The organism is Cytobacillus oceanisediminis, from assembly GCF_003182355.1.
In the GTDB taxonomy this organism is placed as follows: domain Bacteria; phylum Bacillota; class Bacilli; order Bacillales; family Cytobacillaceae; genus Cytobacillus; species Cytobacillus oceanisediminis_A.
Genome location: NZ_QGTW01000007.1, coordinates 1 through 57,671, shown reverse-complemented (window position 1 = coordinate 57,671; position 57,671 = coordinate 1). Strand labels below are relative to the sequence as shown.

Here is a 57,671-nt window from a genome sequence, read left to right as displayed (position 1 = left end):
AGAGGATTATCTGTTCATATTAAACCATAGTGAGTCGAAGATCCTGTTTGTCGACCAGGAGCTTTATCATCTTATTCTTCCTGTAAAAGATAAGCTAAGGACCGTTGAAAAAATTATTGTTCATTACAAGGATGAAGCGACAGATGAAACGGATTACGATCTATGGCTAGAAAACCAAAGCTGCGTGTCTTTTGATAGGGAAATACTGGATGAAAATGATGTGTGCAGCCTTTTATATACAAGCGGGACAACGGGCAATCCGAAAGGCGTTATGCTGACACACCGCAATAATTACCTGCATGCTTTGACGACCATGCACCACCTGCGCGTCCGGGATCAGGATGTGCTGCTTCATGTATTGCCCATGTTCCATGTAAATGGGTGGGGCTCTCCTTTTTATTACACAGCAAATGGCGCTGTCCAGGTGTGCATGAGAAAAGCCACTCCTGAGAAGATCTTTGAAGCGCTGCAAAAGCATAAAGTGTCTGTTATGCATATGGCACCCACTGTCCTGAATTCACTTATGCAATATTATGAACAGCAAGTTCCGACTATTGAACAGGATGTCAGGGTAGTTATTGCAGGTTCGGCTCCGCCTCCAGCTTTCGTTACAAGAGTAGAAAAGGAGCTTGGCTGGGAGTTTATACAGGTATACGGAATGACCGAATCATCTCCATTAAGCACCGTATCGACTATTCGGTCCCATCTGAAAGATTTGCCGCTTAACCAACAATATCGAATGAAAGCTAAAGCAGGCCATCAGATGATTGGCTGTGAAGTAAAAGTAATTAATGAGCACGGAGAAGAAGTAGCCCATAACGGCAGCGAGATTGGGGAATTAGTGGTCCGAAGCAACGGGGTGATGAAAGGCTACTGGAAAAATGAAGAGGCGACTATGGAAGCTATTAGGGGTGGCTGGCTTCATACCGGCGATATGGCGAATGTCGATGAATACGGAAATATTGACATCGTTGACCGAAAAAAAGATATTATCATCAGCGGAGGCGAAAACATTTCTTCTATAGAAATTGAAGGCGCGTTATATGAGCATCCGGCCATCCTTGAAGCTGCAGTAATTGCAGTACCGCATGAAAAATGGGGTGAAACACCGCATGCATTTGTCGTCTTAAGAAGCGGCAAAACATTAACCGAGCAGGAAGTCATTGGTTTTACCAGGGAAAAACTTGCCCATTTTAAGGCGGTAACCGGGGTTACATTCGTCGAAGAGCTGCCGAAAACCGCTTCAGGAAAAATCCAAAAAATACATCTCCGCAACGATTATTGGGAATCCCGAGGAAAAAAAGGGCGGTTTGTTAATTAACTGGAAGGGGACCAGCAGCCCATGCTGCGGTCTCTTTATTTTTTTACTGGACAATTATGAGGGCTCTCTCTATCATAAAGGTTATATTTTTGTTTCCAAAAAAAGGAGTCGTTTTATGCACAAACCAGTTAGCCCTGTCCTGGAGAAGGACCGGATCATTTCATTGGATATTATGAGAGGCTTTGCCATCCTGGGGATTTTTTTAGTAAATATGCTGTCATTCCACTCGCCGTTTTTATATCTTGATCCATTTGAATGGTGGAACAGCCCTGCTGATAAAAGCACATATGTTTTTATTGATATCTTCGTACAGGCAAGTTTTTATCCGTTATTTTCCATGTTATTCGGGTATGGTTTAGTGATTTTAAGGGACCGGGCCATTGCCAAAGGGCTGCCGTTCAGAGGGATGGCGGCGAGAAGATTGTCATTGCTGCTGTTAATAGGCATAATTCATGCTCTTCTTATTTGGCATGGAGATATCCTGATCAACTATGCAATTTTTGGATTTATCTTTTTGCTTTTTATAAAATTGAGCGGGAAGAATATGCTCTTGACTGGGATCTTGCTCTACATCATTCCTAACTTATTATTTGCTCTTCTATTTATCGTGACTGTTCTGTTTGTACCTGCCGAGGAATTGTCTATCTATGATCCTGCCGCAGCGAAAGTATCTTTGCAAGTATACCAAAATGGCAGCTTCGCAGAAATCACGGCCCAAAGGATGGAGGATTGGTATTTAGTTAATAATCTTGCCTCATTGCCAATCATGTTCGCTTCCATTTTCCCTCTGTTTTTAATAGGAGGAGGGGCGGCCAAGTTAAAGTGGCTTGAAGAACCGGCGAAAGGTCGAGGGTTTTTAAGGAAGCTAATGATTGGATCCCTTGCTGCAGGCTTAGTCTTTAAATTGCTTCCATATTTGCTGGAAGGCAACCTGGCAGTGGATTTTCTTCAGGACATCTTCGGCGGGCCGCTTTTAGCGATTGGGTATGGTCTCGCAATTGTATTGGCCATTAATAACGGTACTATTTCGAAGATGCTAATGCCACTCTCTTATGTCGGCAAATTATCACTTTCCAATTATCTTTTGCAGTCCATTATCTCGACTTTGATTTTTTACAGCTATGGATTAGGCTTTTATGGTGAGATCTCCGCTTTCGGCGGAACGATACTAGTCATTTTCATCTTCGCCCTGCAAGTAATGGGAAGCGGCTACTGGGTTTCCCGTTATTACTATGGTCCGGTTGAATGGCTTTGGAGGAGTTTTACTTATTTAAAACTGCCAAATTGGAGGCGGCGGGCTTGATGAGAAGAATTTTAATCATAGGGGCTGGGGGAGCAGGCAAATCGACTTTAGCCGGCACCCTCGGCCAAAAACTTGGGATTCCGGTCTATCATTTGGATTCGCTATTTTGGAAGCCAAACTGGACACCACTTCCGCGTGAACAATGGAAGATAACAGTACACAAGCTATTAAAGAAAGAAGAGTGGATTCTTGATGGCAACTTCGGCTCCACTCTTGATATGCGAATAGAAGCTGCCGACACTATTATTTTCCTTGATTACTCTTCGGTTCGATGCCTTTATGGTGTCGTGAAAAGAAGAATCCAATATCACGGCAAAACCCGTCCGGATATGGGGAAAGGGTGCCCAGAAAAACTGGATTGGAAATTTTTAAAATGGGTTGCGGGCTATAAAAAGTATAAATCTCCCGAAATCATTAGCAAGCTTTCAAAACTGGAAAATAAGCAGATACTACATTTTCATACTCCTGCAGAGACTTACGAATTTCTTAAAGAGTTATAGATAGAGGTCACCTAGTGGGCCTCTTTTTCATAATTAACGTTAAATAGTCTCGTAAGTCTGACAATTTGTATTATACTTAAAATATGATGAATAAAAATGAGGTGATGAGATGAAGTTTGTTACAGCAAAGGATAGCAGAGGCAGTTTTGTCGGACTTATTGATGGATCCGGGACTAGAGTTTTGCCGCTAGCTGCTGCCGCAGAAAAAATGGAAGGAAGCAGTGATTTCCCAGCTTCACTAAAGGAATGCATTGCATTAGGGGATGCATTCATTGAAAAAGTACATACATTAACTGATTGGGTAAGCAGCAGTTCTGAAAGAGATGAATTATATCTCCCGCTGGATTCTGTTACATTGCAGGCCCCAATTCCGCGCCCGGATAAAAATATCTTTTGTATTGGGAAAAACTATGCGGAGCATGCCATCGAAATGGGCAGCAAAGCGGATATTCCGGAGCATATTATGGTTTTTACAAAAGCGCCCACAACAGTAATAGGCCCAGATGAAACAGTACTTAACCATAAAGAAGTAACCTCTCAGCTTGATTATGAGGGAGAGCTTGCCGTTATTATCGGAAAAACAGGACGGGCCATTCCAAAAGAAGAAGCATTGGATTACGTATTTGGCTACACGATCATTAATGATGTTACAGGAAGAGACCTGCAATCCCGCCATAAGCAATTTTTTATCGGAAAAAGCCTGGATACAACCTGTCCGATGGGACCATGGATTGTTCATTCATCCGCTGTAGAAAATCCCAACAAGCTGGATATCCAAACAACAGTAAACGGAGAAATGAGACAAAGCTCGAATACGGAAAACTTTATTTTCCCCATTGAAGAAATCATTTCTGTTTTATCCAGGGGTATGACACTCGAGCCGGGAGATATTATCGCTACAGGTACGCCTGCCGGTGTCGGGAAAGGCTTCAAGCCGCCGCGTTTCCTGCAGCCGGGAGATACGGTAGAAATTACAGTTGAAAAAATCGGTTCTTTAACAAATTCGATAGAAAAATAATGTCTAGACCTATGCAATTGCTGCATAGGTCTTGTTTTGTATGAAAGTAGTTCGTTTAAGCACGGGAAAATGGCTTATATCTGCGAAAAAAATTTTTATCAACGAATTTGGCAATATATCATCGAAAACCGGCAGGATTTCAACGAATCGTTCTTTTCGCCCCTACACCCCACCAAACCTAAGTCGATGTCTATGACCAATATCACACTCCGCCATAAAAATTTCACAAAATATATTTATATTACGCTTAACCAGTACCATAATTTTAGGATTTTCGATTTCAATATGATATGATGGTATCGAATTTTACACTAGGAGGCACTGGAATGATACATGCCCACATAACGACATGGTTTTTAGCACTAGTTTTATTTATCGTTGCCCTTGTCATGCATAGAAGCGGCAAACAAAAAGGTCTAAAAGTGGTTCAAATGATTTTAAGGCTGTTTTACTTGCTGATCATTGGAACAGGCGTATGGATTCTAAGCACCCTTAACAGCATTGATATGCTATATGTATTAAAGTCATTAGTTGGCTTATGGGTAATCGCTATGTTTGAAATGATCATTATTCGTACTGTAAAAGGAAAGAAAACCTCAATTCTATGGATCCAGTTCATTATTGCTTTAATTCTGGTTCTTTATTTAGGTTTTGTACAATTGCCTTTAACATTTATGACGTAAATAGGGAATTTTTTTGAAAAAGCTGCTGAAAAAGGCAGCTTTTTCTAATTTTGTCATGTCATGTCTGCCCTGAATATGGTATTTTAATAAAGATAAGAAACTATAATTTGACAGTTGTCCAGTTTAAGGGCCTGCTGCGCAAGGTACGAAGCCTATGGGCTTCTTGCTTTCTTTTTAGGAATGACATTACTATGATGGTGGGTTTTTATGGCTAAAACAATAACATGTCTTTATGAGAATACTAACCAGCTGAATAGTTTCATAGATGAGAACGAATTAGATGAATACCCGAATCTGCTTGTACAGGTTTTTACAGGGATAATTGAGGAAGAATTTATATCGAATTTGCAAAAGGAATTGGCCAAAAAGCTTCCTTTTGCTGCTATTGCCGGCTGTTCTACATCCGGAGAAATATACGAAGGCCGCATTACTGAAAATCAAACAGTCATCTCTTTTACGGCTTTTAAAAAAACAGAATTAAAATCATTTCTGCTGCAGGAGAAGGATTTTAAAGATAGCTATGAGATGGGCAAAGCTCTGGCACAGGAACTGGCTATTTTTAATACAAAAGCTTTAATTCTATTTCCGGCTGGCTTTAATGTTGACTCTTCTTCATTGGTTGAAGGGATATATGAAACAAATGCGGATATGGTTATTGCTGGAGGGATCGCAGGGGATAATGGATTATTTCAGGAAGGCTTTGCTTTTACACAAGAAGGAATTACTCAAAATGGTCTTGCTGCAATAGCGCTTCAAAACGGCCATATTTCAGCGCGTTCGTTTACAAACTACCGATGGCAGGAAATTGGAAAAAGGTTTACGGTCACAAAGGCTTCAGGTTCCATCATCTATTCCATTGACCATAAGACACCTTTGCATATATTAAAGAATTATCTAGGAGAAGCTTTCATAAAAGATTTGCCCAAATCAGGAACAGAATTCCCATTCCTGTTAACCTATCGCGGTGAGAAAGTGTCAGTTTTTATCATTAAAATGCTTGAAAATGGGGCAATCAAGGTTAACCGGATGATTAATGAAGGGGATACTCTTACCTTTGCATATGCAAATCTGGAAGAAATCATCGACAGGTCTTTGCAGGAATTAAAAAAACTGGGGAAAGAGCCAGCAGAATCTATCTTTATATATAATTGTATGGCACGCAAACAGTTTGCAAGAGATTTTACCGAAAAAGAACTGGCAATGTTCCAAGGAATTGCTCCTGCAAACGGGTTCTTTTCTTATGGAGAGATTGCTTCGCGAACTGGCGATTATCCAAAGATTGTCGGACATTCACTTACCTATCTTGCCGTATCGGAAAGTGTTGTTGGATCTAAGAAAAGCTCTGCAGATACATACATTTATGAGAAGCCTGACCATTTTAAAACGATTGTTTCTCTAACCCGCCTGATGCATGCTTCTCAGGATGACATAGAGAATCTAAACAGCAGCCTGAAGATTTCGGAACAATATTATAAATCATTATTTAATAATAATGCTGATTTTGTTTATTCAACAGATATGAAAGGACATTTTACAAGTGTTAATCCGGCATTTGAAAAAACCTTTGGATACAACAGTGATGAAATACTGGGAAAATCAGCTTTGGGCTACGTGAGAAATGAAGATATCCCGCGGGTGAGAATGCATTTTTACCGGGCGATAAGAGGAAAAGAACAATATTACAATGTGTATATAGATTCAAAGTCAGGGGAGACATGCCTTTTTCAGCTGAAAAACATCCCAATCACAGTTAATGGGGAATGTGTAGGCATTTACGGAATCGGCAGAAATATTACCGAGCAGAAGAAAATTGAAGATAAAATTACAGAGCTTGCGTATTTCGACCAGGACACCGGTCTGCCAAACAGAATGAAATTTACAGAGCAGCTGGATCTTCTTTTGAAGAGGGCAAAAAAGAAAAGGAAAATACTTGCAGTTCTTTCAATTGATATTGACCGCTTTAAAATCATAAATGATAGTCTGGGTCATTTTGCAGGCGACATGGTTTTAAAGGAAATTTCTGAAAGAATTGAAAAGGTCTTGCCATCAGGTTCTTATTTGGGCCGGTTCAGCGGGGATAAATTCACATTGATATTATCCAGGGATGTTACAGTAGACAGAGTTATGAAAACGTCCAAAAAGTTAATGGATGAAATATCGAAGCCCTTATTCCAGGCCAATCAGGAATTTATTGTCACAGCGAGCATAGGTGTCAGTTTATATCCGGGCGATGGGTTGGATGAGCATACATTGCTGAAAAACGCAGACGTGGCAACAAATCGTTCCAAGCAGCAGGGCGGAAACAGGGCAACCTTTTTCTCCATGGAAATGAACGAGCAGGCAATGGTCAGGCTTGAGCTTGAAAGCTATTTAAGGAAGGCTTTGCATAAAGATGAATTTTATTTATGCTATCAGCCTTTGATTGATTTAGAATCAGGCAATTTATACGGAAGCGAAGCCCTGATCCGCTGGAATCATCCCAAACTGGGCCTTATTTCGCCAGGGGAGTTCATTCCGCTTGCCGAGGAAACTGGCCTCATAGAGGAAATTGGCAGCTGGGTGTTGCGGACGGCATGCAAGCAAAATATGCGGTGGCAAACACTTGGCTATGATTCGCTTTCGATATCGGTTAATGTGTCGGCTTACCAATTCCAGCAGCCGGGTTTCCTAGATGAAGTAAAAAAAGCGTTAGAGCTATCCGGGATGGAACCACAGTATTTAACATTGGAATTAACTGAGAGCACCATGCTCAGAAATGTGGAATACAGCATCCAGGTCATGCAGGCGCTGCAGGCATTGGGCGTCAAGGTTTCGATAGATGATTTTGGCACAGGCTATTCCTCCTTGAGCTATCTTAAAGATCTTCCAATAAATACATTGAAGATAGACAGATCTTTTATAAACAACCTGCGTTTAAATACATCCGATATCGCTATTGTAAAAGCAATCATAACAATGGGGCATGGACTTGCAGTTAAAGTGGTGGCTGAGGGAGTGGAAACTAAGGAGCAGATTGAGCTTTTAAAAGAATTGAAATGTCATTATGCACAGGGATTTTATATTCATAAGCCGCTTATGACAACAGAATTTGAAGAAGGATTATCAAAAAAGGTGCAGATGTACAGCTAAGCAGGGTCAGTATCAATTGTCGCTTGATGGAGGGAAGAAAACATGTCAGGGGCTTGGAGTTTGATCATATTAATTGCAGTCATTATTATAAGTGTTTTTGTTGTCCAGGCTGTTACCAAACAGGGAGATCACCCCGTGCTAACGCAAAAAGAAATAATTGAAGCATTAAAAAAGCGGCAGGAGGATGAAAAAGCTGACCGTGATTAAGAAAAGCGCAAGCGCCTTGACCAGCCCTACAAGCTTAAGACATAACCCGCAGGCTGGGCCGAGAGGGACGACTTAAGACCCCAATCTGCTCGAAGCATCATTCTTCGAATCATGCTCCTCGCAAGATATTCAAGGATTAAACTTTCATATCTTTAAAAAAGCAGCAGTCTGCCAACGATCAGCAGACTGCTGCTTTTTTATGAAGAAATTTTTTCAATCACCATTCTTTTGCCACTGTTTAAGGTGAATTCAAAGCGGTCACTCATTTTTTCATAATAGCAAAAATGGTGCTGTACATTGCAGATGTGATCCTGATTATCAAAAACGATAAAATTCACTCCGCTTTTGCGGTCCTTATCATTGAAGAAGGTTAATTGATTATAACAATAAATGCAGTCATAAATAGAAAACTGCATGGAATTCAAGGTTGTGACAAACTGGTAAAATGCATCATCATTTATTTCCTCTAATAATCTCTCCAGTGAGAAAACAAGATGTTTGCGTATCCGGACAGAATCCTGATTCTTTAAGTGGAATACTTCATCGGCCAGAGCAATCTTGCCATCCTCGAACAAGATTCCTTTTTTCCAGCGCTTAAAGCGAAATACTTCTAGTTCCTGGTGGAGGAATTCATCTAACAATGATGCTTCATCTGTTTCGTGATCGAAGAAAACCCATTGATCATTGATAAGTTCTACAGTGCCTTCTGTAAAAGCACGTGATTGATATTCAATAAGCTTTGTTCGCTGCTGTCTATTCATAAAATACCTCCATTAACTTCCTCAACTTCTTTTTAGACAGTTTAGACGATTTTTATAACCGCTAAAAGTGGACAATTAACTTTTTTCTAGGCCGTGCATACAATAGCATCATGCAAAATGTGCCCAAACGATTCCGCTAAGAAAGGATGATGTTAAAATGTGTGGAATTACAGGCTGGATTGATTTTCAAAAGGACCTGAGAAAAGAAGCGGCTGCAATTGGAAAGATGGCGGATACGTTGGCTAAGCGCGGTCCGGATGACACGAATGTCTGGACAGATATTCATGCAGGCTTCGGCCATAAAAGGCTAATCGTTGTAGACCCTGCTGGCGGAAAACAGCCAATGACAAGGAAAAAACAAAATAGCCTCTATACTATTTGTTATAATGGCGAGCTATATAATACAGAGGATCTCCGTAAAGAACTCCTTATAAAAGGATATTCGTTCAAGGGCCATTCTGACACAGAGGTTTTACTGACTTCATACATGGAATGGGGTGAAGATTGCCTGGAGTATCTAAATGGCATCTTTGCTTTCGCTGTATGGGATGAAAAGAAGGAACAATTATTCATAGGCAGAGACCGGCTTGGGGTAAAACCGTTATTTTATAAAGAAACAAAAAAAGGGATCATTTTTGGATCAGAACTAAAAGCTATTTTGGCCCATCCGGATGTTAAGGCTGAAATTGACAGGGAAGGTCTGGCTGAGGTATTTGGGTTAGGCCCGTCAAGATCTCCGGGTTCAGGTGTATTCAAAGGGATTGACGAACTAAGGCCTGCACATGCCTTAACTTTTTCAAAAAATGGTCGGAAGGTATGGCGTTATTGGAATGTGAAAAGCGCCCCTCATGAGGATAGCATTGAAGAAACAGCAGAAAAAGTCAGGAATTTATTTACGGACGCAGTTACAAGGCAGCTTGTATCGGATGTACCGCTTTGCACTTTCCTATCAGGCGGGGTAGATTCAAGTGCGATCACTGCCATTTCTGCCAAAACCTATGAGAAAGAGGGAAAAGGCCAGCTGCATACCTATTCTATAGATTATGAAGGAAATGATGTTTTCTTCAAGGCCAATGAATTTCAGCCCAACTCGGATGGTGCTTTTATCCATAAGATGTCCCAAGCTTTTAAAACCAGGCATAATAGCTGTATCATATCACAGCAGAAGCTGGCAGAAGATTTAATAGAATCGGTGCATGTAAGGGACCTTCCAGGCATGGCCGACGTGGATTCCTCTCTGCTCTGGTTCTGCCGGGAAATAAAGAAGGACTTTGTTGTAAGTTTGTCCGGCGAATGTGCAGATGAAATATTTGGCGGTTATCCATGGTTCCACAGGCAGGAAGATCTGCAGCGAAAGGGCTTCCCATGGATGAGATCACTTGAAGCAAGGCATGGGCTCTTAAAGGAGAACTGGCGGAATAAGTTGAATATCCAAGACTATGCAATGGAAAAATATATTCAGGCAATCTCGGAAACTCCCAAGCTAGAGGGAGAGAGCGGGGAGGATGCAAGCCGAAGAGAGCTATTCTATATAAATATGATTTACTTTATGACAACATTATTGGACCGGAAGGATAGAATGAGTATGGGGGCAAGCCTTGAAGTGAGGGTACCATTTGCAGACCATCGCCTTGTGGAATATGTATGGAATATCCCATGGGAGATAAAAATGCATGGCAACCGGGAAAAGGGCATTTTGCGCAAAGCATTGGAAGGCATCTTGCCAAACGAAGTTTTATATCGAAAAAAGAGCCCTTACCCGAAAACCCATAATCCGGAGTATACCAATACAGTCCAAAAAATGCTCAATGGGTTTCTGGAGGACCGTTCTTCAGCACTTTATGAATTCTTTGACTACGGCCAGCTGAAAAAAATCATTGAATCGGGCGGAGAAGCATTCCGGGAGCCCTGGTTTGGCCAGCTTATGACCGGCCCTCAGCTGCTTGCACATCTTGCACAGATTCATGTCTGGTTTAAAGATTATAATATTAATATTGTTGAATAGAAAAAAGCGGCAGAGCAAAATGCCGCTTTTTTTATTTAAACTGCTTTGGAGGACACAAAGGATTTCCTAATCCATACTTTAGACTTCCAGCGCCACAGCATAAGCAATCCCCTTAGCCATTCATCAGCAATAAAAGCAATCCAGATGCCGGCAAGCCCCAGGCCAAAATGGATTCCCAGAAGATAGGAAAGTGTGACACTTACTCCCCACATGGACAGAATCCCCATATAAACCGGGAATTTTACGTCTCCAGCTGCCCGTAAAGAGTTAATGACGACCAAATTGAATGATCTGCCAGGTTCTAGAATGATGGTTAATAGAATCAAAACACTGCCAACTTCAATAATATCGGAATTTGACGTGAATATTCCCATTAGTTCCTCAGAGAATAGGGCAAAAATCATAGCTGTAGCAAATGAAATTAAAATGGCAAGCCGCAGGCTTTTTAGACACCTTTTATAGGCTGCATCATAATCTTTTGCACCAACCATATGACCGATCAATATTTGAGTTCCCTGGCTTATGGCGACACTGAAAAGAAAAATGAACATCATTATGTTCTGTGTGTACACTTTAGCAGTCAGCGCTTCTGTACCTAAGGCAGCAATAAAAATGGTGATGACCATTTGCGATCCATTATAGGATAGATGTTCCCCAGCGGAAGGTATCCCGATTTTTAAAAGGTTTTTAATATGTTCTTTTGGAAAACGGAATAGAAGTCCAAAAGGGAGTGCTCTTTCGGTGCGCTTAAGCAAAATGGCAACAGCGGCTGCAAATCCAATCAATCTGCTGGCAACCGTAGATATGGCTACCCCTTCGACACCCAGTACCGGAAAACCGAAAGGCCCAAAGATAAAAAAATAGTTTCCGATAACATTTAAAATGTTCATGCCAATGGTGATGTACATAACATCCCTTGTAAATCCGTAGCTTCTGATAATCGCGCCTATTGTCATGATCAGAGCTTGAACAAAGGATAGGCCGCCCACAATAATCAAGTAGGAGTTCGCTTCATTTAAAAGTTCTTCTGGCAGATCCATCATTCGCAGCAAAGGCTTGCTTAAAACAAATAAAAGGATACTTAAGAGGATTCCGAAAACAAGGTTTGCCCCCAAAGAAACTGCTGATATTTCCGCAGCTGTTTTATCATTCTTTGCTCCAAGATTTTGGGCAATCAGTATCGATGTACCTGTAGCCACAAACCCGAACATGACAATAACAAGGGAAAGGATCTGATTTGAAACGCCGACTGCTGCGACAGATTCATCCGAATACTGCGAAAGCATGAGAGTATCTGCATTCCCCATTAGCATATGCAGCAAAATTTCTATAAATATGGGCCATGTTAAGGCAAATAGTGTTAGTTTTTTTTGGTTCTTAGTCATCTCTATTCTCCCAGGATGTATGGTTAATTTATTTTCATGTCGCGATAAGGGGGCGCTGACATTTTAAAACGAAAAAAGAAAAGTCTTAAGGGATTAATCGCTTAAGAGCTTTTCTTAACTAATACAGAGATTTCCTACTGATTTAATGCAGAAGGAAATGACAATATATCAAATCCGTAGCCACCAAGCTTAACCTTAAGGCTGTTGGCCTCCGCAGCAAACTCTTCATTTGAAAGCAAATTTGTGATTTTAATGCCTTTCATGGAATAAGGCAGCGTAAATTCCGTACTTTCAGCCGAAGGATTGGCCAGTACAACGATGGTTTTTGAGTCATTGTATTTCTGATAGGCAACAAGATCGCTGTCTGTATGGATAAACTCGAATTGTCCTTCATTGGCTAGCAATTTTTGTTCCCGGCGCAGTTTGATCAGCTGTTGAATATGGGAGAAAAGTTCCCGGTCCTGCTTATTTTCATCCCACTCCATGCATTTTCTGCACCCTGGATCCATTTCGCCGCTTAACCCTATCTCATCTCCATAATAAAGGCAAGGAGAGCCCATAAAGGTAAATAGGATCGTGTAAATAAGCTTAACCCTGTCTTTGTTACCCTCACATTCCGTCAGGATTCTTGGAGTATCATGGCTTCCGACAAGATTGAAGGCAGCTTCATAAACATTAGCCGGATAGCGGTGTATTTCAGCTGTCATGTTATTGGTGAATTCAGTGCCCGTTATGGTTTTCTTAGCTATCAGGTTCAGCAGATTGGTTGTAAATGGGTAGTTCATGACTGCATCAAATTGATCACCGCGCAGCCAAGGCATCGAGTTGTGCCAAATCTCTCCTAAAATATAGAGATCAGATTTGATGCTTTTAACGGTTTGCCTGAATTCACGCCAAAACTGGTGGTCAACTTCGTTAGCTACATCAAGCCTCCAGCCGTCGATATTAAACTCTTCAATCCAGTATTTGGCCACTTTAAGCAAGTATTCTTTTACATCCGGATTTTTTGTATTCAGCTTCGGCATTTGGGCCACAAAAGCGAAGGTCTCATAATTAGGGTATTCTCCGCCCTTTAAAGGAAAGCTGTGCGGATGAAACCAATCTTTGTACTTTGATTTTTCCCCGTTCTCAAGTACATCCTGAAAAGGAGGAAAGTAGTATCCGCTATGATTGAAAACGGCATCAAGCATAACGCGAATATTTCTTTTATGGCACTCTTCTACAAGGCGTTTGAGGGTTTCCTTTGTCCCGAACTGGGGATCAATTTCCAGATAATCGATTGTATCATATTTATGATTGGAAAAGGCCTTAAAAACAGGTGTGAAATAAATCCCTGTAATGCCAAGATCCTGAAGATAATCCAAATGCTCAATAACACCTTCAAAATCACCGCCAAAAAAATTAGTGGGGGAAGGAGGGGCACTTCCCCACGGGAGAGCTCCTTCTGGATCATTATCAGGATTTCCATTTGCAAATCTTTCCGGGAAAATCTGATACCAAACCGTCTCCTTCACCCATGAAGGGGCTTCGAAGACCTCTTCGGCATGAAGGTAGGGAAAGTTGAAATAATAACCGGAATCAGTGGGAGGTAAAGCGTAAAATCCCTTTTCAGTTAAAATCAATTCTTCTTCTCCAGACTTTAACTTAAAACCGTACCTTGATCTTCTAAAAGGCGGTTCAATAAAAATATGCCAAAAGTCATGAATTCCATCCGTACCTGATTTTAACATGTCTGTTTCTTCAAACAGCCATTTTCCATCAGACCAAAGATATTGGTCACCGTGTATTAAAGTTACTTCTGCAACGTCATCTTTTTTTGTCTGGATTCTAATATGTAGGGTTTTTTCGTTGTATGGATATACATAGTGATCTGAAGGATAGTGGATGATAGCTGCTTTTTCCATTGTTATTCCCCTTTCAAAGTGCAATCGCTTGCATTATATCATATGGAGGAAAAGAAAATATAGAATTATAAAGAATATGCCTCATTTCTTTTTTTAAATTTGGACACAATAAATTTTTTAAAAGTAGTTGTAAAAGCCTAAAAACCTTGTATAATGAAAATTAGAAGCTGTGCAATCGTTTTCATAGAGTGATTTCAATAGATTTCGCTAAAAAAAGAGAATAAGTGAAAGCGCTAAATTTTTTATAGAGAAATAAAAGCGTTTACACTTTTGTGCAAACGGTTGTACTTTTTAACAGTAAGGAACAGATATATTAGGAGGGGGCAATACCATGAAAAAGTCATTATCTTTCTTTATGATGCTGGTATTAATAATCGGAATGCTGGCAGCTTGTGGTCCTCAGCGCGAGGCACAGCCAGAAAACACAGGTGAAAAAGATAACGGCAATACAAGCGAAAATCAGGCTGAAGAGCCAAAACCAGAAAAATTAGTAGTTTGGGAAGATACAGATAAAGGTGTAGCATTAAAGCCTGCAATTGAGTCTTTCGAAAAAGAATATGGCATTAAAGTAGAATTTAAAGAATTGGGTATGGCTGATAAGATCCGTGACCAGTTAAGACTAGATGGACCTGCCGGAAACGCTCCAGACGTTGTAACTCTTCCTCATGACCAAATCGGCCAGGTTGTAACTGAAGGATTGCTTCAAGAAATAAATGTTGAAGATAGTGTGCTTGATACTTTCACAGAATCTTCCATTACTGCACAAATGTTTGATGGAAAGCTTTATGGTCTTCCTAAAGCGACTGAAACACCTGTATTCATCTACAACAAAGCACTAATGAATAAAGCTCCTGAAACAATGGATGAGCTTTACACTCAGGCGAAAGAGTTAACTGCTGGCGGACAGTACGGATTCTTGGCACTTTTCGATAACTTCTATTTCGCACATGGACCAATTGCTGGGATGGGCGGATATGTTTTCAAGGAAAAAGACGGTGCATTAAACCGTGATGATGTTGGCTTAAATAACGAAGGTGCTGTTGAAGGTGCCGAGTTTATTCAAAAGTGGTACAGCGAAGGCTTATTCCCTAAAGGAATTATCGGGGAAAGCGGCGGTGCTGCGATGGACGGATTGTTCAATGAAGGTAAAGCAGTATCTGTTATGAATGGACCTTGGGCATTGCAAGGCATGAAGGATGCAGGAATTGACGTTGGTGTAGCGGTTATGCCAAAGCTTCCAAATGGAGAACCTGTTAAAACTTTCATGGGTGTTAAAGGCTGGCACGTAACTGCCTTCACTAAAAACCCTTACTGGGCAACTAAATTAGTTGAACATATCACAAATGAAGAGAATGCAAAAATCCGATTTGAAACAACTCAGGAAATTCCTCCCGTAAAAGCTCTTATCGAGGACCCTGTTATTGCAGATAACGAAGCTGCAAAAGCTGTTGCAGAGCAATCTCAATACGCAGTTCCAATGCCTAACATTCCTGAAATGGCTGAAGTATGGGGGCCAATGGCTTCTGCACTTCAAACAATTGCTACAGGAAAAGCTGAACCAAAAGCAGCTCTTGAGGATGCAGTAAAAACAATCAAAACGAATATTGAAACAAATCACCCTGCCAAGTAAATATCTTGACAGACAAAGGGCGGTACCTCCCAGGAGGTATTGCCCATCATTTTTATAGTTTGACAAAATGGTATTAAAGCGGCAGAAGCCGCTTTAATATTCCTTTATAGAGCAACCGTTTGCACAAATTAAAAACATCAATTATGAACCATCAAATGAATTATAATAAAAATAAGAAAAATTCTTTCTCCTATAAAGAAAGGGGAGGCCGGACAAAAATGGATGTCACTAAAACATCAACCAACCATGGAAGAAATGCTGCGCTTTTATCCACCTTACCTGGATTCGGGCAGTTTTATAATAAACAATTCCTGAAGGGTGCTATCTTCTTAATTCTTACGGTATCTTTTTTTGCAGCTTTTTACGATACGCTGAATTGGGGGTTTTGGGGTCTTATCACTCTAGGTGAAATACCAGTTCTCGATCATTCAATCTTTTTGCTGATTGATGGAATTATTGCACTTATTGTTACAGCTCTGGGGCTTATCATTTATGCTTTCAATATCTATGATGCCTATAATAACGGCAAAAAACGTGACGCTGGGCTAAGCCTGAATAGCGTCAGGGAACAGTACCATAACCTGTTGGACAATGGCTTTCCATACTTAATGATTTCACCGGGATTCTTTCTTTTAGTATTCGTCGTTATTTTTCCGATTCTATTTGTAGTTCTGCTTGCTTTCACCAACTACGATTTATATCATTCACCACCTGCCAAGCTTGTCGATTGGGTTGGAATTCAAAACTTTATTGATATCTTCAAACTGGATTTATGGAGAAAAACTTTCTTTGGCGTAATGGGCTGGACAATCGTCTGGACATTTGTCGCAACCACTCTTCAGGTGGCATTGGGAATCTTCCTTGCAATCTTGGTTAATCAGAAGGATCTTAAAGGAAAGGCGATTATCCGTACGGTATTCATCCTTCCTTGGGCTGTACCTGCTTTTATTTCGATCCTGATCTTCTCAGGTATGTTTAATGAAACCTTCGGGGTTATCAATAAAACCATCCTTGATTCAATTGGAATAGGACCTATCCCGTGGATGACAGAAGAGAACTGGACAAGATTGGCTTTGATATTTATCCAATCATGGCTGGGTTTCCCATTCATTTTTGCCATGACAACCGGCGTTCTTCAGTCCATTCCGGATGAGCTTTACGAAGCAGCAACGGTTGATGGTGCTTCCATTATGCAAAAATTCACTAAGATTACTTTACCGCTTGTACTGTTTGCTACAGCGCCGATTATCATCACACAATATACATTTAACTTTAATAACTTTAACGTAATCTTCTTGTTTAATGGAGGAGGCCCTGCTATCCCGGGACAAAATGCCGGCGGTTCGGACATTCTCATCTCCTGGATCTACAAGCTGACAATGACATCTGCCCAATATGGAAAGGCAGCTGCAGTCACTATGATTCTATCGCTTATAGTTATAACTGTGGCTCTGTGGCAGTTTAAACGAACAAGATCATTCCAAGAAGAGGATTTGATGTAGCTATGAGTATGAAAAAAAATAAAATAATCCGGCTTGCTGCTTCGTATTTAATCATTGCTTTTATGAGCTTTATTGTCATTTATCCGCTTCTGTGGGTAGTGGGATCTTCCTTGAATCCGGGACAAAGTTTATCAGGGTCCACGATGTTTCCTGAGAACCCGACTTTGGACCATTACAAATATCTTTTTGATCTGGAGAAATCCAATTATGTTCACTGGTACTGGAATTCATTGAAGATAAGCACACTTACAATGATCCTGACTGTTATAACAGTGTCATTAACCGCTTATTCCTTTTCACGGTACCGTTTCGTGGGAAGAAAAAATGGCTTGCTTACGTTCTTAATTCTGCAAATGATTCCTAACTTTGCAGCATTAATTGCTATTTTCGTTTTAGCAACAAGAACAGGATTAATTGATACACATCTTGGATTAATCCTTGTATATGTAGGCGGACAGATTCCGATGAATACTTGGTTAATGAAGGGATACCTTGATACGATACCAAAAGAGCTTGATGAATCTGCAAAAATGGATGGAGCAAGCCATTTGCGTGTGTTTTGGCAGATTGTAATGCCACTGGCAAAGCCAATTGTGGCGGTCGTAGCCTTATTCTCATTCATTGCCCCATTCGGCGACTTTATTTTAGCCAGAATTTTATTAAGAACAGACGAGAAATTCACAATGGCTGTTGGGCTGTACGAAATGGTTGCAAAACAGTTCGGAAATGAATTTACCAAATTTGCTGCAGGATCTGTTCTGATTGCAATCCCGATTGCGGCTCTGTTCCTGATGTTCCAGAAATACTTTGTTTCAGGTTTGACTACAGGGGGAACGAAAGGCTAATCTTAAAGAGCTGAAACTTTTACAAGCCTTTTGGCAGTCGTAATACTTGGATGATAAACAAGTGCTTCTGCCATGCAGTGTCTTGAAAAATGAAGGAGGAGCGGCGATGAAAAAAGGAATTATAACCTTCATCTTAATCCCGTTTCTTCTTTTTTATGCCCTGCCGGCAGGAGCAGCTGAAAAAGAAGAGCGTAAATGGCAAGATGAAACAATTTATTTTTTAATGGTGGATCGTTTTAGCAACGGTGATCCAAACAATGATTTTAAGGTGGATGTCAAAGATCCAAAGGCCTATCATGGCGGAGATTTTAAGGGTGTTATAGATCGCCTTGACTACATTAAAGAAATGGGGTTTACTGCAATTTGGCTGACTCCCGTGTTCGATAATGAAGAAAAAGGTTACCACGGTTACTGGATTAAAGATTTTTACAATACAGAAGAGCATTTTGGGACAATGGACGAGTTCAAACAGCTTGTTAAAGAAGCTCATAAAAGGGATATGAAAGTGATTTTGGACTTCGTTGTTAACCATGTCGGCTATAATCATGAATGGGTTAACGATCCTGAAAAAAAAGATTGGTTCCATGAAAAACAGGATTTTGCCAATTGGACAAACCAAACTGAGATTGAGAATGGCTGGATTTATGGGCTGCCTGATTTAAAGCAGGAAAATCCGGAAGTGAAGGACTATTTAATCGATGCTGCAAAATGGTGGATAGAAGAAACGGATGTTGATGGTTACCGCCTGGATACCGTCAAGCATGTGCCTAAAACGTTCTGGACCGAGTTCGCCAGTGGTGTTAAAGGCGTCAAAGAAGATGTTTATCTGCTGGGTGAAGTTTGGTCAGATGATTCAAAGTATATTGCTGAATATGAGAAAACATGCATAGACGGTTTTGTTGATTATCCTTTGAATGACCATTTAAGAACAGCTTTTGCGGAACCTGATAATTCTTTGAGCTGGCTTTTTACAAGCTGGGATAGAAATAAAGTTTACTATGAAAATCCACATTTGATGGGAACCTTCATGGATAACCACGATACGGTTAGATTTACACGTGATGCCATATCGAAGAACCATCATCCAGGGCCAAGATGGAAGCTGGCTTTAACCTATATGTATACAGCTCCCGGGATTCCCATTGTTTATTATGGAAGTGAAATCGCGCTTGATGGCGGCGAGGATCCTGATAATCGCAGGCTGATGGATTTCCGTACAGATAAAGAGCTGATCGACTATATAACAAAGCTCGGAGAAGTAAGGAAAATGCTTCCTTCCTTAACAAGGGGAGATATGGAGCTTTTGGAAGAGAAAGATGGTATGGCTGTATATAAACGAACTTATAAAGATGAAACTGCCGTTATTGCCATCAATAACTCAACCCAATCACAAAAAGTTGTATTGGATTCATCCCAGGTAGAAGAAGGAAAAGAACTTCGCGGCATGCTAGCAGATGACCTGGTCCGCAGCGAGGATGGGAAATACAATCTAATCATTGATCGTGAACAAGCAGAAGTTTATATTTTAGCCGAAAAATCGGGCTTGAATATTCCCTTGATAGCTGCTTTAGCGGCAGTATATACAGCCTTCATGATTTTTATCTTCCTTTTATGGAAGCGTTCCAAAAAGAAGAAGGCGGAGTAGATAGATGGCGGAAATGCCTTTGTAAGAGTGTGTCATTCTTTGTACACAATGCTGCATTTAGATTAGCCCTTCTTCCAAAGCCTGTTACTAGAAGCTTCCTGTTTAAAAAAGGAAAGAAAAATTATACTGTTTTGATTATACTATAAATAACAGAGACCTCACGGAGAGGGTGATTTTATTGGCAGTTACAATTAAAGATGTTGCAAAGATGGCTAAAGTTGCACCTTCAACTGTTTCGAGGGTTATTGCCAACAATCCTCGCATAAGCGAGAAAACAAAACAAAAAGTCAGAGAGGCAATGGAACAATTGGGATACCATCCCAACTTCATTGCCCGCAGTCTTGCAAGCCAGTCAACGCGAGCTATTGGCCTTATTATGCCAAGTTCAACAGATGTAGTTTTTCAAAACCCATTCTTTCCAACTGTTCTAAGGGGGTTGAGCGAAGGTGCACATGAAAGGCATTATGCTCTCCATATGACAACTGGAAAAACGGATGATGAAATATATGAAGGTGTAGTACAGATGGTACAGGGCGGACGAGTGGACGGAGTTATTCTCCTTTACTCAAAAGTGGAAGATAAAGTCCTTTCCTTCCTAAAGGAAAGAGATTTTCCATTTGTTGTTATAGGAAAGCCCTTTTCTGATGAGGAAGAAATCACGTACGTGGATAATAATAACTTTCGTGCCGCTAAGGAAGTAACGGAATATTTAATTAAGCTGGGGCATAAGCAGATTGCCTTTGTTGGCGGAAGCTTGAACCTTACTGTAACCGTGGAACGGTTGCTTGGTTATGAAAAAGCGTTAAGAGAAGCAGATATTGAACTGGTTAATAAATATATAGTCCATGAGGAGTTTTTAAAAGAAGGCGGACAGGAAGCTGTCAGAGGGCTTATATCCCTGGAAAAGCCTCCTACGGCACTTGTGGTTGCCGACGATTTAATGGCGCTTGGTGTATTGAATACATTGGATGAACTGGGGATCAAGGTTCCGGAAGATATGTCGATCATCAGCTTTAATAATGTGCTATTGGCTGAAATGTCCAGGCCACCTTTAACCTCAGTAGATATCAATATTTTCGATCTGGGATTTGAATCTGCAAGAAGCCTTATTTACAGAATTGAAAATCCGCGCGAACCTGTTAAAAGAATTATTATTCCTCATAAAATTGTAAAACGCTGTTCTTGCAGCAGTCCAAATCCGGAAAAACCGTTAATATTGTCATAAAGGAAGGGAAGCCAATAGGGCTTCCCTTTTGCTTTACTATCCATTTACGATGGTGCCGCCATTTACATGAATCATTTGGCCGCTCACATATGATGAATCGCTGCTTGCGAGATATACATAAGCAGGGGCCAGTTCATAAGGCTGACCAGCTCTTCCCATTGGGGAATTGGAACCGAATTTTGATACTTTTTCCGCAGAGAAGGTAGACGGGATAAGCGGAGTCCAAATAGGACCAGGAGCTACTCCGTTTACTCGGATTCCTTGGCCAGCCAGTGATTTGGCCAGGGAACGCGTAAAGGATACAATCGCGCCTTTTGTAGATGAATAGTCTATTAGCTGTTCATTTCCTTCGTATGCAGTAATGGAAGCAGTATTAATAATGGTGCTTCCTTCTTTAAGGTGCGGAAGAACAGCTTTTGTCAGATGGAAGAAAGAAAAGATATTTGTTCTAAACGTTCTTTCAAGCTGATCGCCTGTGATGTCCAGCAGGCTTTTTTGCGGATGCTGCTCAGCTGCATTATTTACGAGGACATCAATTTGTCCAAACTTATCTAATGTTTTATTGACTATATCTTTACAAAATGTTTCGCTTCCGATATCGCCTGAGATTAACAGGCATTCCTGTCCTTCAGCTTGAATGGCTTCTTTTGTTTTTTCAGCATCCTCATGTTCATCCAAATAGACTATAGCAATGTTGGCGCCTTCTTTAGCAAAATAAATGGCGGCCGATTTTCCAATTCCGCTGTCTCCGCCTGTAATTAAGGCTACTTTACCTTTTAATTTATCAGAACCCTTGTAATTGGGGTCAGCAGATTGTGGCTCAGGCTGCATCAGATCTTCTGTTCCAGGCTGATGATCCTGATGCTGCGGCGGAAATTCCTTAGGGTTTTTTTGACTGTTAGACATTAGTGCATCCCTCCAAAAAATTGATATTAGATAAATTCCATTTTATTATGATGAAAAAACATGGAAATTATTTGAATTGCCCCATATAATAGGTCTAAAAATGGGAGAGAACGGAATGCAGATACGAACAGCAGTCAAAAACGATGCAGAAGGAATTCTGGCACATTGCAGACGAGTCATGGGGGAAACAGATTTTTTAATGACAGAGACTGAGGAATTTAAGCTTACAGTTGAAGAAGAGGAAGAATGGATAGAACAAAGCCTGCAATCTGGTGACTTAATTTTAGTAGTGGAAAAAGGCAATGAAGTTATTGGGATGCTAAACTTTAAACGCTCCAAAAGGAAGAAGGTGCGACATCTTGGCTATTTCGGGATCTCCATACAGGAAAAATACTGCAATCAAGGCTTGGGGAAAAAGATGATGAAACAATTTCTGAAGTGGGCAGAAGAAGAGCCTGGTTTAGAAAAAGTTTGCCTTGAAGTCTTTTCCCATAACGTCAGGGCTATACATCTTTATAAAGTGTTAGGATTCATAGAAGAAGGACGAAAGATTAAACATATTAAGCGAACAGATGGAACCTATGCTGATGAACTGATGATGTACAAATTTGTAAAGCTGGTTGGGGAATTGGTGTGAGTCTAGTCTAGTTGATGCTATTTTGAGCGAAGTTGATGGTAAGCAGTTTTAAGAAGGTTAAAAATGACGCCCCATAGGACAGACCTGGACGTAAAAGAGTTTGTAGATTAAATAACCACTCAATTTAGCTAACAAAGGTCACACTTCGGAAAACAAGCTTAATAAGTTAGAGAATAAAACAGCTTTCAAAAAAACATCTGTATTCCGGCAGATAAAAGCCAAACCCAAGCTATAGTAATTAATGCCGTAAGGAAAGTATAGAAAAGAGGGCGAGATAATAGTGAAGATCGAAGCTGCGGGAGCAGGTGCAAACCGAATGATAATAAGAATAGTAAAAGAGGGAAGATATCAGACAAAGATTCAGTATGGGATCCATCCAGTGCGTTTGAAATCAAGCTTATAAAAAAGTAAAGAAAGGTAGCAGCATGAGCAAAACTCGCAAAGAGAAACAGAAATCTTGCAGATTTATTAAAAAGCATTTTTTGGGCCGCCTTTTCATCATTAATTCCTATATTATATGTATGATGCTGGCTGTTTGATCATTATTAATAAGGCTGTGCTAAACTTGCCTGTTGGTTTCAGCTCCAGCGTTCAGCGAACCGCGGGCGGTCCGAGGTTCCTCGGCGCATTACGCGCCTGTGGGGTCTCACCGTTGACTCTCTCTTCCCGCATGACTTTTAATAAGCTTCCTTGACACGAAGGTAGTGCGAATGCATTTTCGAAGATCCGCGCATTCAGCTCCAATCCACAGGGTGCCAAAATCAATAATGTGTTTTTAACATAGCCATTAATAAAAAAAGCAAACGGAAAATGATCCGTTTGCTTAAGGAATTAGCGATAGTTTACGAACTGGACATCAACAGTCAAATCTGCCTCTTTTACAGCGGCAATAATCTTCTGGAGATCGTCACGGTTTTTGCCGGTAACACGGACTTGGTCATCCTGAACCTGGCTCTTCACTTTTAAACCGCTATTCTTAATAAGGGTATTGATTTTTTTCGCATTTTCTTTATCAATACCTTGAACCAGCTTAGCTCTCTGGCGGACAGTTCCCCCTGAAGCTCCTTCAACCTTCCCATAGTCGAGGTTTTTCACAGGAATGCCTCTTTTAATCAGTTTGCCCAATAAAACATCCTTGAGCTGTTCAAGCTTGAATTCATCATCCGAAACAAGCACAAGCTCTTCATTATCCAGCTTTATCTCACTTTTGCTTCCTTTAAAATCATAGCGAGTGGAAATTTCCTTCATCGCGATATTAATGGCATTGGTTACTTCAGAAAAATCTACTTTGGATACAATATCAAATGAGCTCTCTTTAGACATGGCAGCCTCCTTGGACATAACAATTTTCATCTGAAAAGAAGTTTCGTTTTGCCGCGTTTCAACTGTCCGTAAAATTGGTAATTCAAGAAGAAAAACGGACAGTAAAAACCCGATAAGTTCAACTAACTTTTTGAAGGAAAAACACCTTCAAAAAGAAGTTTCACTTTACCGCGTTTCAACTGTCCGTAAAACTGGTAATTCAAGAAGAATAACGGACAGTAAAAACCCGATAAGTTCAACTAACTTTTTGAAGGAAAAACACCTTCAAAAAGAAGTTTCACTTTACCGCGTTTCAACTGTCCGTAAAACTGGTAATTCAAGAAGAATAACGGACAGTAAAAACCCGATAAGTTCAACTAACTTTTTGAAGGAAAAACACCTTCAAAAAGAAGTTTCACTTTACGTTCTTATTATAGTAAAATATAGCAGTTCAAACAACTTTAGGAGTTATAAGATCTTTTAAGGGAAAGATTTAATATAATGAATATTTGATGTACAGTGAATAAGACTTAATTTCAATAAAGGAGGAAACAGGAATGGCATTAGAGGAAAATTTGGGCCGTACTGCGAGGCTGACTGTATCAAGGCAAGCGGCATTTGGCTATTTTTTAACCGATGGAGAGGAAGGAGACGTTCTGCTTCATCAAAATGAAACTGAGGAGAAACTGGAAGAAGGCCAGGAGGTTGAGGCATTCCTTTATGTAGATTCACAGGGGAGAATCGCCGCAACAACGAATATTCCCGAAGTTCAGGTTGGTACATATGGATGGGCGCAGGTAAGTGATGTAAAGCCGGGCATAGGAGTTTTTATCAATATTGGTGTCCAAAAAGATATGCTCCTGGGTGAGGAAGATCTCCCTGTTCATGAATCTGTGTGGCCGAAAGAGGGGGACACTTTATACATTACGCTTCGTGTGAATAAGAACAACCGTATTTACGTGAAAATGGCTACCGATCCGGTTATAAGTGAAATTGCAGTAAAAGCAACAAGAAGCGATTTTAATAAAAATATACATGGGCATATTTACAGAACAGCTAAAGTCGGAAGCTGGATCTATACAGCAGAGGGCTTTAAAGGATTTATCCATGAATCCCAGCGGAAAAGGGAGCCGCGCCTCGGTGAAAAAGTTGAAGGGCGGATCGTGGACGTGAAGGAAGACGGAACAGTGAATGTTTCTCTCATTCCAAGAAAACATGAAGTGCTTGATGAGGATTCAGAAAGGATTCTATCCTATTTGGAAAACCGTAATGGTGCTATGCCGTTTGGCGATAAAAGCGCACCGGAAGACATCCAGGAACGTTTCCAGTTGAGCAAGGCTTCGTTTAAAAGGGCACTGGGGCGCCTTATGAAGGAAGGTAAGGTGTATCAGGAGGAAGGCTGGACATATCTGAAGAAAGACGGACAAGCATAAGCTTGCCCGTTTTTGTATTATAGATGATCTGTCTTTTTGGAATACTGGTTTTTTCCGGCTTTTCGGTTTTTCTCGCGCATCATATTTTTTTCGTGGCGCAGCGCATTATTGTCTTTTGCTTTTTTATCATTATCAGAAGTATGCGGCATAGTAAAAATACTCCTTTCCAATCTTAAGGTTTATTCTTCAGCATGATTGAAACTGAAGTACAACCTTATTGTCTGTCAGAATGGAATGGAGTATGTACGATTCAAATGAGGGTGTTTCTACAATTGGTTCTGAAAGAAAATAGCTATTGAACCTGGCCCGGTATGGGATCCAATGGCTGCGCCAATTGAAGTGATATAGACCTCTTTTGCATTTAGCTCGTCCATGATTAGAGTTTTCATCTCAAGAGCAGTTTCTTCATCGTCGGCATGGCTGATGCCAACTGTCTGATTTTCAAACGAGGCTCCACTGTCTTTCATCAGCTGGATAATCCGGCGAAGAAGTTTTTTCTTGCCGCGCAGCTTTTCAATCGGAACCAATTTACCTTCTTCCACATTTAAAAGAGGCTTAATGTTCAGTAGTCCGCCTAAAAATGCGGAAGCTTTTGAAACGCGGCCGCCTTTTGCCAAATACTCAAGGTCGTTGACTGTGAATAAACTCTCCAAGTGCTGACAGCGAAATTCTATATCCTTTTCAATATCTTCTTTAGAAGCGCCTGATTGAACTTTTTTCACAGCACCTTTTACGATTAATCCGTATCCGAGAGATGCAGCCTTCGAATCAATGATGGTTAAATTGAAATCCGGATATTTCTCTTTCACTTGTTCAAGGATCATCACAGCTGTCTGATATGTACCCGAAAGTTCGGAGGAAAAAGCGATATAAATGCCATCTTCATTCTGTTCCGCCATTTTGATGAACGTTTCTTCAAAAAGCAGCGGAGATACCTGGGAGGTCTTAGGCACTTGGCCTTCACGTATAGCTTTATAGACTTTTTTAGGTTCAATAGTTACTAAATCTTCATACTCCGTATCGTTTAAATGAACCTTTAGTGGAAAAAGTGTGACACCATTATCATTGAAAAAACTTATCGGCAAATCACACGCACTGTCAGCTAAAATTTTTACTGACATCCTCTTTCACCTGCTTTCAAACTATATGAGTTAAGTTTATAGAAATCAGCAAGAAAAAACAATGAATTGTGTTGGAATTGCCCATTTTGGGGTAAAGGAATAATAAGTGAATTTAGGGGGTTTACCATGGTTTGGTTAGAGACTAAGAAAGTATTTGTTGTATTAATTGGAGCGGTATTAAATGCAATAGCTATGAACTTCTTCCTGATACCCGCAAATGTTTATGCTAGCGGATTTACAGGTGTAGCTCAGCTGCTTTCAAGTGTATTGGGCAGCTTTGCCTCAACAGGTATTTTGCTTTTCATTCTGAATATACCTGTTACGATATTAGCCTGGAAAAAAGTAGGAAGGTCGTTTACAGTCTACAGTTTCCTTAGCGTATTTTTAATGTCGTTTTTTTTGGAAGTGATCCCTGTTATCCATGTTTCTAAAGACATTTTGCTTAATGCCGTTTTTGGAGGGGTAATAGCAGCTGTAGGAGTAGGGATGACACTAAAGTGGGGTGCATCCACAGGCGGGATGGACATTATTGCTATGGTATTGTCCCGGATGAAAGATAAACCCGTTGGTACATATTTTTTCACACTTAACGCCATCATTATAATAACGGCTGGATTTTTGTATGGCTGGGAAAAAGCGTTGTATACTCTTGTGACCCTTTATGCCTCAACAAGGGTAATTGATGCTATCCATACAAGACATGAAAAGGTAACAGCACTAATTATCACTAAAAAATCCGATGAAATGAAAAAGGCGATTCATGATAAGCTCGTCCGCGGGATTACAACGATCCCTGCAAAAGGTGCTTTCACAAACGAAAGCAAAGAAATGATGATGATTGTCATTACACGCTATGAGCTATATGACCTTGAGCGAATTATAAAAGATGTAGATCCAAGTGCTTTTACCAATATCGTACAAACAGCCGGTGTTTATGGTTTCTTCCGCAGGGATTAAATGACTGGAGGGATGCAGAATGCTGCGTCTATTGGCGGCTATGGCCATTTTTGTTCTTTCTGTACATTTACAAAGCACTGAAGCGGCTGGCAATCAGAAGCCGTTTGAATTTGAGGTTATACCATATGCTGGACCGGAAACATTAGAGATGGAAGTGGTTTTGAGAAATACTTCGAGTTACCCTTTGGGCTTTGAATTTCCAACTTCACAAAAGTATGAAATAAGCATAAACGATGAAAAAGGCAATGAAGTATACACTTATTCAAAAGGCAAGGCTTTTCTGCAGGCTTTGCAGACTCTTACTTTAAATCCTGACGAAAGCATGATTTGGAAGGAACATTGGAATTATGAGCATGAGGGCCAAAGAGTCTCTGAAGGGGAATATCATGTAAATGCAACTTTGCAAGCCAGGAAATTAAATGGGGAAACTTTAGTTACCAAAGAAACGGCTGAAGCCTCTGTTTATATTACGGAAAAAAACCCTTCATTCCGCCATGCAAAAGCCAGTGGTGAAAAGGGCAATTATATAGTTACGGGTGAAGCTCGCCCTGTAAGCGGGAAGCTTTACTATACGGTTGAAGACGGCCACAATGAACTAATTGCTGAACAGCCTATAAAAACAAATACGAAAGGCTGGGAGCCCTTTAAAATTGATGTGAGCATTCCAGCAGAGAAATTTCCCGATAGCGGGTCCATCGTTCTGCACTTGTATGAAAGAAGCAAAAAAGACGGCAGCATTATTCATTCTTTTCCTGTAGTACTGGAAAATAGATAAAAAGAAGCTGACAGCCAATATGGTGTCAGCTTCTTTTAATTAACGATTTTGCGGATCGTATTGCTCCAGCTCCTGCTGCATCTCACTCAACTGCTCCTGTTCAGCTGCAGTGGAATTCGCAAACGCGGAACTTAATGCATTTTTCGCGCGGGATACAGTTTCTGGCCCTGCAGAATCAGCATTTTTTGCTAAATCTACGTATTTTCTGGCTTCCTGAAATAATCTGTTTCCCATATTATATTCCTCCGAGGGATGATTCCTTCACATTGGCCAATTTTTCAGCTTCTGCCTCCGCATAGGTCATGTGGTACGGGATACGTTCATCATGCTTACTAACAGTATCAACACCCTGTTGAACGAAGCGTTTTGATTTATTACGTTTACCCATTCGAATCCCCTCCGTGAAAGAAGTTTGAAACAGCCTGGCTGCTTCATCCTTTAGTATGCTCTAAAGGTTTGTTTTCAAAAGGGGATTTAATGGCCGCGTTTCTAATTAATGCTTATGCAGTATTATAGCGCTTTTAAATTTAGTAAATCATTTAGATAAACACCAATACCATCTTCTTCATTGGTCAAGGTGATTTCGTTGGCAATATTCTTAACTTGATCAATGGCATTTCCCATCGCTATACCGTAGCCTGCATACTCAAGCATTTCCAGATCATTATCTTCGTCGCCAAAAGCAATAATCCGTTCGGGAGGTATTTGGAAATAGTCTGATGCTTTTTGCAAACCGACAGCTTTATTAAGGCCGGATTTCACGATTTCAATTACATGCCATGGTGCTGCCCAGCGCCTATGGTCAATGACTTCTGCATGCACGTCGGATAAGTGGCTTCTAATGGACTTTACATGTTCTTCATCTGTGTGGATCAGCATGCTAGTCGGATTATCATTGAGATAATTGCGCAAATCACCAGTTGTGATATTGGGATCTCCGAAGCCAAAGATATCTAAAAGTTTTTCATCATGATAGTGCAAATAAACATCATCAATGACTTCAGCAACAATATTATGGATAGTATAGCTGTTAACAGCTTCGACAATCTCTTTTGCTACGCTCATTTGGAGGGGCGTATGGTAAACTCCCCAGTTGCGGTCTTTTGGATGATGTATATATGCACCATTGAAATTTACGATAGGCGATGTAAGCCCCATTTCCCGGTAGTAAAGCTCACTGGAACGGAACGGCCTTCCAGTGGCAATCATGACTTCATGTCCATGTTCACGTGCCTTTTGAATAACCATTTTTGTTTTGTTGGATATGGTTTTATCATCTTTTAATAATGTTCCATCAAGGTCAAGTGCAATTAAATGTTTTTCTGCCATAAGATCTCCTTTTATTATCTGGATTTTACAGAATATTGACTCTGAACTTGAAATCCTGGTTAGCTCCAAGCGCTTTGTGCAGCTCTTCTTGTAAGTGTAATGGTTTGTGAAAAAAAAAGTCCACATGTTAAACTGAAAATATAGGAAGAATTTACAATCGAATCAACCTTCATCTTTTACAAATCATTATATATATATGTTACCAATATTATATTATTTTTGTAAAAAATTTCACTTTTCCTAAATATAAAAAACGCAGTTCTATACATGCAAGTTATTATGATTAAGGGACATTGTTTTGGGAGGAAGAGCTTTGGTTATTATAGAAAATAAGCACATTAAAGAAATTCCTGTGCTGGATTTGGCCAGGCAGGAATTAAGAGAAGATCAATTGCCTTTTATCATTTTTGTCCATGGCTTTACAAGTGCAAAAGAACATAACCTTCATTACGCCTACTTGCTTGCAGAAAAAGGTTTTCGGGTGGTCCTGCCGGATACATTGTATCACGGGGAAAGGTCAGCCGGCATGTCAGGCAACGATTTAAATTTCAGGTTATGGGATATTGTACTTAATACTATAGCTGAATTAAATATTATTAAGGAAGCATATGAAGATAGAAAGCTTATAGACCCTGAAAGAATAGGCCTTGTTGGAACCTCCATGGGAGGCATTGTTACATTGGGCGCCTTGACGCAATTCGATTGGGTCAAGACCGCAGTCAGCCTCATGGGTATGCCTTATTATGAAAAGTTTGCTCAATGGCAGCTGGATGAACTGCATAAAAATAATATTGAAATTCCAATGAATGAGGAAGAAGTTACTGATTTGATGGAAACCCTAAGAGTTCGGGATTTAAGCCTGCAGCCCGAAAAGCTTGGAAAAAGGCCGCTTATGTTCTGGCATGGCAAAAAGGATTCTGTGGTGCCATACTCATATACATACCAATTTTTTGAAAACATAGAGCCCCTTTATAACGATGCGCCTGAAAAGCTTCGATTTATTACAGATGAACAAGCCGGCCATAAAGTAAGCAGAGAAGGGGTACTTGAAACAGTAAAATGGTTTGAGACACATCTATAACCAACATTTTTTCAATTCTTTTAAATATTTGTTATGATAAAGCTAAAGTTAAAAGAAGGAGTGCTGTAAAATGGATCAGGATTTAAAAGATAGCATCATGGGCGCACTTGAGCTTGTAGTAGACCCTGAGCTTGGCATTGATATTGTAAATTTGGGCTTAGTCTATGATGTAAAGATGGAAGAGGAAGGCAAAGCGGTTATCGATATGACCCTCACTTCCATGGGCTGCCCTTTGGCTGGAACGATTGTGGAGCAAGTTAAAGCCTCTTTGGCGGATATTCCTGAAGTTAAGGATACAGAAGTTAATATCGTCTGGAATCCTCCTTGGTCAAAAGACAGAATGTCCCGTTATGCCAAAATTGCACTTGGCGTACAATAAAATAACATCCTACAAAAACAGCAGGCTGAAGCGCCTTGCTGTTTTTTTATTTTGAAAAAAGATGCCTTAAATTCTTTATCATGATTCATAATTGATTGGTGCCTGCTGGATGAACGAGCCTAGGCAGTTAAGTAATTTTTTGGAGGTTAATCAAGAGGAATAACCCCCAAAAAAAGGTAAAAATGGTTGGGGTATGGTCGTTAATCAACGGGAATAACGACCATATCAGTTAAGTATCTTGTTTTTCGTCGTTAATCACGAGGATTAACTCCCATAATTGGTTAACGGCTATAAGGTGTGGCACTAAACAACAAAGTTATCTTCCATCTCATACTGTCAGGTTTGATTTTTTGATCGTTAATGAACAGCCTTAATGACAATAGCCAACTAATATGCATCGAGTTTCGCTGTTAAAAGTAATAACCTTCTTTCAGTAGCTCATCCCCAGTTTTCCTGGCTCAGCTCTGTCACATCCCTGTCAATTTTCAAGAAAAGAACGTATATTTGTGAGATAGTTCACTTAATTACTATAAGAATTCCCCTATAATAACGATGCAAAGACAAAATATCGTTCACCTCAAATGCATTATATTGTAGAAGCTGCCTGGATTAGAGGTGGCTAAGGAGGCATCTATTATGGGATTCAGTAGAGATTTTAATAAAGACCCTTTTATTGTGATATGGGAATTAACAAGAGCCTGCCAGTTAAAATGCCTGCATTGCCGCGCCGAAGCCCAATACAGAAGAGATCCGAGAGAGCTCTCCTTTGAAGAAGGGAAAGCATTGATCGACCAAATATATGAAATGAATAACCCTATGCTTGTATTCACTGGTGGAGATCCACTAATGAGACAGGATGTATTTGAAATTGCCGAATATGCAGTAAAAAAAGGTGTCCGGGTTTCCATGACACCGAGCGCCACTCCAAATGTGACAAAGGAAGCAATCGAAAAAGCCAAAGAAGTAGGCCTATCTCGCTGGGCGTTCAGCCTTGACGGCCCCAATGCGGAAATCCATGACCATTTCCGGGGGACATCAGGTTCCTTTGATTTAACGATTGAAAGGATAAAATATTTGCATGAACTGGAGATCCCAGTCCAAATTAACACAGTTATTTCCCGTTATAATATTGATTATCTGGAGGAAATGGCTAAGGTGGTAGAGGAACTCAAATGTGTTCTTTGGAGCGTATTTTTCCTTGTTCCAACAGGACGGGGGCAGGAAAAAGATATGATTTCTCCTGTTGAGCATGAAAAGGTATTTACCTGGCTATATGATTTGAGCAAAAGAGTGCCATTTGACATAAAAACAACTGCTGCACAGCATTACCGCCGCGTGGTAATTCAGCAAAAAATGAAAGAAGCAAAAGCCCAGAACGAAGATATTCAATATCTCGATGCACTTACACAGCAAGGCTTAACTGGTTCAATTGATGGTTTGGGCAGGGCGCCAAAAGGAGTAAACGATGGCAACGGATTTGTTTTCATTTCGCATGTAGGGGATGTTTATCCAAGCGGACTTCTTCCGGTTAAAGCAGGCAACGTGAGGGAACAGCCACTTGACGAAATTTACAGGGAATCTCCAATTTTTAAAGATCTTAGAAATCCGGATAAATACAAAGGAAAATGCGGACAATGCGAGTTCCGTTATGTTTGTGGAGGATCCAGATCCCGTGCCTATGCCATGACTGGAGACTATTTGGAAAGTGAACCGTTCTGTGTATATATTCCAAAAGCACTTAGGAGGAAAGTGGAGGCCACTTAAGAAGAAATAAAAGAGTGCAGCTGAAATGGCTGCACTCTTATTCAATACTGCAGTATACTGCAGGACAATTTTCACAGCCAATTTCATTTTTTAAGTATTGCAGGTTCTTAACGACTATTTTTCCATTTAAGCTGGTAATGATATCGTCTCTTTTTAATTCGCTTAGAATCCGATTTGTACTTTCCCGTGAAGTTCCGCAGAAATTGCCCAGCTCCTGATTTGTGAGGGGGAGGTCAATCAGAATTCCTTCGTCAACCTTGAACCCGTAGCTGTTGGTCATCCTAATAAGAGTGGAATAAAGGGCGCCTTTCTTTCCGTTTAGGACTAGGTCCCTGAATTTTGTCTGTGTTTTGCGGAAATGGTCGCTCATCCATTTCATAAATTCAAAAGCAAGGCTGCTGTTTTTAAAGATTTCCCTTTCCAGCACATCCTTTTTAATAATAGCGATTTCACCCGCTTCAAGCACTAAAGCATTTAACAAATATTTAGGGGAGCTTGTAAAAAGGGTCAATTCACCAATGATGTCATTTTTTCCGCATATTCTAAACGTAAGCTCTCTTCCATCAGCAGTTATCTTGCTGATTTGAATTTTGCCGGAAAGAATGATATAGAGCTCATCAGCATCCATTCCTTCCTGAAATATATAGGAGCCTTTTTTTGTTTGCATATGCCGGTCTGCGAAGTGTAGAAGCTCCTTAATTTCAATGGAATGGGTTGGTTTTATGTTTGTCTGTGGCATGCTAATCCTCCTTTTATAAAAAAATCATTCTGTCTTTTTCCACAATAATACCATCTAAATAGTGAAAACATACCCGGTGTTTGTGTCTTAATTGTGGCATTTTTTTTCTGTTTCTTGAAAACGAAGATTTATCTGGCCGTTGCATCATCAAAAAAATTTAATTAACTTGTTAACATTAGGAGAGTTTTATGTTCTAATAGTAAAAGCCCTTAATTTGAGGTGTTAGGTTATTTCTGTTATTTTAAGGGAAAAGTTAAAATATAAATACCTTAAGTATGAACAAATTGACTAGTAAATAGATGATAAAAATAAAGTAAGTCACTCTTAAATGGAGTTGAACGCAATGGCTAAAACAATCATAAAAGACCAATTGAATAGACCTTTGAGAGACCTTCGCATATCTGTTATTGACCGCTGTAATTTCCGCTGCCAATACTGTATGCCGGCAGACATTTTCGGGCCTGATTTTGCTTTTCTCCCTAAAAGCGAGCTGCTTAGTTATGAAGAGATCGAACGGCTAGCCAAAATCTTCGTAAGCCTTGGAGTAGAGAAAATCAGATTAACAGGCGGAGAGCCCTTGATGAGAAAAGACTTGCCCAAACTTGTAAAAATGCTCTCGAACATTGAGGGGCTGAACGATATTGGGCTCACTACGAATGGTGTATTGCTCCCCAAACATGCCAAGGATTTGAAGGAAGCGGGACTAAAAAGGGTGAATATCAGCCTGGATAGCTTGGATGATGAACTGTTTGGAAAAATTAATGGACGCAATGTGGGTGTCAAACCCGTACTAAAAGGGATCGAGGCAGCAAAGGAAGCTGGACTTGGCGTTAAACTAAATATGGTCGTAAAAAAAGGGCTGAATGATTCGGAAATTGTGCCAATGGCCAAGTTTTGCAAAGAAAACGGATTGCAGCTCCGATTTATTGAATATATGGATGTCGGAAGCACAAACGGCTGGAAAATGGACGAGGTCGTCACAAAAAAAGAAATTTATGAAATTCTAAAGGAACATTATTTATTAGAACCAGTAGATCCTGATTATTTCGGTGAAGTTGCCAAGCGCTACCGATATAAGGGCACAGATCTTGATGTTGGATTTATTACCTCTGTTTCTGAATCCTTCTGTTCAAGCTGTACACGTTCAAGGCTTTCAGCAAATGGGCAAATCTTTACGTGTCTCTTTAATGGCGAAGGACACGATTTGAAGGAGTTTATGAGAAAAGGCGCTAACGATGAAGAAATGACAGAGCGCATTGTTAACATTTGGAACGGAAGAAAAGACCGATACTCCGATGAACGGACGGAAGAAACGATAGCCAACAGGAAAAAGATTGAAATGTCCTATATAGGCGGGTAATTTTTATAAAAAAGCCAGCTCTGCAAAGTCATGGAATTTTGGCTTAGCAGAGCCGGCTTTTTATTTTGGGCTATGTTATTAAAGCTCATTAATGATTTTGGTACTATGTTAATTGGAGCGGAAGGTAGAGATACTCGAAAATGCCTTCGTATTCTCTTCGTACGGTGTTTATTCGAGGATGCTGATTCAGTGTCCGGCGGGAAAAGCGGGTCAAAGGGAGACCCTGCAGACGCAGGGGGCGAGGAGCGTCGGACCGCTGCGGTTCGCTGAGCTTCTAAGCGGAAATCAACAGGTAAAGTTAGCTGGGCTTATTATGGAAGTAATTGAATACATTGCTAAAACTCATTGGCAAGTGTATAGGGAAATAAAAAATCTGCAGCTGGAAAACTCTGCAGATTTTTTATTTTCATTAAATATATCGAGGGAACAGTATGTTATTTTCAAGGTGAACATGCATAAAAGTCTGCCCTTCAAGGTCTTCCAGGCGCTTATATACAAGGCGGTAAGATCCGCAGGCATCTGCTGGTGGTGCAAAATCAGATGTAATATCCCGCAATTCTTTTAAAATCGCGCCGGCATGGTCATGTTCTTTTTCAAGTTCTTGTATATAGCTAATTATTTCTTCGCGATTTTCAGCAGCAGGATCCTCGAGCTTAAGCAGCAATGGAAAAACAGATTCTTCTTCCTTGGAAGTATGTTCAAGCAATTCTTTCTTAAGTTCAAAGAACAATTCGTGTACTCTTAGCAGTTCCTTATGGCTTCCGCCGTGAACTCTTGCAACCTTTGTAACATACGGACTCAGAAGCGAAAGCTCTTCCTCAAGCGGTCGATGGTATTGGTTGATGACATGTTCAATAATATCTTCTGAAGTGCTTTCCGTCCAAACCTTCAAATCATCTTTTGGTTTTTCTTTTTGAATTACCTCGTTTAACTCTTTTAAAAGCACTCGTATATCAGCAGATTGTTCAGCAGCGGCACGAAGCAATGGGATATTTCCTCCGCAGCAGAAATCAATGCGGTGGCGTTTGAACACATCACTTGTCTTAGGGAATTCGTTTACAATATCTTTTACAAGACGATCTTCTGTAAGTTGTATGGTCATTGAATGTTCCTCCTTTAATCTTGTGAACTATATCTTTAGAATAAAGGAAGACTGGCGGCAGGTTGGTGATGGTCATCACACTTGAAAGCTTTTTTAAAATTTTTTTACTCTAAAAGCATGCAGGCGAAGGAAAACGCTATGTGTGATGTTTGTCATGTTGGGCCATTTCATGTACGTTATAATAAAGGCTGTGTTCATGCTTATTTTTGATTTTGGCACCCTGTTGATTGGAGTGGAAGGGGCGAGATCCTCGAAAATGCATTCGCATTTTCTTGGTACGGTGTTTATTCGAAGATGCTAATTCAATGTCCAGCTGGAGGAGGATCACAGATCGCCTGAGGTTCGATGAGTCCATGGAGCGGAAATCAAAAGGTAAGTTTAACAGAGCAATAATAAAAGAAACAGAAAGAGGGCATTTTAGTCTTTTATACATAGGAGCTGATAATATGTTGGAAAAAAGAACTCCCATTCCGGTCGGGGAAGCAGTTGAAAGAATAATGGCTTATCAAAAAAGCGGAAGTATAGAATATGTTTCCATTAATGATAGCTTTGGCCGCTTTCTGGCAGAGGATTTAAAAGCTACCAATGATGTCCCCCATTTCGATAGATCGCCATATGATGGCTTTGCGGTCCGGTCAGCAGATACAAAGGAAGCTTCAATGGAAAATCCCATTGAATTTGAAGTAGTAGACCATATTGGTGCCGGACACGTAACCTCCAAACAGGTGGGCTCCTTTCAGGCTGTTAGAATTATGACTGGCGCGCAAATGCCTGAAGAATGTGATGCCGTTGTCATGCTGGAATTGGCAAAGGCATATGAGAAGAACGGCAAAAAGTATATGTCCATTAAGCGGACCTATAATCCTGGAGATAATGTTTCCTTTAAGGGGGAAGATGCCAAGGAAGGAGAATCCCTGGTCAAAAAAGGCACGAGAATTAATCCCGGAATACAGGCAATTCTCGCAACTTTTGGCTATGCTGAGGTTCCTGCTGCCCAAAAGCCTGTCATCGGATTATTTGCAACAGGTACGGAGCTTTTGGAGGTACATGAGCCATTGGAGCCGGGAAAGATCAGAAACAGCAATGCGCACATGATATCTGCGCAAATAGATAGAGCCGGGGCAGAGGTTATTTATTTCGGCAAGCTTCCGGATGAATTTGAAACCTGCTTCAATGCTGTTAAAGAAGCATTGGAAAAAGTGGATATGCTGATCACGACAGGCGGCGTATCAGTGGGTGATTTTGATTATCTTCCGGCCATTTATGAAAAACTTCAGGCAGAGGTTCTATTTAACAAGGTTGCAATGCGCCCTGGAAGTGTCACAACAGTTGCCCAGCATGAAGGCAAGCTGCTGTTTGGCCTTTCAGGAAACCCTTCTGCCTGCTACGTCGGATTTGAACTATTTGCAAGGCCAATCATCCGCAGGATGCTTTTTGCTGAGAAGCCGCATTTAAGAAAAGAAAAAGCTGAGCTTGTAGCTGAATTTCCAAAAGCAAATCCATTTACCCGATTCGTTAGAACAGCCCTGAATTATTCTAATGGAAGGCTTGTAGCTGCACCAAGCGGAGTTGATAAATCAAATATTGTCATGAGTCTTGCTGGCGCCAACTCATTAATGATCCTGCCAGGCGGTACAAGAGGCTATGGCAAAGGGGATGAAGTAGAAGTCTTATTGCTGGAGGACCATGAAGGAAGCGAATGGCCATGGTAAAGGAGCCTGTTATTATTCAGGTTTCCGGTTATCAAAACAGCGGCAAAACCACTTTGGCCATTAGATTAATCTCCGAATTAAAAAAAGCGGGGGCTTCCGTTGTAACCATTAAGCACCATGGGCACGGAGGAAAACCTGAGGTTCCTTCCGGGAAGGACGCTAGCAGACATATTGAATCAGGGGCATCGGCGTCACTAGTTGAAGGGGAAGGCAGGCTCCTTATCCAGGCGGAGAAAAAAGCTTGGAGCCTCGAGGAACAAATTAGCGTAGCTTCACAGCTTTACCCGGATATAATCATTATTGAAGGGCATAAGCAGGCTCCATACCCAAAAGTACTCCTTTTAAGGGATGCAGATGATCGGCACCTGCTTAAGCAATTAACAAATATCCAGGCAGTGTTTTACTGGAATGAGGAAGTGAAGATCCTGGAAGATGGGGATCCGCAAGTTCCATTTTTCAGTATCTATGATTCTAAAGGACCTGAGTGGCTCATTGATTATTTAAAGAGCAGGTTAAAGAGCAAGTCTTAAAATTTTTTACCCTCTGGCTTCAATGGCCCAGAGGGTTTTTCTGCATTATTGAACGTTCTGTGTCGGAGGAGCAGGAGTGATAAGCCTCACTTATTTCCAATGAGAGAAGTTATATAGTATAGGCAGAAAGCGATGGGGAGGAAGAATAGATGAAATTATTTTTGCCGAAACAGCATGGAGCTTGGGCCATGCTGATCCTGCCTTTTTGGCTGGGAGCGGCATCCTCTGAAATTATTTGGCCTCATATCCCCTTTTTTTTAGGATGGATATTATTATATCTGGCTACTTATCCGTCCCTTCTTTTGTTTAAAAGGAAAAGAATCACCTTTTATGCAAAATGGACAGCTATTTATATGGTGCCAGCCATTTTGCTGCTTTTAGTGCCTCTATTGACAAGGCCATCGATCATTGTATTCGGATTTCTCATGATTCCTTTTTTTATCATAAATGCCTATTTCTCATCGAAAAATCAGGATAGGGCGCTGGGAAATGACTTCAGTGCAATTTTTTCATTTTCAATAGCAGGCCTGGCGAGCAGCTATTTGCCCCATGGAGAATTTACAGCGTTATCCTGGACAGTATTTGCAGCTTCCGTTTTATTTTTTGCAGGCAGCACCTTTTATGTAAAATCAATGATTCGGGAAAAGAAAAAGCTTTCCTTTAGGTGGCTATCGTGGATTTATCATGCGGCAGTTCCGCTTGTTTGGCTGTCGATGGGGGAGTGGGTTGTGGCAGCAGCGTTCCTTCCCAGCCTCTACAGATCGATTGCATTTTATGGAAAGCCTTTTTCTCCTAAAAAAATTGGCATCTTTGAGATCGGAAATGCCGCTATTTTCTTTATCATGATTTTAATAGCCATGAACTAAAAAGAGCCGGCCCGATTAGGGCCGGCTTTTCTATTCAATATTGCAAATATCGACGGGGCAATCTTCACAGTTAATTTCCATTTTCAAATAATCAAGGTCAAGAATCGTAATGATACCTTTATTAATAGAAATGGCTCCTGTTTTCCGCAATTCGCCTAAAAGGCGATTCACGACTTCCCTGGAAGTTCCGCAAAAATTGGCCAGCTCCTGATTCGTAAGCGCCACATCTATTACAATTCCTTCCCGGGATCTGACCCCATAGCTATTGGAAAGGCGAATCAAAGTCGAATACAGGGCACCTTTTTTTCCGTGCAGGATCAAATCCCTGAATTTAGTCTGGGTTTTCCGATGCTGCAGGCTCATCCACTTCATTAGCTCCAAGGCTAGCTTGTTATCCTTGCTTAACTGAACCTCAAGTGTGTCTTTGTATATAACGGCTGCTTCTCCGCTTTCGGTTACCTTAGCATTTAACATATATTTTGGCGTGGAAGAAAACAAAGATACTTCGCCAACCAAATCTCCTTTTGTACACATACGGACTGTTAATTCACGGCCATCCGGAATAATTTTGCCTACCTGTACCTTTCCGCTCAGAACGATATATAGCTCTTTGGCAGCTGAACCTTCCTGAAACAAGAAACTGCCTTTTTCCATTTTTACTTTATGGTGAGCGGCAAGCAATAATTCTTTTAGCTCTGCTGATAACTCTCTCATTGGCTGCATGCTAAAACCACCTTTTCCCGAAATCATGTCCGTGGGAAAACGAACCTAGTCAGATAAGTAAACAAAATTATCGAACTTACTTTTGATTTAAAGGGAAAAATACAATGCCGTCAACCATTTCATCAATAAAAATGAAATCAGTATTTTAAGAATGTTTAAAACTTCAGGAAAATAGGTTGCAATTTTTTACCGAAGTTTCTATAATAAGAGAAACACAAATTCATAAATATGTATGATATTGATTAAATATACAAAATGACAAGGAAGGGAGCAATTATGAACGTTTCAATTATCGGAACAACCGGATATGGAGGTGCGGAATTGCTCCGCATCCTGCAGCACCATCCTGAATTTAACATTAAATCAATCCATTCCACGAAGGAAGATCTCCCCATCTGGAGTGAATATCCGCATTTATATGGAATCATGGACAAAGCTTTACAAAAAATTGATCCCGATCAAATTGCAGAGCAATCAGAAATTGTCTTTCTGGCTACACCATCAGGGATATCAGGCAAACTGGCAGAGGAATTCTCGGGGAAGGGCATTAAGGTAATTGACCTTTCCGGTGACCTAAGAATTCCTGCAGATGAATATCTTGAGTGGTATAAACACGAGCCTGTTAACGAAATCCTTCTTGAAAAAGCTGTATATGGGCTTTCAGAATGGCATCATAAGGAAATAGCTGCGGCAGAATTAATTTCCAACCCCGGCTGTTACCCAACATCGACACTGTTAAGTCTGGCCCCGATTGTAAAAGAAAACTTGATAGACCCAACAGGTATTATCGTGGATGCCAAATCAGGGGTTTCTGGGGCAGGAAGGTCGCTTTCAAGAACTTCAAGCTATGCGGAAGCAAATGAAAATTTGCGTGTGTATAAGGTAAACCAGCATCAGCATACACCGGAAATTGAACAGCAGCTCATAGAGTGGAATGCCGGAATTAAACCCATTACCTTCACGACTCATCTCCTCCCGATTACAAGAGGGATCATGACAACCAGCTATGTACAATTAATAAAAGAATATGCTACTTCACAGATTCTTGAGCTATACCAGTCAGTGTACGAGAAACATCCATTCATACGCATACGGCCGGAAAATACTTTTCCTTCTGTAAAAGAAGTGGCAGGCTCCAATTATTGTGATATAGGGGTACATGTCGATTCCCGGACAGGAAGGCTGACAGTAGTTTCAGTGATTGATAATTTAATGAAGGGGGCAGCAGGGCAGGCTGTCCAAAATGCCAATATTATGAGCGGGCTGGATGAAGCAGCAGGTCTAGGCTTTGTACCGCTCTATCCATAAGGAGGAATAGCAAATGCCAACATTATCACAGACTGCAGAAGTAACAGAACTATCCTCAGGAAGCATAATTAGTCCAAAGGGTTTCGCTGCTGCTGGTGTCCATGCAGGTCTTCGATATTCAAAAAAAGATTTGGGGATTATCTTAAGTGAAACTCCGGCACATTGTGCGGCCGTTTATACAACAAGCCATTTTCAGGCTGCTCCACTAAAAGTGACACAGGAAAGCATTGCATCGGAAGGGCTTATCCAGGCGGTCATCGTAAACAGTGCATGTGCTAATGCCTGTACAGGGGAGCAAGGGCTAAAGGATGCCTATCAAATGAGAAAATCTGCTGCAGATAAGTTCAATATAATAGAGCGGCATGTAGCCGTTGCCTCAACGGGTGTTATTGGTGAGTATATGCAAATGGATAAAATTGAAGCTGGCATTCAGACACTGGAACCTGGCAGCGAAACGGTTCACTCAGAGGATTTTCAAACAGCGATTTTAACGACTGATTTAGTGATGAAAAAGTGCTGCTATACGGCAGTCATCGGTGGAAAAAAGGTCATAATGGGCGGTTCGGCAAAAGGTTCAGGGATGATACACCCGAATATGGCGACTATGCTGGCGTTTATTACGACAGATGCAAACATTGACAGCAGTCATTTGCAGACAGCTTTAAAGCAGGTTACTGACCATACATTCAATCAGATTACTGTTGATGGAGATACATCAACCAATGACATGGTTTTAGTAATGGCCAATGGAAAAAGCGATACAGATAAGCTTTCCCCGGATCATCCTGATTGGGAGGTATTCTTGCAGATGCTTGCAAAAACAAGTGAGAGCCTTGCCAAGCAGATCGCAAAGGATGGAGAAGGAGCGACTAAGTTAATTGAAGTTGAGGTATCCGGTACAGAGACAGACGAAGACGCAAGAAAGGTTGCGAAGCAGATTGTTGGCTCGAACCTGGTCAAAACGGCTATTTATGGAACGGATGCAAACTGGGGCAGGATTATAGGCGCTATCGGGCAGAGCGAAGCAAACATTAATCCGTTTTCCGTTGATATCGCTATCGGGCCTATCATAATGCTAAAAAATAGTGAACCCCAGGCATTTTCAGAGGAAGAGGCAAAACAATACTTAACCAATTCTACAGTACAAATTTCGGTTGATCTCCATCAGGGAGAAGGAAAAGGAAAGGCATGGGGCTGCGATTTATCCTATGATTATGTCAAAATTAATGCAAGCTATCGTACTTAGGAGGTTGCCAATTGAAGAGTATAGTCATTAAGTGCGGCGGTAGTGTTATGGAAGAATTGGATGATTCATTTTTTAAGAGTTTGGCAGACTTAAAGAATCGGGGATATCAGCTTGTTTTTGTCCATGGAGGCGGTCCTGCCATCAACAAAATGCTGGAGCTCTATCAGGTGCCCCATGAATTTGAAAACGGCTTAAGAAAAACGACTCCAGAAGTGATGGAAGTTGCAGAAATGGTATTGGCTGGCCAGTCAAACCGCAAGCTTACCGGCATACTTGAAAAGCACGGTTTCAAAGCATTCGGAGTAAATGGAAGCGACGCGGGATTATTTAAGGGGGAGTTTCTGGATCAGGAGAAGCTGGGACTGGTTGGTGAAATTACGAGTGTTAATCGGCCTGTTCTTGAAATGTTACTTAGTGAAGATTTAGTGCCTGTGATAACACCTATTGCAGCAGCTGAAGACGGAACTAAGCTGAATGTAAATGCCGACTATGCAGCGGCAGCAGTTGCCAGCGCCATTCATGCTGAACACTGTATCTTCGTGACAGATGTACAGGGAATCTTCCTTGACGGCAAGCTATCTCCTCATTTGGATACAGAAGAAATTGAACAGCATATAAAAGATGAAAAAATAACAGGCGGGATGATTCCAAAGGTAACTTCGGCAATGAAGGCGATCAGCAAAGGTTTAAATAGTGTAATGATCGTATCAGGCAAGGATAAGTTTTATGAAAATGGCAGTTGGGCCGGTACGAATGTTTCTGCCAAAATGGAGGTTTTCAAATGAGTTATCTATTCCCGACATATGGCCGGTGGGAAGTGGAACCGGAATCAGCAGATGGAAGTTTTTTAATAGACAAAGACGGAAAACGCTATTTGGATTTCACCTCGGGCATTGGGGTTTGTAATTTAGGGCATTGTCCACCTGCAGTACAAGAAGCAATCAGCGCCCAGTTGAATAAATTCTGGCATGTTTCCAATTTGTTTATACAGGGGCAGCAGGAAATCGCAGCAAAACATCTCTCACAAGCAGCCGGCATGGATCTTGTTTTCTTTGCGAATAGCGGAGCAGAAGCAAATGAAGCTGCAATCAAGCTTGCAAGAAAAGCAACGGGGCGCCAGAAAATCATAACATTCCATCAGTCCTTCCATGGCAGAACCTTTGCAACCATGGCTGCTACAGGCCAGGAAAAGATAAAACAAGGATATGGCTCCATGCTTGAAACATTTAAGTATGTTCCTTTTAATAATTTTAGTGCTTTAAAGGGCGAGATAGATGAAAAAACCGCGGCTGTAATGATTGAAATTGTCCAGGGAGAAGGCGGTATTCATATAGGGACGCAGGAGTTTCTTAAGAAAACCGAGCAGCTATGCAAAGAATACGGGGCACTATTAATTGTTGATGAAATCCAGACTGGGATTGGCAGAACAGGAAAGGCTTTTGCATTTCAGCATTTTAATCTTGATCCTGATATCGTAACATCTGCCAAAGGGCTGGGAAGCGGAATGCCAATCGGTGCAGTGATTGGAAAGAAAAAATTAGAAAAAACTTTCGGACCAGGCAGCCACGGCTCAACATTCGGAGGAAATCCGATTAGCATTTCAGCGGCAATAGCCACAATGGAGATCATTTTTCAGGAAGAATTCTTAAAGGATGTGCGGGAAAAGAGCGTTTATCTGTCTAATAAATTGATTGAACTGCTTGAACCGATTCCAGTGGTGAAGGAGATACGCCAGCTTGGAATGATGGTTGGGATTGAAACAGATGTAAATCTTCCATCCTTGTTAAAGGAATTAAGGGAAAAGGGTTTGCTGGCCTTGCCTGCAGGGGAAAATGTATTGCGCTTGCTGCCACCGCTGACTGCAACAGCAGCAGAAATAAATCAAGCGGCCGAAACTCTTAAATTCACACTATTGGAATACTCAAAATCAGCTGTGTAGGCTGTATTATTTTTCATTATAATGCATAAAAATTTACTAATTCATATAAATATACAGATAGCTTCGAGGTGTTGATAATGGAAGGTTACCTTCATTTAAAAAGCGGCCATTCTTATAAGGGCCAGTGGCTGACAAATCAGCCTAAAAAGGATATTGAGGGAGAAATCGTATTTTTTACAGGGATGACAGGCTACCAGGAAGTTTTGACAGATCCTTCATATAAAGACCAAATTATTGTTTTTACGTATCCTTTGATCGGAAATTATGGGATAAATGAATCTGATTTTGAGAGTAAGAAACCTCATGTGGCCGGGGTTATTGTCTATGAAGGAAGCAAAAGCCCTTCCCATTATAAATCAGCATATACACTGGATGAATATTTGCAAAAATGGAACATACCCTTAATGGGGCATATGGATACAAGGGCAATAGTAAAGAAAATCCGCTCAGAAGGAAGCATGCCGGCAAAAATGTCCATAAATGAAAGTGCAGATGCTGAATCATTTCTTCTCCCAAAGGATGAAAAGGTTTGTAAAGTATCTTCAGAAGTTATTGAGACCTATGGTGAAGGAAAGAGCCATGTCGTGGTCATTGATTTTGGAGCAAAGAAGTCAATTGTAGATTCCTTGCTGAAAAGATCCTGCAAGGTTACTTCGGTTCCTTTTAATACAAAAATAGAAGAAATAAAAAAATTAAATCCTGATGGAGTAGTGCTTTCCAATGGACCAGGAGATCCAAAGGAACTAAAAGGCATATTGCCGGAAGTAAAAAAAATACTGGAGCAGTATCCAACATTGGGTATCTGTCTGGGACACCAGCTCGCTGCACTGGCTTTTGGCGGGAATACAAAAAAACTGTCATTCGGGCATAGGGGAGCAAATCATCCGGTTGCAGATATGCAAAAAGGCACCGTTTTTATGTCCTCACAAAACCATAGCTATGTGGTGGATGGTGAAAGCTTAAAAGCAACCGGCTTTAAAACACGATATGTAAATCTGCATGACCAGTCAGTTGAGGGGCTCATGCATCAGTTACTGCCAATCCAGACCGTCCAGTTCCATCCGGAGGCTCATCCGGGGCCGGCAGACGGGGATTATATTTTTGATGAATTCATGATTATGATAAAAGCCAAGAATAGGAGAGTATTTGCATATGCCTAAAGACACCAGTATCCAATCCATTTTAGTGATCGGCTCAGGCCCGATAGTTATCGGCCAGGCCGCAGAATTTGATTATGCAGGCACACAGGCATGTGCGGCATTAAAAGAAGAGGGCTATAAGGTTATCCTCGTCAATAATAATCCGGCCACAATCATGTCTGACAAGGCTTTTGCTGATAAAATTTATTTTGAGCCGATGACTGCAGACAGTCTTGAAAAAATTATCTGCAAAGAACGTCCCGATGGGCTGCTTGCCACCCTGGGAGGCCAGACCGGGCTTAATCTGGCTTTTCAGCTGAGTGAAACAGGCACGCTGGAACGTTATGGAGTGAAGCTTTTGGGCAGCAGCATTGAATCAATTAAGAAAGGCGAAGACCGTGAAGCTTTTCGAAAATTGATGAAGGAGCTAAATGAACCTGTTCCTGAAAGCATCATTGTCCATGAAATTGAAGAGGCCATTCAGTTTGCCCGTGAAATAGGATTCCCGATTATTGTCCGCCCTGCCTACACGCTTGGGGGAACTGGGGGAGGAATCGCCGAAAAATTTGATGAGTTAACATCCCTGGTTGAGGGCGGCTTAAAAGAAAGTGCGATTAACCAATGCCTGATTGAAAAGAGTATTGCCGGCTTTAAGGAAGTTGAGTATGAGGTAATGCGTGATTCAAAGAATACTTGCATCACCATTTGCAATATGGAGAATATTGATCCTGTCGGAGTCCACACTGGTGATTCAATTGTAGTTGCTCCTTCGCAAACCTTGACGGATGATGAATATCAAATGCTTAGAACAGCTTCTATAAAAATTATTTCTGAGCTTGGAATTATTGGCGGGTGCAATATTCAATTCGCTTTAGATCCTAATAGTAAAAATTATTATCTCATTGAAGTGAATCCGAGGGTAAGCCGCTCATCGGCACTCGCTTCCAAAGCAACAGGCTATCCAATTGCGAGAATGGCTGCAAAGCTGGCGGTAGGGTATTCATTATCCGAAATTATCAACCCGGTTACAGGTGACACATTTGCAAGCTTTGAACCTGCACTTGATTATGTCATTGTAAAATTCCCAAAATGGGCTTTTGATAAATTCCCTTCTGCAGACCGCAAGCTGGGTACTCAAATGAAGGCAACAGGAGAAGTAATGGGAATTGACCGAAATCTTGAACGGGCTCTTTTGAAGGCAGTTCATTCACTTGAGGTAAAAGGCAATGATCTTAAAAACCCGGCATTAAAGGCTAAAACAACAGAATTGCTTGAAGCATTGCTGAAAAAGCAGACGGATGAAAGATTCTTCATTTTGATGGAATTAATCCGCAGGGGCTATTCTTTAGAGGCATTGCACAGCATCACCAAAATAGATTATTTTTACCTGAATTTGTTCCAGGGACTTGTGAAACTCGAAAATAAAATATCTTCTTCAACATTGGAGGTAGCAACGAAAGAAGAGCTGCAGCTTTTTAAGGAAAAAGGATTCAGTGATAAATATATTGCAATGGAATGGAATACATCTGAAAAAGCAGTCAGAGACAAACGCAAAGAGTTAGGTGTTTTACCTGCTTATAAAATGGTCGATACATGCGCTGCTGAATTTGAAGCACAGTCCAATTATTATTATTCAAGCTATTTTGGAGAAAATGAACAAGCAAAAAGCGATAAAAGGAAGGTTCTTATTATCGGAAGCGGTCCCATCCGGATTGGCCAAGGCATTGAATTCGATTATTGTTCAGTTCAAGGGGTATTTGCTTTAAAAGATGCGGATGTAGAAACCATCATGATCAATAACAACCCTGAAACGGTCAGCACCGATTATACAACTGCTGACAGACTTTATTTCGAGCCATTAATCCTTGAAGACATATTAAATGTAATCGAAGCAGAAGGGATAACGGAAGTCATTGTCCAGCTGGGCGGACAGACAGCACTTAATCTGGCAGCAGAACTGGAAGACTGCGGTCTGACTCTGCTTGGAACAGACTCCAAAACAATCGATGCTTTAGAAGACCGCAAGCTTTTTTATCAGCTTTTAGATGATTTGGAGATCCCGCGTATTGAAGGAGATGTCGTCTATTCTGAAAAACAGCTTCATGAAGCTGTTGAAAAAATTGGATTCCCTATTTTAGTACGTCCTTCATATGTAATCGGCGGCAAGGGAATGGAACGGATTGGTTCAGCTTCTGAATTAGAAAGCTATTTAACTAAAGGGGATGTGCCTTATCCGATTCTCATCGACCAATTTATGCATGCTTCAGAAGCTGAACTGGATTTAGCAGCTGATGGAAACCATATTTGTGTACCGGCAATCATGGAGCATATTGAGAAAACGGGAGTTCATTCGGGAGATAGTATGTCCGTTCTTCCTCCCCAGAATTTATCAGAGAATGTACAGAGGAAAATGCTCTTATATGCAAAAGCAATTGTCCAGAAGCTTCAATACAAGGGGCTCATGAATATTCAGTATATCGTTGATGGAGGAGACGTTTATATTCTTGAAGTAAACCCGCGGGCAAGCCGTACTGTTCCTATTATCAGCAAAGTCACAGGGGTTCAGCTGGTACAAATTGCGACAAAAATATTGCTCGGGAAATATTCAATGTCGAAGGATGAATTACCTGTCACTGAGAACCTTCCATTTGTTTGTGTTAAATATCCGGTGTTCTCCAATTACGCTTTGAAAGGGTTGGATTCCAAAGTCGGCCCTGAGATGAAATCAACCGGAGAGGGTATTTCCCTGGCGCCAAGCTATGAAGAGGCCATTAGGAAATCCTTCCATACAGGATTAAAAAATACCATGAACAGAAAAGTAGTAATAGCCGCAGATTTGAATTCTGATGAGCTATCCCCTTATCTGGAAAAAGCAAAAGCGGAGGCTATTTACTTAAAAGAAAATGACAACGTCTGGGATATTAAGGAAACCCTTGCTTTATATAATCCTAACCAGCAGGAAGAAGATAGAAAAATGAGGGAAACGGCCACCAAGAACAGGATTTTAACCTTTACAGAAAAAGAAACCCTTATTGCATTCTTAAAATCAATGGCAGTAGAGGAATGGGATGTCCAATCAATCGAGGATTGGCATCAAACAAAAAGCAATAGTAATTCAGAAAAGGAAGTGAGCGTATTATGATATCAATTCAGGCTGCCGAAAAGAGTCTTAAAATAAAAGGAAAGGATTTTTTAACTCTTGCCGATTTTTCATCAGAGGAAATTAAAGGTCTTTTAGAAAAAGCAAAGCAATTAAAAGATGCACATTTGCAAGGGGAAACATCTTCCCCTCTTAAAGGCAAAATTCTCGGAATGATCTTCGAAAAATCATCAACGCGCACGCGAGTTTCGTTTGAAGCAGGCATGATTCAGCTTGGAGGCCATGCCCTCTACCTTAATAGCCAGGATTTGCAGCTGGGAAGAGGAGAGAGCATTGCGGATACCGCCAAAGTACTTTCGCAGTACGTTGATGCTATCATGATACGCACATTCTCGCATGAAAAAATTAAGGAACTCGCCCATCATGCAACGATTCCGGTAATTAACGGCCTGACAGACCTATACCACCCATGCCAGGCATTGGCCGATCTTTTAACCATTCAGGAGAAGAAAGGAACTTTGGAAGGGCAAACTTTGGTATATGTCGGTGATGGCAATAATGTAGCCCATTCCCTAATGATAGCTTCAGCTAAAACGGGTGTAAATATCACCATTGCATGCCCGGAAGGCTACGAGCCTGACCCATCAGTTCTTAAGATATCAAAAGAATTTGCGGAACAAAGCGGTTCTGAAGTGAAAGTCTCCCATAATGCAGACGAAGCTGTCAAAGATGCCGATGCGATTTACACGGATGTCTGGACGAGCATGGGACAGGAATCCGAAAATGAGCAGAGACTTGAAGATTTTGCAAAATACCAGGTTAATGAATATCTTGTCCAACAAGCTAAAAAAGATTTCGTCTTTTTACACTGCCTGCCGGCTCACCGCGGTGAAGAAGTTACAGAAGGAGTAATTGATGGCAGCAACTCTGCAGTCTTTCAGCAGGCTGGAAACAGGCTCCATGTCCAAAAAGCGGTTCTTTCAGAAATTCTATAACGCAAAAGCCTTCTCCGGCAGGAGAAGGCTTTTGCATTTTAAGAAAGAAAATATACAAGCGGTCCTACAATAAAACAGTAAATGGCGAAATACTTCAAATTCCCTCTGGCCATAATATTCATGAACCACTTCAGGGAGAAGTAGGATGCAACAAGAGATGCAAAAAAGGCAAGTGTATAAGGCAAGGCTAATTCATTCAAATTGGGGTCTCTAAGAATATCGTTAAAGCCTAATATCATTCCGCCCACGCTTACTGGAATATATAAAAGGAAGGAAAAACGCAAAGCGGTTTCCTGTTTCATTCCCAAGCCCATTGCGGCAACAATTGTTGCACCAGAGCGGCTAATACCAGGTATTAAGGCTACAGCCTGTGCAAAACCTATAATAATGGCATCTTTCAATGATAATTCGGCGTCATTTTTGCGGCCTCTCATATTACGGATCAGCCATAATGCCAGTCCGGTAACAAGCAAGGTTAGACCGACTGTTTTAATATTCCCTTCAAGATAATCACCAAACAAAACACCGATAACTCCAGCTGGTATGGTAGCAATAATTAAATAAATGATAAATCGAAAATCAGCTTCCGCTCTTTTATCCTTGGTTGTCACGTATTCAAGCCCATTGCGTATTAACCTCATAATATCTTCGCGATATATAATCAGGACGGCAAATAGTGAAGCCGTATTTACGAGCAATGCGAAACTCATACCTTTAATTTCAAGTCCAAAAAAATATTCAGCAATTTCCAGATGCCCACTTGAAGAAATCGGGATAGGCTCGGTAAAACCTTGAAATAACCCTAAAAATAAATATTTCAGCAATAAGAAAAAATCTTCCACTAATAAATCCTCCAACTATGAAATCTCATACCTTCTCATTTAACTATAAAAAGCACAGAGGTGTAAAGTGATATCCAGTTCATTGCATAAATAAGGAAATTAGCTTTTGCCATTCACGTCAGGAACAGCCGATGCCAATAGTTACCCACATGAGGAAACCTGGAGTGGAAATAATAAAAATGATTTAAGATTAAAGGAGGTATCTGCATGGGGCAAAATAGACAATTCAAGCCGGGGCAGAAAGCGCCGAACAATGGAATTTATATTGAAATCGGCGAAACAGGAAGCAACGTCAATAATCCTCAAATGCTTAAATTGAGAGCCGGAGATCAATTTCCGGAGGCTTCCAACCATAACCGCGTCTGGACATATAAAAGAAAGCCTTAATTGTGACTAGCCATTAGTAAAATGGGGAAAAAGCATAACAATAACTTAGGAGCCATCCCATTTGCGGATGGCTTTCAAACTGTTGTCAAACGCTTTAATTTTTCGCTGTTATCATATAGCATGCGATTGCAGAAAACTTTACATATGCAGGTAATGGATTATAATAAAAATAAAGATCAAAGAAGGTCAAACAGGAGGTTTCGCAATGGATCTTAATCGAATGACAGAGCGGCTGCAGGAAGGATTTATGAATGCACAGTCAATAGCCATACGGGAACATCATCAGGAAGTGGATGAAGCCCATTTATTCCTGGCTATAATGGATCAGGAAGATAACCTGATTAAATCAATCCTGTCAAAACTGCAGATTCCTGCTGAATCTTTTATTAAAAAAATGCATGAATTTTTACGGAAAAAACCTCAAGTGTCAGGGACAGGAGCTGAGCAAGGCAAGCTGTATATAACAGGAAAACTCCAGCGCCTCCTTGCCGAAGCGGAAAGGTTTATGAAGAAGTATGAAGATGAATACATGTCTGTAGAACATGTTTTTATAGCAGCGGCTGACGCAGCAGACTCCGAATCGGCAGCATTTTTAAAATCTTGCGGTGTAAATAAAGAAAAAGCGGAGCATGCAATTAAGGAAATTAGGGGGAATCAAAGAGTGACATCTCAAAATCCGGAATCAACATATGAAGCATTGAAAAAATACGGAAGAGATCTTGTTGCAGAGGTAAAGGAGGGGAAGGTTGACCCGGTTATCGGCAGGGACAGCGAAATCAGGCATGTAATTCGCATCCTTTCAAGAAAGACGAAAAATAATCCAGTCCTGATCGGTGAGCCGGGAGTAGGTAAAACCGCCATAGTAGAAGGGCTCGCACAACGGATTGTCCGCAGGGATGTTCCTGAGGGGTTAAAGGAGAAAATCATTTTCGCTCTAGATATGAGTGCCCTGATTGCCGGCGCTAAATTTAGGGGAGAATTTGAGGAAAGATTAAAGGCTGTTCTGAATGAAGTGAAAAAAAGCGAAGGAAGAATTCTCCTTTTTATCGATGAGCTGCATACAATTGTGGGAGCAGGCAAAACAGAAGGAGCCATGGATGCCGGGAATATGCTAAAGCCAATGCTTGCGAGAGGGGAATTGCACTGTATTGGGGCGACAACTCTTGAAGAGCATCGGAAGTATATTGAAAAGGATCCGGCTCTTGAACGCCGCTTCCAGCAGGTGTTAGTCCAGGAGCCGGATGTAGAAGATACAATCTCCATATTAAGAGGTCTGAAAGAGCGTTTTGAAATTCATCATGGGGTTAATATTCACGACAGAGCCCTGGTAGCTGCCTCAACATTATCCGACCGCTATATCACAGACCGCTTTCTCCCTGATAAAGCGATCGACTTGGTCGATGAGGCCTGTGCGATGATCAGGACTGAAATCGACTCCATGCCATCTGAATTGGATGAAGTAACAAGGCGAGTGATGCAGCTGGAAATTGAAGAAGCTGCATTAAGAAAGGAAAACGATGAAGCGAGCAAAGAGAGGCTTTCTGTTTTGCAGAAGGAGCTTGCAGAATTAAAAGATCAGGCCAACAGCATGAAGGCAAAATGGCAGCTTGAAAAGGAAGGTATTCAGAAAGTGCAGGAAAAGCGGGAACAGCTTGAAAAAATGCGCCGGGATCTAGAAGAAGCAGAAAATAATTATGATTTAAATAAAGCTGCGGAATTGCGCCACGGAAGAATACCTTCTTTGGAAAAAGAGCTGAAGGAACTCGAAAATGCCGTAAATGAAAATCAAGGGGAACGGCTATTGAGAGAGGAAGTTACCGAAGAAGAAATTGCCGGCATTGTCGCAAGATGGACGGGCATTCCAGTTGCCAAGCTTGTAGAAGGAGAACGGGAAAAGCTTTTGCGTCTTGAAAGCATTTTACACGAAAGAGTAATTGGCCAAGATGAGGCTGTCCAGCTGGTTTCGGACGCAGTTCTAAGAGCCAGGGCAGGAATAAAAGATCCAAATCGTCCAATTGGTTCATTTATTTTCCTGGGACCGACCGGAGTAGGAAAAACAGAGCTGGCTAAAGCCCTGGCTCAATCACTGTTTGATAGCGAAGAACAAATGATTCGGATCGACATGTCCGAATATATGGAAAAACATGCTGTTTCAAGATTGATTGGGGCTCCTCCGGGGTATGTAGGGTATGAGGAAGGCGGGCAGCTGACCGAAGCAGTCCGAAGGAAGCCTTATTCTGTTATCCTGTTGGATGAAATCGAGAAGGCCCATCCCGAAGTATTTAATATCCTTCTTCAAATGCTCGATGATGGACGGATCACAGACTCGCAGGGCCGGACAGTTGATTTTAAAAATACTGTCATTATTATGACTTCCAATATCGGTTCTCATTTTCTGCTGGAACGTTCGGAAGGAGAAGAGGAGATAAATGAAGAAACAAGAAGCAAAGTAATGGGACAGCTGCGTACCCACTTCCGTCCTGAGTTTTTAAACAGAGTAGACGAAATGATCCTGTTTAAGCCATTAGTGCTGAATGAAATAAAAGAAATTGTTTCTAAATTAGTAACTGAGCTTCAATCAAGATTATCAGACCAGCATATCAAGCTAAGTATAAATGATCTTGCAAAGGAATATATTGCAGAAAACGGGTTCGATCCAGTATATGGAGCAAGGCCGCTCAAACGTTTTATACAAAGAAATGTAGAAACAGCTCTGGCTCGAAAAATAATAGCAGGCCAAATCAAGGACCACAGTGAAGTAGTTATTTCTTCTGATAGCGGGAAAATAGAGCTTTCAGTAAAATAATTCCGGCTAAATTAAAAGAATCATCCTGACTCAGTCAGGATGACTCTTTTAAAGTCGGCATAATTTCTTGCAGACTTGCCTCTGATTAATGAAGTCCCTCTTTCCCAGCTGGGCCCTCAGGAATGATGGAAGCGACAACAAAAATTAAGATGGTTGTTCCTACTGCCAGGATGGCACCGGTTACAAAATCATAATGTGCTCCCAGCATCGAAGAAACCACGTACGTTAACATTTGAACAAGAAGGAAAGTCCAGAAAAATGTCCAAAAGAATTTCATCCATTTCACCTCTAACATAATTAAATCCCTTTTCATATTAGCATAAGCTGTTAAATAAATAAATTGATATTTACAACATGCACAGTAACTTTTCCGTGAATATGCCTATCCAGGTGAAATAACAAAAAGAATACAGGAAGCCATGCTAGATGTTGAACTTGTCTGAAACTGGGCAAATCCCCCTTTCATTTTAATTTTGCATACATACATTATAATGAACAAACTGCAAAGGAGTTTTACTATGGAAAGCCGGAACTTTCAATTGGATACCGAATGGTGCATGGTTCATTACCCAGATAAACCAAGTGGTTTCGGTATTCTGATCATTGGGGATGATAGGCACTTTGTTGACGAGCACAGCAGTTTTTGGACACAAAATGAAGGGAAGTATTCATTAATAAGGAAGCTGAGGGAACATGGCTATACCATTTTTTATTCCAACCTATACGGGAGGAACTGGGGCAGCGATAAAGCTGTCGATAAAGCTAAATTTTTATACGAGCACATAGTCCGGACAGAAATTATAAATGAAAAAATTCACATAATTGCCGAAGGAATGGGATCCCTGGTTGCCCTTAAATTAATGCATGAAATGGGGCATATGATACGATCAGCGGTACTAATTAATCCAATTTTGTCATTAAAGCACCATTTAGAACAGGAAAAGGAGCATAAATTCTTTTACAAAAAGCTTTTAAAGGAGCTTGCATGTTCCTATGAAATTGAAACTGGAAAAATAGCTGACGTATTAAACAAACATGAAGAAAATCTTACAGAAGGTCTTAAAGTCCCTGTTAGAATCATTCAAATTCTTTCAGGTGGAAGAGCTTACAAGCAATCAGACTATTTGAAAAAAAGATCTGTAAAATGGGAAAATGAAAAGGCCCCCATAACTGTTTTTTATATGCTTCCTGACAAAAAACAGCGGATTTCTTCACAGATGACGAGCTTCTTTAGAAAATATGAAAAGGAATTATAGCAGCTGCCTTTGTATTGCTAAGAAATAAATACAATCCCTGAAGCATAGGATACATTGAGTATTCTTTGAGGAGGATTGAAGATGGACAGGGCAGTTATATTAGGTGCATATGAATTCATTGGGTTCAGCCTGTGTAAATATCTGCTTGATCAGGGCTTTGAGATAGATGGAATCCATATCAATAAAGGGGAGGAAGACCTTTATCTAAACGAAAAGCGTTTGGAGATTGGACGCAATGCGAATTTCTATGAAATGAATTACTCTGAATGGCTGGAAACTCAAAAGGAAATAAAGGAAGATACAGTACTCTTTATTGATTTTTATGATTTCTATTTAAAGAATAATCTATCCGCATTAAGAGAGAATGAGCTTATAGAGAAATACCTTTTTAATAATATGAATGAATTGGAGAAATCCCATTCGATAATTATGTTTCTATTCCCGCTTCAGTGGCTGAAAGACATAAACAGGGCACATAGCCGCTGTGAAACAGCGATTGAGCTTCTTAAGCGAAATAACATTGCGGTTTATTCTTTTTATCTGCCTGCAATTTACGGTCCCTGGCAGCCGGAGGAATTTATCTTTCACCAGGCTTTAGCTGATCGAAAAAGGGCAGAATTAAGTAACCGGGAATGGATTCATGATGCTATTTTTATAGATGATCTCATTCATTCAATAATGGAGGAAACTAAAAACATTCAAGGCGGAACTTATTTATTAAAAAGCAGCCTCCCGGGACATTGGCAAAAATGTGCTGAATATCTATCCCTTGAATATAGCTTAAATCACAGACACGATGATTTGGAAAAAGGTAAAATAATAGAGAAAACAGTGAAGAATTCGATGAAATATTCTGAGGGCCTGGAGAAGCAAAGGGGACACTTAAATGCTTTACTGAACAGGAATGAGTATTGATTAAGAAAAAAATCTTTCCAATTAACATATAGACAAGGTAGAATTAAATTAGTTTGGTAAAATAAACCGGACTTACCATCATGTATGAAGTGAAAGCAGGAAGGAGCTTTTACAGAGAGGCGGAGAAAAAGGAGATGCATAAGACATTAAAGAAATACGGGATCCTTCTTTTGTGCCTTCTTTTATTGGCCTCCTGTGGACAAGTAATGCCCACGGGGAAACTTGAGAAAGCTGGATTATTAGTACCCGATACGGTGAACGATCAAGTATGGGGAACCAAAGGCTATAAAGGTTTGTTAAAGATTCAATCCCAATATAATGTAGATGTCTATTATAAAGAAGGCATGAACTCCGAGATGGTTGTAGAAAGGGCCGTCAAAGAGTTTGACCAAAAAGGTGTAAATCTGATATTCGGCCATGGCAATGAATATGCGGAATACTTTAACAACATCTCTAAAAAATATCCACATATCCATTTTGTAAGCTTTAATGGCAATGCCAAAAATGAAAATACAACCAGCTTGAATTTTGAAGCCTATGCGATGGGCTTTTTCGGGGGCATGGTAGCAGGCCACGTAACCAAAACCGAAACCGTAGGCGTACTCGCGGCCTTTGAATGGCAGCCTGAAGTAGAAGGATTTTTTGAAGGCGCCAATTATATTAACAAAAATGTTAATGTAGAAATCCAATATGTAGGCAACTGGGACAATGAAGAAAAAGCGATAAAACTGCTTGATAACCTCATTTCCAAAAACGCTGATGTTGTCTATCCTGCCGGTGATGGGTATAATGTTCCTGTTATCGAAAAAATAAAAGAAAAAGGACTGTATGCCATCGGGTTTATATCCGATCAGTCCGACCTGGGTGAATCAGTCGTGCTAACAAGCACAGTACAGCATGTCGACGTTTTGTATGAAGTAGTGGCAGAGAAATTCAATAAAGGCGAACTAAAGTCCGGCAACCTTTCCTTTGATTTTCAAGATGAAGTTATCTCACTAGGAAAATTCAGTCCTATTGTAGACGAAGACTTCAAAAAGGAATTAAATGCTGCCATTGAAGAGTACAAAAAGACAGGCAAACTGCCCAATGAATAAAAAGCAGAACTATACATAGGAGGTACCATCAGATGCAGCCAAATGACAAAACTATGGAATTTATGCAAATCGCCATGAAGTACATGCCTGAAGCCAAGCAGCAACTGGACGAAGCAGGCATTGAACTCTCCATGGAAATGATCCAGCCGTTCATGAACCTCTTTACCAAAGTCATGAACGAAGCCTACGAAATGGGCAAAGCAGACGCTATGAAAGAAAATGAATAATTTGAGGAACCAGCCTGTGGGGGCTGGTTTTTTTGTGTGTGCCAGGCATGGCAACTATCTAGGTGGTGAAAGTCCACTGTGGGGGTACACATCGACTAACCACTAAGGAAGCGCAAGGTACTAATCGCGAGGTTAGGGCTGGAGGAAGCGTGGGAATAAAATCTTGGCTCGACGAACAGAAATCTGATACTAAGGCTCTACAAAGGGATGAGACTCCACAACAAGTCAAAGTCCAAAAGATGTGCGTAACTTTGTAGAGTAAATCAGACGAGTAAAAGAGGAAAGATAGTTGTCTTACCCTGGGAGGTCTTGCGGATGTACAGAAGTACAGTCAAAAAAAGGTTAGTCGCAAGAAGTCAGCAGAAGCCATAGTAGTGAAATAAGTTCATGAAGGGCTGAACAATTTATAGTGTTTCAACACCACGAATGCGTAAGTGACGTACTCCGAATGTGTTAATGGTGAAAGTATGAGCGTATCTCAAAGGATAACCAAAATGGAGCTAGCACTTACTACGTGAGAGGGAAGGAGAAACGAGTGTGGAGCTTTTAGAACAGATTCTAAGTAATCAAAATATGAACGAAGCCTACGTGCGCGTCTATAAAAATAAAGGTGCAAGTGGGGTCGACGGAGTAACAGT

At 40.8% G+C, this 57,671-nt stretch carries 53 protein-coding genes (1 of these 53 running past the window's edge); 38 read left to right on the top strand and 15 right to left on the bottom strand.

What is annotated here, in order from left to right; all coding sequences use genetic code 11:
* The 7 genes from DFO73_RS14065 to DFO73_RS28720 form a co-directional block, all read left to right on the top strand.
* Nucleotides 1-1,321, top strand: the 3' portion of a protein-coding gene (locus tag DFO73_RS14065; RefSeq protein WP_110065385.1) for a long-chain-fatty-acid--CoA ligase. It extends 272 nt beyond the left edge of the window; 1,321 of the gene's 1,593 nt are visible here — the last part of the coding sequence; the start codon falls outside the window, past its left edge; the stop codon is at nt 1,319-1,321.
* A gap of 115 nt (nt 1,322-1,436) precedes the next feature.
* Entirely contained in the window at nt 1,437-2,624 is a 1,188-nt protein-coding gene (locus tag DFO73_RS14060; protein ID WP_110065384.1) for a DUF418 domain-containing protein, read from the top strand.
* Entirely contained in the window at nt 2,624-3,124 is a 501-nt protein-coding gene (locus tag DFO73_RS14055; RefSeq protein WP_110065383.1) for a DNA topology modulation protein, read from the top strand. Before DFO73_RS14060 ends, DFO73_RS14055 begins: the two co-directional genes overlap by 1 nt.
* Nucleotides 3,125-3,233: 109 nt before the next feature.
* Nucleotides 3,234-4,142, top strand: a complete 909-nt coding sequence (locus DFO73_RS14050) for a fumarylacetoacetate hydrolase family protein (RefSeq protein WP_110065382.1) — start codon at nt 3,234-3,236, stop codon at nt 4,140-4,142.
* Nucleotides 4,143-4,468: 326 nt separating this feature from the next.
* Complete coding sequence (locus DFO73_RS14045; RefSeq protein WP_110065381.1) at nt 4,469-4,825, top strand: YisL family protein; 357 nt, start codon at nt 4,469-4,471, stop codon at nt 4,823-4,825.
* A 207-nt stretch (nt 4,826-5,032) separates the two neighbouring features.
* The gene (locus tag DFO73_RS14040; RefSeq protein WP_110065380.1) at nt 5,033-7,954 is read left to right on the top strand and encodes a bifunctional diguanylate cyclase/phosphodiesterase; all 2,922 of its coding nucleotides are present in this window, start codon (nt 5,033-5,035) and stop codon (nt 7,952-7,954) included.
* A gap of 42 nt (nt 7,955-7,996) precedes the next feature.
* Nucleotides 7,997-8,161: a hypothetical protein gene (locus DFO73_RS28720; protein ID WP_181396024.1), complete on the top strand. Its 165-nt coding sequence runs from the start codon at nt 7,997-7,999 to the stop codon at nt 8,159-8,161.
* 197 nt (nt 8,162-8,358) lie between these two features.
* Here DFO73_RS28720 and DFO73_RS14035 read toward each other — a convergent pair whose 3' ends face one another.
* Nucleotides 8,359-8,922, bottom strand: coding sequence for a DUF2777 domain-containing protein (locus tag DFO73_RS14035; protein ID WP_110065379.1), 564 nt, complete (start codon nt 8,920-8,922; stop codon nt 8,359-8,361).
* 157 nt (nt 8,923-9,079) lie between these two features.
* On the opposite strand from DFO73_RS14035, the gene asnB reads away from it, so the two are divergent.
* Complete coding sequence (gene asnB, locus DFO73_RS14030; RefSeq protein WP_110065378.1) at nt 9,080-10,927, top strand: asparagine synthase (glutamine-hydrolyzing); 1,848 nt, start codon at nt 9,080-9,082, stop codon at nt 10,925-10,927.
* Between the two features lie 35 nt (nt 10,928-10,962).
* Here the strand turns inward: asnB and DFO73_RS14025 are convergent, their stop codons facing one another.
* Complete coding sequence (locus DFO73_RS14025; RefSeq protein ID WP_110065377.1) at nt 10,963-12,312, bottom strand: MATE family efflux transporter; 1,350 nt, start codon at nt 12,310-12,312, stop codon at nt 10,963-10,965.
* A 134-nt stretch (nt 12,313-12,446) separates the two neighbouring features.
* Nucleotides 12,447-14,216, bottom strand: a complete 1,770-nt coding sequence (locus DFO73_RS14020) for an alpha-glycosidase (protein WP_110065376.1) — start codon at nt 14,214-14,216, stop codon at nt 12,447-12,449.
* A 331-nt stretch (nt 14,217-14,547) separates the two neighbouring features.
* Here DFO73_RS14020 and DFO73_RS14015 point away from each other — a divergent pair, with 331 nt between their 5' ends.
* The 5 genes from DFO73_RS14015 to DFO73_RS13995 all read left to right on the top strand — a co-directional run bounded on the left by DFO73_RS14015 (nt 14,548) and on the right by DFO73_RS13995 (nt 21,063).
* Nucleotides 14,548-15,846: an extracellular solute-binding protein gene (locus DFO73_RS14015; RefSeq protein WP_110065375.1), complete on the top strand. Its 1,299-nt coding sequence runs from the start codon at nt 14,548-14,550 to the stop codon at nt 15,844-15,846.
* Nucleotides 15,847-16,064: 218 nt separating this feature from the next.
* Complete coding sequence (locus tag DFO73_RS14010; RefSeq protein WP_110065584.1) at nt 16,065-17,348, top strand: carbohydrate ABC transporter permease; 1,284 nt, start codon at nt 16,065-16,067, stop codon at nt 17,346-17,348.
* Nucleotides 17,349-17,350: 2 nt separating this feature from the next.
* Entirely contained in the window at nt 17,351-18,193 is an 843-nt protein-coding gene (locus tag DFO73_RS14005; protein WP_110065374.1) for a sugar ABC transporter permease, read from the top strand.
* A gap of 106 nt (nt 18,194-18,299) precedes the next feature.
* On the top strand, nt 18,300-19,838 hold the full coding sequence (locus DFO73_RS14000) for an alpha-amylase family glycosyl hydrolase (protein WP_110065373.1): 1,539 nt from the start codon (nt 18,300-18,302) through the stop codon (nt 19,836-19,838).
* Nucleotides 19,839-20,016: 178 nt separating this feature from the next.
* Nucleotides 20,017-21,063, top strand: a complete 1,047-nt coding sequence (locus DFO73_RS13995) for a LacI family DNA-binding transcriptional regulator (RefSeq protein WP_110065372.1) — start codon at nt 20,017-20,019, stop codon at nt 21,061-21,063.
* 36 nt (nt 21,064-21,099) lie between these two features.
* Here DFO73_RS13995 and DFO73_RS13990 read toward each other — a convergent pair whose 3' ends face one another.
* Nucleotides 21,100-21,969 carry an SDR family oxidoreductase gene (locus DFO73_RS13990; RefSeq protein WP_110065371.1) on the bottom strand — a complete coding sequence of 290 codons (870 nt, stop codon included), beginning with the start codon at nt 21,967-21,969 and terminating at the stop codon, nt 21,100-21,102.
* A gap of 115 nt (nt 21,970-22,084) precedes the next feature.
* Here DFO73_RS13990 and DFO73_RS13985 point away from each other — a divergent pair, with 115 nt between their 5' ends.
* Nucleotides 22,085-22,606 carry a GNAT family N-acetyltransferase gene (locus DFO73_RS13985; protein WP_110065370.1) on the top strand — a complete coding sequence of 174 codons (522 nt, stop codon included), beginning with the start codon at nt 22,085-22,087 and terminating at the stop codon, nt 22,604-22,606.
* A gap of 831 nt (nt 22,607-23,437) precedes the next feature.
* Here DFO73_RS13985 and DFO73_RS13975 read toward each other — a convergent pair.
* Complete coding sequence (locus DFO73_RS13975; RefSeq protein WP_110065368.1) at nt 23,438-23,929, bottom strand: YajQ family cyclic di-GMP-binding protein; 492 nt, start codon at nt 23,927-23,929, stop codon at nt 23,438-23,440.
* A 130-nt stretch (nt 23,930-24,059) separates the two neighbouring features.
* Here DFO73_RS13975 and DFO73_RS28715 point away from each other — a divergent pair, with 130 nt between their 5' ends.
* On the top strand, nt 24,060-24,392 hold the full coding sequence (locus DFO73_RS28715) for a hypothetical protein (protein WP_181396023.1): 333 nt from the start codon (nt 24,060-24,062) through the stop codon (nt 24,390-24,392).
* Nucleotides 24,393-24,465: 73 nt separating this feature from the next.
* Nucleotides 24,466-25,341, top strand: coding sequence for a CvfB family protein (locus DFO73_RS13970; protein WP_110065367.1), 876 nt, complete (start codon nt 24,466-24,468; stop codon nt 25,339-25,341).
* A gap of 17 nt (nt 25,342-25,358) precedes the next feature.
* On the opposite strand, the gene DFO73_RS13965 is transcribed toward DFO73_RS13970, so the two are convergent.
* Both DFO73_RS13965 and DFO73_RS13960 read right to left on the bottom strand, forming a co-directional pair.
* Nucleotides 25,359-25,490, bottom strand: coding sequence for a DUF3941 domain-containing protein (locus tag DFO73_RS13965; protein WP_071976845.1), 132 nt, complete (start codon nt 25,488-25,490; stop codon nt 25,359-25,361).
* Between the two features lie 117 nt (nt 25,491-25,607).
* A complete protein-coding gene (locus DFO73_RS13960; protein WP_110065366.1) occupies nt 25,608-26,462 on the bottom strand; it encodes a DegV family protein in 855 nt (284 codons plus the stop codon).
* A gap of 126 nt (nt 26,463-26,588) precedes the next feature.
* Between DFO73_RS13960 and DFO73_RS13955 the strand changes: the two genes are divergently transcribed.
* Entirely contained in the window at nt 26,589-27,419 is an 831-nt protein-coding gene (locus DFO73_RS13955) for a YitT family protein (protein WP_110065365.1), read from the top strand.
* A gap of 19 nt (nt 27,420-27,438) precedes the next feature.
* The gene (locus DFO73_RS13950; RefSeq protein WP_110065364.1) at nt 27,439-28,194 is read left to right on the top strand and encodes a BsuPI-related putative proteinase inhibitor; all 756 of its coding nucleotides are present in this window, start codon (nt 27,439-27,441) and stop codon (nt 28,192-28,194) included.
* Nucleotides 28,195-28,233: 39 nt separating this feature from the next.
* Here DFO73_RS13950 and DFO73_RS13945 read toward each other — a convergent pair whose 3' ends face one another.
* From DFO73_RS13945 to DFO73_RS13940, 3 genes are all read right to left on the bottom strand, one after another.
* Nucleotides 28,234-28,428, bottom strand: a complete 195-nt coding sequence (locus DFO73_RS13945; protein WP_110065363.1) for a DUF3813 domain-containing protein — start codon at nt 28,426-28,428, stop codon at nt 28,234-28,236.
* A gap of 1 nt (nt 28,429) precedes the next feature.
* A complete protein-coding gene (locus tag DFO73_RS28710; RefSeq protein ID WP_181396022.1) occupies nt 28,430-28,582 on the bottom strand; it encodes a hypothetical protein in 153 nt (50 codons plus the stop codon).
* A gap of 122 nt (nt 28,583-28,704) precedes the next feature.
* A complete protein-coding gene (locus tag DFO73_RS13940; protein WP_110065362.1) occupies nt 28,705-29,523 on the bottom strand; it encodes a Cof-type HAD-IIB family hydrolase in 819 nt (272 codons plus the stop codon).
* A gap of 313 nt (nt 29,524-29,836) precedes the next feature.
* Here DFO73_RS13940 and DFO73_RS13935 point away from each other — a divergent pair, with 313 nt between their 5' ends.
* The 3 genes from DFO73_RS13935 to DFO73_RS13925 all read left to right on the top strand — a co-directional run bounded on the left by DFO73_RS13935 (nt 29,837) and on the right by DFO73_RS13925 (nt 32,747).
* Complete coding sequence (locus DFO73_RS13935) at nt 29,837-30,604, top strand: alpha/beta fold hydrolase (RefSeq protein ID WP_110065361.1); 768 nt, start codon at nt 29,837-29,839, stop codon at nt 30,602-30,604.
* 70 nt (nt 30,605-30,674) lie between these two features.
* A complete protein-coding gene (locus DFO73_RS13930; RefSeq protein ID WP_110065360.1) occupies nt 30,675-30,983 on the top strand; it encodes a metal-sulfur cluster assembly factor in 309 nt (102 codons plus the stop codon).
* Between the two features lie 636 nt (nt 30,984-31,619).
* Nucleotides 31,620-32,747, top strand: coding sequence for a TIGR04053 family radical SAM/SPASM domain-containing protein (locus DFO73_RS13925; protein WP_110065359.1), 1,128 nt, complete (start codon nt 31,620-31,622; stop codon nt 32,745-32,747).
* 37 nt (nt 32,748-32,784) lie between these two features.
* Here the strand turns inward: DFO73_RS13925 and DFO73_RS13920 are convergent, their stop codons facing one another.
* Nucleotides 32,785-33,486, bottom strand: coding sequence for a Crp/Fnr family transcriptional regulator (locus tag DFO73_RS13920; RefSeq protein ID WP_110065358.1), 702 nt, complete (start codon nt 33,484-33,486; stop codon nt 32,785-32,787).
* Nucleotides 33,487-33,829: 343 nt separating this feature from the next.
* On the opposite strand from DFO73_RS13920, the gene moaA reads away from it, so the two are divergent.
* Nucleotides 33,830-34,846, top strand: coding sequence for a GTP 3',8-cyclase MoaA (gene moaA / locus DFO73_RS13915; RefSeq protein ID WP_110065357.1), 1,017 nt, complete (start codon nt 33,830-33,832; stop codon nt 34,844-34,846).
* Nucleotides 34,847-35,255: 409 nt separating this feature from the next.
* On the opposite strand, the gene ric is transcribed toward moaA, so the two are convergent.
* Nucleotides 35,256-35,948, bottom strand: coding sequence for an iron-sulfur cluster repair di-iron protein (gene ric / locus DFO73_RS13905; RefSeq protein WP_110065355.1), 693 nt, complete (start codon nt 35,946-35,948; stop codon nt 35,256-35,258).
* Nucleotides 35,949-36,394: 446 nt separating this feature from the next.
* Between ric and DFO73_RS13900 the strand changes: the two genes are divergently transcribed.
* The 3 genes from DFO73_RS13900 to DFO73_RS13890 all read left to right on the top strand — a co-directional run bounded on the left by DFO73_RS13900 (nt 36,395) and on the right by DFO73_RS13890 (nt 39,056).
* Nucleotides 36,395-37,660, top strand: a complete 1,266-nt coding sequence (locus DFO73_RS13900) for a molybdopterin molybdotransferase MoeA (protein WP_110065583.1) — start codon at nt 36,395-36,397, stop codon at nt 37,658-37,660.
* Nucleotides 37,654-38,190, top strand: coding sequence for a molybdopterin-guanine dinucleotide biosynthesis protein B (gene mobB, locus DFO73_RS13895; protein ID WP_258309485.1), 537 nt, complete (start codon nt 37,654-37,656; stop codon nt 38,188-38,190). The genes DFO73_RS13900 and mobB overlap by 7 nt, the downstream gene beginning before the upstream one ends.
* Before the next feature lie 149 nt (nt 38,191-38,339).
* Nucleotides 38,340-39,056, top strand: a complete 717-nt coding sequence (locus DFO73_RS13890) for a YwiC-like family protein (protein ID WP_110065353.1) — start codon at nt 38,340-38,342, stop codon at nt 39,054-39,056.
* 30 nt (nt 39,057-39,086) lie between these two features.
* Here the strand turns inward: DFO73_RS13890 and DFO73_RS13885 are convergent, their stop codons facing one another.
* On the bottom strand, nt 39,087-39,779 hold the full coding sequence (locus DFO73_RS13885) for a Crp/Fnr family transcriptional regulator (RefSeq protein ID WP_110065352.1): 693 nt from the start codon (nt 39,777-39,779) through the stop codon (nt 39,087-39,089).
* Nucleotides 39,780-40,055: 276 nt separating this feature from the next.
* On the opposite strand from DFO73_RS13885, the gene argC reads away from it, so the two are divergent.
* The 7 genes from argC (at nt 40,056) to argF (ending at nt 49,506) form a co-directional block, all read left to right on the top strand.
* Nucleotides 40,056-41,087 (top strand): N-acetyl-gamma-glutamyl-phosphate reductase, encoded by a 1,032-nt coding sequence (argC, locus tag DFO73_RS13880; RefSeq protein ID WP_110065351.1) that lies wholly within the window; start codon nt 40,056-40,058, stop codon nt 41,085-41,087.
* A 13-nt stretch (nt 41,088-41,100) separates the two neighbouring features.
* A complete protein-coding gene (argJ, locus tag DFO73_RS13875) occupies nt 41,101-42,333 on the top strand; it encodes a bifunctional ornithine acetyltransferase/N-acetylglutamate synthase (RefSeq protein WP_110065350.1) in 1,233 nt (410 codons plus the stop codon).
* 11 nt (nt 42,334-42,344) lie between these two features.
* Nucleotides 42,345-43,118, top strand: a complete 774-nt coding sequence (gene argB / locus DFO73_RS13870) for an acetylglutamate kinase (protein ID WP_110065349.1) — start codon at nt 42,345-42,347, stop codon at nt 43,116-43,118.
* The gene (locus DFO73_RS13865) at nt 43,115-44,272 is read left to right on the top strand and encodes an acetylornithine transaminase (protein ID WP_110065348.1); all 1,158 of its coding nucleotides are present in this window, start codon (nt 43,115-43,117) and stop codon (nt 44,270-44,272) included. Before argB ends, DFO73_RS13865 begins: the two co-directional genes overlap by 4 nt.
* 77 nt (nt 44,273-44,349) lie before the next feature.
* Nucleotides 44,350-45,432 carry a carbamoyl phosphate synthase small subunit gene (locus DFO73_RS13860; RefSeq protein ID WP_110065347.1) on the top strand — a complete coding sequence of 361 codons (1,083 nt, stop codon included), beginning with the start codon at nt 44,350-44,352 and terminating at the stop codon, nt 45,430-45,432.
* On the top strand, nt 45,425-48,553 hold the full coding sequence (locus DFO73_RS13855; protein ID WP_110065346.1) for a carbamoyl phosphate synthase large subunit: 3,129 nt from the start codon (nt 45,425-45,427) through the stop codon (nt 48,551-48,553). The genes DFO73_RS13860 and DFO73_RS13855 overlap by 8 nt, the downstream gene beginning before the upstream one ends.
* On the top strand, nt 48,550-49,506 hold the full coding sequence (gene argF, locus DFO73_RS13850; protein ID WP_110065345.1) for an ornithine carbamoyltransferase: 957 nt from the start codon (nt 48,550-48,552) through the stop codon (nt 49,504-49,506). The genes DFO73_RS13855 and argF overlap by 4 nt, the downstream gene beginning before the upstream one ends.
* Before the next feature lie 38 nt (nt 49,507-49,544).
* On the opposite strand, the gene DFO73_RS13845 is transcribed toward argF, so the two are convergent.
* Nucleotides 49,545-50,348: an undecaprenyl-diphosphate phosphatase gene (locus DFO73_RS13845; RefSeq protein WP_110065344.1), complete on the bottom strand. Its 804-nt coding sequence runs from the start codon at nt 50,346-50,348 to the stop codon at nt 49,545-49,547.
* Between the two features lie 207 nt (nt 50,349-50,555).
* On the opposite strand from DFO73_RS13845, the gene DFO73_RS13840 reads away from it, so the two are divergent.
* Nucleotides 50,556-50,735, top strand: coding sequence for a YjzC family protein (locus DFO73_RS13840; protein WP_110065343.1), 180 nt, complete (start codon nt 50,556-50,558; stop codon nt 50,733-50,735).
* Nucleotides 50,736-50,940: 205 nt separating this feature from the next.
* Entirely contained in the window at nt 50,941-53,541 is a 2,601-nt protein-coding gene (clpB, locus tag DFO73_RS13835) for an ATP-dependent chaperone ClpB (protein WP_110065342.1), read from the top strand.
* A gap of 85 nt (nt 53,542-53,626) precedes the next feature.
* Here the strand turns inward: clpB and DFO73_RS13830 are convergent, their stop codons facing one another.
* Nucleotides 53,627-53,818, bottom strand: coding sequence for a DUF2929 family protein (locus DFO73_RS13830; RefSeq protein ID WP_110065582.1), 192 nt, complete (start codon nt 53,816-53,818; stop codon nt 53,627-53,629).
* A 241-nt stretch (nt 53,819-54,059) separates the two neighbouring features.
* On the opposite strand from DFO73_RS13830, the gene DFO73_RS13825 reads away from it, so the two are divergent.
* The 4 genes from DFO73_RS13825 to DFO73_RS13810 all read left to right on the top strand — a co-directional run bounded on the left by DFO73_RS13825 (nt 54,060) and on the right by DFO73_RS13810 (nt 57,033).
* Nucleotides 54,060-54,797 carry a hydrolase gene (locus tag DFO73_RS13825; RefSeq protein WP_110065341.1) on the top strand — a complete coding sequence of 246 codons (738 nt, stop codon included), beginning with the start codon at nt 54,060-54,062 and terminating at the stop codon, nt 54,795-54,797.
* Nucleotides 54,798-54,878: 81 nt separating this feature from the next.
* The gene (locus DFO73_RS13820) at nt 54,879-55,712 is read left to right on the top strand and encodes a hypothetical protein (protein WP_110065340.1); all 834 of its coding nucleotides are present in this window, start codon (nt 54,879-54,881) and stop codon (nt 55,710-55,712) included.
* A gap of 134 nt (nt 55,713-55,846) precedes the next feature.
* On the top strand, nt 55,847-56,806 hold the full coding sequence (locus DFO73_RS13815) for a BMP family ABC transporter substrate-binding protein (protein ID WP_110065581.1): 960 nt from the start codon (nt 55,847-55,849) through the stop codon (nt 56,804-56,806).
* A gap of 32 nt (nt 56,807-56,838) precedes the next feature.
* Complete coding sequence (locus tag DFO73_RS13810) at nt 56,839-57,033, top strand: ComZ family protein (RefSeq protein ID WP_110065339.1); 195 nt, start codon at nt 56,839-56,841, stop codon at nt 57,031-57,033.
* Nucleotides 57,034-57,671 lie beyond the last annotated feature (638 nt).

Bases quoted from the DNA above. Each gene is read 5' to 3' on its own strand.
- DFO73_RS14050 (WP_110065382.1), top strand. From the start codon at position 3,234: ATGAAGTTTGTTACAGCAAAGGATAGCAGAGGCAGTTTTGTCGGACTT.
- DFO73_RS13860 (WP_110065347.1), top strand. From the start codon at position 44,350: ATGGAAGGTTACCTTCATTTAAAAAGCGGCCATTCTTATAAGGGCCAG.
- DFO73_RS13925 (WP_110065359.1), top strand. From the start codon at position 31,620: ATGGGATTCAGTAGAGATTTTAATAAAGACCCTTTTATTGTGATATGG.
- DFO73_RS14010 (WP_110065584.1), top strand. From the start codon at position 16,065: ATGGATGTCACTAAAACATCAACCAACCATGGAAGAAATGCTGCGCTT.
- DFO73_RS13950 (WP_110065364.1), top strand. From the start codon at position 27,439: ATGCTGCGTCTATTGGCGGCTATGGCCATTTTTGTTCTTTCTGTACAT.
- argF (WP_110065345.1), top strand. From the start codon at position 48,550: ATGATATCAATTCAGGCTGCCGAAAAGAGTCTTAAAATAAAAGGAAAG.
- DFO73_RS13830 (WP_110065582.1), bottom strand. From the start codon at position 53,818: ATGAAATTCTTTTGGACATTTTTCTGGACTTTCCTTCTTGTTCAAATG.
- DFO73_RS14005 (WP_110065374.1), top strand. From the start codon at position 17,351: ATGAGTATGAAAAAAAATAAAATAATCCGGCTTGCTGCTTCGTATTTA.
- DFO73_RS14000 (WP_110065373.1), top strand. From the start codon at position 18,300: ATGAAAAAAGGAATTATAACCTTCATCTTAATCCCGTTTCTTCTTTTT.
- argC (WP_110065351.1), top strand. From the start codon at position 40,056: ATGAACGTTTCAATTATCGGAACAACCGGATATGGAGGTGCGGAATTG.
- DFO73_RS14035 (WP_110065379.1), bottom strand. From the start codon at position 8,922: ATGAATAGACAGCAGCGAACAAAGCTTATTGAATATCAATCACGTGCT.
- moaA (WP_110065357.1), top strand. From the start codon at position 33,830: ATGGCTAAAACAATCATAAAAGACCAATTGAATAGACCTTTGAGAGAC.
- DFO73_RS14040 (WP_110065380.1), top strand. From the start codon at position 5,033: ATGGCTAAAACAATAACATGTCTTTATGAGAATACTAACCAGCTGAAT.
- DFO73_RS13920 (WP_110065358.1), bottom strand. From the start codon at position 33,486: ATGCCACAGACAAACATAAAACCAACCCATTCCATTGAAATTAAGGAG.
- DFO73_RS14045 (WP_110065381.1), top strand. From the start codon at position 4,469: ATGATACATGCCCACATAACGACATGGTTTTTAGCACTAGTTTTATTT.
- DFO73_RS13840 (WP_110065343.1), top strand. From the start codon at position 50,556: ATGGGGCAAAATAGACAATTCAAGCCGGGGCAGAAAGCGCCGAACAAT.
- DFO73_RS14060 (WP_110065384.1), top strand. From the start codon at position 1,437: ATGCACAAACCAGTTAGCCCTGTCCTGGAGAAGGACCGGATCATTTCA.
- DFO73_RS14025 (WP_110065377.1), bottom strand. From the start codon at position 12,312: ATGACTAAGAACCAAAAAAAACTAACACTATTTGCCTTAACATGGCCC.
- DFO73_RS13855 (WP_110065346.1), top strand. From the start codon at position 45,425: ATGCCTAAAGACACCAGTATCCAATCCATTTTAGTGATCGGCTCAGGC.
- DFO73_RS14020 (WP_110065376.1), bottom strand. From the start codon at position 14,216: ATGGAAAAAGCAGCTATCATCCACTATCCTTCAGATCACTATGTATAT.
- DFO73_RS13985 (WP_110065370.1), top strand. From the start codon at position 22,085: ATGCAGATACGAACAGCAGTCAAAAACGATGCAGAAGGAATTCTGGCA.
- DFO73_RS13900 (WP_110065583.1), top strand. From the start codon at position 36,395: ATGTTGGAAAAAAGAACTCCCATTCCGGTCGGGGAAGCAGTTGAAAGA.
- DFO73_RS14055 (WP_110065383.1), top strand. From the start codon at position 2,624: ATGAGAAGAATTTTAATCATAGGGGCTGGGGGAGCAGGCAAATCGACT.
- clpB (WP_110065342.1), top strand. From the start codon at position 50,941: ATGGATCTTAATCGAATGACAGAGCGGCTGCAGGAAGGATTTATGAAT.
- DFO73_RS13865 (WP_110065348.1), top strand. From the start codon at position 43,115: ATGAGTTATCTATTCCCGACATATGGCCGGTGGGAAGTGGAACCGGAA.
- mobB (WP_258309485.1), top strand. From the start codon at position 37,654: ATGGTAAAGGAGCCTGTTATTATTCAGGTTTCCGGTTATCAAAACAGC.
- DFO73_RS28720 (WP_181396024.1), top strand. From the start codon at position 7,997: ATGTCAGGGGCTTGGAGTTTGATCATATTAATTGCAGTCATTATTATA.
- DFO73_RS13955 (WP_110065365.1), top strand. From the start codon at position 26,589: ATGGTTTGGTTAGAGACTAAGAAAGTATTTGTTGTATTAATTGGAGCG.
- DFO73_RS13825 (WP_110065341.1), top strand. From the start codon at position 54,060: ATGGAAAGCCGGAACTTTCAATTGGATACCGAATGGTGCATGGTTCAT.
- DFO73_RS13965 (WP_071976845.1), bottom strand. From the start codon at position 25,490: ATGCCGCATACTTCTGATAATGATAAAAAAGCAAAAGACAATAATGCG.
- DFO73_RS28710 (WP_181396022.1), bottom strand. From the start codon at position 28,582: ATGGGTAAACGTAATAAATCAAAACGCTTCGTTCAACAGGGTGTTGAT.
- DFO73_RS13960 (WP_110065366.1), bottom strand. From the start codon at position 26,462: ATGTCAGTAAAAATTTTAGCTGACAGTGCGTGTGATTTGCCGATAAGT.
- DFO73_RS13975 (WP_110065368.1), bottom strand. From the start codon at position 23,929: ATGTCTAAAGAGAGCTCATTTGATATTGTATCCAAAGTAGATTTTTCT.
- DFO73_RS13815 (WP_110065581.1), top strand. From the start codon at position 55,847: ATGCATAAGACATTAAAGAAATACGGGATCCTTCTTTTGTGCCTTCTT.
- DFO73_RS14015 (WP_110065375.1), top strand. From the start codon at position 14,548: ATGAAAAAGTCATTATCTTTCTTTATGATGCTGGTATTAATAATCGGA.
- DFO73_RS13940 (WP_110065362.1), bottom strand. From the start codon at position 29,523: ATGGCAGAAAAACATTTAATTGCACTTGACCTTGATGGAACATTATTA.
- asnB (WP_110065378.1), top strand. From the start codon at position 9,080: ATGTGTGGAATTACAGGCTGGATTGATTTTCAAAAGGACCTGAGAAAA.
- ric (WP_110065355.1), bottom strand. From the start codon at position 35,948: ATGACCATACAACTTACAGAAGATCGTCTTGTAAAAGATATTGTAAAC.
- DFO73_RS13930 (WP_110065360.1), top strand. From the start codon at position 30,675: ATGGATCAGGATTTAAAAGATAGCATCATGGGCGCACTTGAGCTTGTA.
- DFO73_RS13970 (WP_110065367.1), top strand. From the start codon at position 24,466: ATGGCATTAGAGGAAAATTTGGGCCGTACTGCGAGGCTGACTGTATCA.
- DFO73_RS13945 (WP_110065363.1), bottom strand. From the start codon at position 28,428: ATGGGAAACAGATTATTTCAGGAAGCCAGAAAATACGTAGATTTAGCA.
- DFO73_RS13810 (WP_110065339.1), top strand. From the start codon at position 56,839: ATGCAGCCAAATGACAAAACTATGGAATTTATGCAAATCGCCATGAAG.
- DFO73_RS13890 (WP_110065353.1), top strand. From the start codon at position 38,340: ATGAAATTATTTTTGCCGAAACAGCATGGAGCTTGGGCCATGCTGATC.
- DFO73_RS13820 (WP_110065340.1), top strand. From the start codon at position 54,879: ATGGACAGGGCAGTTATATTAGGTGCATATGAATTCATTGGGTTCAGC.
- DFO73_RS13990 (WP_110065371.1), bottom strand. From the start codon at position 21,969: ATGTCTAACAGTCAAAAAAACCCTAAGGAATTTCCGCCGCAGCATCAG.
- argJ (WP_110065350.1), top strand. From the start codon at position 41,101: ATGCCAACATTATCACAGACTGCAGAAGTAACAGAACTATCCTCAGGA.
- DFO73_RS13885 (WP_110065352.1), bottom strand. From the start codon at position 39,779: ATGCAGCCAATGAGAGAGTTATCAGCAGAGCTAAAAGAATTATTGCTT.